The organism is Rheinheimera tilapiae (genome assembly GCF_042432165.1).
Lineage (GTDB): Bacteria > Pseudomonadota > Gammaproteobacteria > Enterobacterales > Alteromonadaceae > Pararheinheimera > Pararheinheimera tilapiae.
Genome location: NZ_JBHLXP010000003.1, coordinates 300,753 through 358,423 on the forward strand (window position 1 = coordinate 300,753; position 57,671 = coordinate 358,423).

Here is a 57,671-nt window from a genome sequence, read left to right on the forward strand (position 1 = left end):
ACGGTCGTTGGCGCGTTTTTTCGCCAACAACATATCCATCATTTCCAGCGTCTGGCGTTCATCATCGATGGTCAGCTGTACCAACCGGCGGGTATTCGGATCCATCGTGGTTTCCCGCAGCTGCAGCGGGTTCATTTCACCGAGGCCTTTAAAACGTTGCACATTGATTTTGCCGCGTTTTTTCTCAGCCTCCAGCCGATCGAGAATGCCATTTTTTTCATCCTCATCCAGCGCGTAATAAACGTCTTTACCAATGTCGATGCGATATAACGGTGGCATGGCAACAAAGACATGGCCAGCGTCAACTAGCGTGCGGAAGTGCTGCATAAACAGCGCGCAAAGTAAGGTGGCAATGTGCAGACCGTCTGAGTCGGCGTCGGCCAGAATACAAACCTTGCCATAACGCAGTTGTGACAAGTCCGTTGAATTTGGATCCAGTCCAATCGCGACTGAAATATCATGCACTTCCTGCGATGCCAGAATTTGTTCAGAATCGACTTCCCAGGTATTCAGAATTTTCCCGCGTAGCGGCATGACCGCCTGATATTCGCGGTCGCGTGCTTGTTTGGCGGAACCGCCGGCTGAATCCCCTTCCACCAGGAAAAGCTCGGAGCGGCTGACATCGGAGCCACTACAATCGGCCAGTTTGCCCGGTAATGCCGGGCCCGCTGTGACTTTTTTCCGCACAATTTTCTTTTCAGCACGTAAGCGTTTTTGCGCGTTATTGATGCAAAACTCCGCCAGTGTCTGCGCGACTTCGGTGTGCTCATTCAGCCACAGGCTGAAACTATCTTTGACCACGCCGGTGACAAAGCTTGACGCCTGGCGGCTTGATAAACGTTCTTTGGTCTGGCCGGCAAACTGCGGTTCCTGCATTTTCAGCGACAGGATATAGGCACAACGATCCCAGACATCTTCAGGTGTCAGTTTGATGCCACGTGGCAGTAAATTACGGAATTCACAGAATTCGCGCAGTGCTTCCAATAAGCCTTGGCGCAGACCATTGGCGTGGGTGCCGCCCTGCGCGGTTGGGATCAAATTGACATAACTTTCGGTCAGCAGCTCGCCGCCTTCCGGTAGCCATAACACGGCCCAGTCAACGGCTTCAGTACTGGCGGAAAAGGCACCGACAAACGGCAGCTCGGGTAATGTCACTGACTCTTTGACCGCGTCAATCAGGTAATCGCGGATCCCGGCGATGTAACACCAGCTGTAGCTCTGATCGTTGATTTTATCTTCGAATTTGACCGTCAGCCCCGGGCATAACACCGCTTTGGCTTTTAATACATGCAGCAAACGGCTGACCGAAAATTTGGGTGAATCAAAATACTTCGGATCTGCCCAGAAGCGCACGCGGGTGCCGGTATTGCGTTTGCCGACAGTCCCGGTGATCGCCAGTTCACTGACTTTATGACCATGTTCCAGCGCCATTTCGTAGACGTTACCATCGCGACGCACCGACACTTCAACCCGGCTGGATAATGCGTTGACCACCGAGATCCCGACGCCATGCAGGCCGCCCGAGAACTGGTAGTTTTTGTTGGAAAATTTACCACCGGCGTGCAGCCGGCACAGGATCAGTTCGACGCCGCTGACGCCCTCTTCCGGGTGAATATCGACCGGCATACCACGGCCATTATCAATGACTTCAATCGACTGATCCGGATGCAGAATAACTTGCACTGTGTCGGCATGCCCGGCTAACGCTTCGTCGACACTGTTATCGATGACTTCCTGCGCCAGGTGGTTAGGTCGCGAGGTGTCGGTGTACATACCCGGGCGACGCTGCACCGGCTCAAGGCCCGTCAGGACCTCAATGGAATCGGCATTATATTGTTGTTCTGTCATGCATAGGTTCCGGAGTCTGAATTGCGTTGAAGGCGCGGGTCCAACAGGACTGTACCTGAGGCTGTATCAATCCACAGTGTTTTACGCTAATTGGCCGAAATTGACAATATCCGCCAGCCGGCTTTGCAGGTTCTGATAGCTGTGATCGCCGCCTTCTTGTACATCTGTTTGACATTGTTGATAAAAATCCAGCGCTTGACGGTAGTCCAGCACCTCGTCACCGCTTTGTAATAACACCAGATATTGTGATGGCCGGCGCAGTTGCTGTACCTGTAAATCTTGCAGCAATGGCAGATGTTCAGCCCGTACTTCGTAATGCTGCTGTCGCACCGGATGATAATAACGGCCCAGATGCTGTTGCAATAACAGATGCGGCCGCACCGCCGGATTGATCAGGACCGCCCGACAGCCATATTGTTCCGCCAATGCCGTGGCCAGAAAACCACCTAAAGAGCTGCCAATGATCAGCTGCGGTGGCTGTTGGACACATAGCAGTTGTAATTCCTGCCAGGCTTCGGCCGGCGTATAGGGCAAATCCGGCACGGACAACCGATGCTGTGGCAGATGTTGTTGAAAATAATCCCGCACCAGCAGCGCTTTTTCTGACTGCGACGAACTGGCAAAACCATGTAAATACACAATATGTTGTGACGTCAAAACTGTAAAAACTCCCATTGCAGACGGCCATCTGGCGTAAATACCCAGCGACAGGCGCGTGGACCTTGATCCTGCGTCTGCCAGTCCGGCGTCTGTAAAAACTGTACTGAGCTGGCCGGGCAGCCCACTTGGACAAACTCCGGCAAGTCATATTGATAGGCATGGTGGCAATGACCGTGCGCCAAGCCGCGCAGTCGCGGCTCACGCTTGAGCATCGCCAGCAAACCGGCTTTGTCCTGCTGATCAAACCGGTCGATAAAACTGCCAACCGGCAGCAAATGGTGATGGCAGAACCAGAAAATTTGTTGATGGCCGGCCTCGTTAAGCCAGCACTCCAATTCGGCGAGCCGTGGTACCGGAAAACTGCCGGCCGGCGTGTCGCCTTTACTGTCGAGTAGCCACAATTGCCAGCCGGGCAGCGCCAGCCGGCGCTCGGGCCGAAACGGTGGCTGCTGACTTAGCTGATCAAGTGCACCCCGTTCGTCATGATTACCCGGCAGTAAAAACACTGGTGCCGGCCAGTCGGCCAGCAACTGCTGCAATAACGTGTACGAGTCAGCGCTGTGATCTTCAGTCAGATCGCCGGTCAGGATCAACAGCGGCGCTTCAGCCCGCAGTTCATCCAATACAAGACGTAAATGGTGATAAGGCTTGATGCCCTGATACAGGGCATCCGGCGTGGCTAACAAATGGCAATCGGTGATCTGGACCAGTGAAGACACAGGCCAGTGAAAAACAGCATTAGTCACTGCATCACCACAGCACTGCAAAGCCCCTGCGCACGACATAAGCTGAGCCAGTCACGAAGCAACAGATTAATCTGACGTTTTTCATCGGGCAGTAACATATCGGTGTTCGGATAGTCGTAGACGGCTTTAAATTGCCTGATCTGCTGACAAGCCACCACTTCAGCCAACCGCGCGTCGTGATATAACCGCACCTCAAATTGCGGACGTAGCCAGCTGACAACCTGCCCGGTAAACGCAGGTTCACTGATATGCTCGATACGGATAGTGCTGGTGAATTTGCAGAGCTCCTGCAGTTTCAGCAGGTACTTATCTGCGGCACTAACCTGAATTTGCACGGCATCACCAACCTGACCGGAACGCGGCAATAAATGGCGCAGCTGTGCGTAATTGCGTTCACACAGACTCAGAAAATCCGGCACATAAGGCTGATATCGCCGTTGTTTGCTCAAACTCATCGTTGACGAGGATCCCATTCTGGTCAATTCAGGCCGGTACAGCCCATTGCTCTCGTACCGACTCCAGGTGCAATGACAGCCATTGTAACGCAATGACAGTCGCCGCATTGTCGATTTTACCGGCATTCAGTAAATCGACCGCGTGTTGCCGTTGCATGACATGGACTTTGATATCTTCATGTTCTTCCGCAAGACCAAACACGCCCTCCTGGACCGGGCCTGTTAACTCGCCCAGATACAAATGGATACGTTCTGTAGTGCCCCCCGGGCTACTGAGGTAACTTAATAGCGGGATCATCCGTCCCAGCGACAGCCCAGCTTCTTCCGCTGCTTCGCGCCGAGCGACCTGCTCGGGCTGCTCAGCAGGGCCAAACATGCCGGCGACGGCTTCCAGTAACCATGGCGTTGCGGAACTGCGCATAGCACCGAAGCGAAATTGCTCAATCAGCACCACTTCGTCACTGTGTGGATTAAACGGCAATACGACAACCGCATCACCGCGTTCGAAGATCTCCCTTGTAACAAGGTCACTCCAGCCGCCCTGAAACAAGCGGTGGCGGAACTGATACGATTTCATGGTAAAAAAACCGTGGAAAACAGTGTGTTCACCGTGAATTTCCACATCTTTCGCAGCGAATGCCGGATAATTAATTGCTTTGTTTTCAGCCATCTCGGGGCTCACATTCTGTTACACTTGGTGCGTCAACTTTTACGCGATCGGTTCGACTTAGTGTACGCGAACACGTTAATATCCGTTCAATTTTGTTTTCCATGGAACCTGGTTATGAAAAAAACTGCTTTATGTTCATTGGTGTGCGCGGCCCTCGGCTTGTTCAGCCTGCAAGCCAGCGCGGAGAACCTGCAAAACGTTTATCAGCTGGCACTGAAAAAAGATCCACAAGTACTGAAGTCCGCCGCACAGCGTGATGCCGCCAAAGTTGGCATCGATATCAGTAAAGCGAATTTCCTGCCGGATATCAGTTTAACCTCGTCACTCGGTAAATCGCGGGATGATAAAGGTGGCGGCATGACCGCTACTGGTACCGGTTATACCAACAGACTCAGTCTGACCCAAACCGTCTTCAATTGGGGTGACTGGGAACGACTGTCTAACGCGGAAAAAACCGCATTACAAGGCCAGACCTATTACAACGCAGCGCTGCAGGGCCTGATTGTCCGTGTATCACAAGCCTATTTCAGTGTTTTGAGCGCCAACGATGATTTAACTTTTGTGGTCGCGGAAAAACGCGCCGTTGAACGTCAGTTGGAACAAACCAAACAACGTTTCGCTGTGGGTCTGACGGCCATCACCGATGTGCACGAAGCACAGGCGCAATATGACAGCGTGGTCGCCCGTGAAATCGCCGCAACCAACGCGCTGGAAAACGCTCGTGAATCGTTGCAGGAAATTACCGGTGAATATCATTCCCAGTTAAGTCCACTGAATACCAGTCAATTCAAGCCAACAGCACCGAAACCTGCCAACGTTGTTGAATGGGTCTCAATTGCCGAAACCAATAGTCTGGATTTACAAGCTCGTAAGCTCGCGGTTGAAATTGCCCAGAACAATATCGATTTGGCGGAATCAGGCCATTATCCGACTGTTGGCCTGAGTGCAACGAAAACGCTGCAGGACAGCCGTAATATGCCGCAACAAGATTCAGAAAGTGTGAACCTGAACTTGAATGTGCCAATTTATTCCGGCGGTGCCACTTCGGCCTCAACAGAACAGCAACGCGCGAACTATGTAGCCACCAGCGAAGATCTGGAACTGGGCCACCGCTCTGTGGTGCGTCAGGTTCGGGTGAACTACAACAACGTTGGTGCGGCCATTGCCGGTATTAAGGCACTGGAACAGGCGGTAGTTTCAGCTGAAAGTGCATTAAAAGCCACTGAGGCCGGTTTTGAAGTCGGTACCCGGACTATTGTCGACGTCCTGATCAGTACCCGCAATCTGTTTGATGCCCGTCGCAATCTGACTAAACAACGTTACGACTACATCCTGGCAGTGCTGTCGCTGAAACAAGCGGCCGGTACCCTGACTGAAGCCGATCTGGCGACTGTCAACGCCGCACTGGGCGCGTAATTCACTACAAAGCGAACAACTGAAACAAGGCCACACGAACCTGATAAAGCTCAGACCAGTGTGGCCTTTTTGTTTCTGCACTGTGCAGCTTCAGACTTTTCGCTACAATAGCCGGTTTTCAGCAGCAAGGATTTCTTGTGTATCAGGCGCCGCCATTTTCTCTGACCCTACTTCACCCCCGTTATTGGCTACTTTGGCTGGCTCTTGGCATCGCTTATTTGATCAGTTGGCTACCATACCGGATATTGATGTTGCTTGGACGTGGTCTTGGCCGGCTCAGCTTTAAATTGCTCAAATCCCGTGGCCGCATCGCCCGGCGCAATCTCGAACTGTGTTTTCCGGACATGCCCGACCACGAACGGGAGCTGCTGGTGCAACGCAATGCAGAAGAAACCGGCTGCGCCGCGATGGAAACCCTGATTGGCTGGTGGTGGCCGACATGGCGGATCCGGCGCTTCGCCCATTTTAAAGGTTACGAACATATTCAGGCGGAACTGGCGAAAGGCAAAGGTGTGTTGCTACTGGCACCGCATATGCTGCATCTGGAAGCCGCCGGCCGGGTCTTTGGCCTGACCCACCCAAGTATTGGTTTTTACCGCCCACACAACAATGCGTTGATGGAATTCTTCATGTATCGCGGCCGCAGTCGTGGCAACAAATACATGATTGGCAAACGCGATGTCAAAGCGCTGCTGCGCGCTTTGAACGACGGCGAAGTGTGTTTTTATCTGCCTGATCAGGACTATGGTCGCAACCGCGCTATCTTTGCCCCGTTTTTTGCCGTGCAAGAAACTGCCTGCACCAATGGCACCTTGTTGTTTGCCAGCGCCGCCAATTGCGCGGTGATCCCGATTTATACCAGCAAACTCCCTAATAATCAGGGCTATCAGATTGAAGCGCTGCCTGCTCTGACCGATTTTCCCGGCAAAGATGAATACGCCGCTATTTGCCGCGTCAATCAGTGGGTAGAACAAGCCATTCTGAAACATCCGGAGCAATATATGTGGGTACATCGCCGGTTTAAAACCAGACCGGATCCGGACGCGCCTTCGTTGTATTAATGTTTACAGACCAAGCGACACATCACAGAAAAGCTGCTGGCATCTGCATGCCGCAGGGTTTAGTATTAAGTCTCTAATACCAACAGGGCAGTTACGATGGGATTTTGGTTTAAACACATCACAGCGCTGGTTTTTTTATTCGCCCTTGCCGGCGTCTTGCTGTTTTATCCAGATCTGTTGATGCCAAAACCTGAGCCAGTCAAAATTGAAGTCAAAAAAGCCGCTGCGATGGAGTTCACTAACTTCTATGAACAGCTGCGCTATTCGCTGGACACCAGCGTCGACAAATCAAAAGAGTTTATTATTAAACTCTCCGACACCAGTGATCAGCTGACCAGTACGTTGGAGAGCCGCACCAATACCGTACCGCCGATGCCAGACAACTGGAGTGGTGTATCACAGAACCGTAAGTTCGAACCCGGCAGCAAAATCCGTGACCATATGATGGCCTTCGCCAGAGAAGAGGAGATGGAGCTTATTTGGACACTGCCGCGCGATTATGTGGTGAAACATTATTTCCAAAGTGACAGCGATTATCTCGGCACACTCAAAGGTATTGCCAAAGCCATAGCACCGGACTTTGAAACGCCGGTACTGGCTTATTTCTGTCCGAAACAACGTGCAGCAGTTTTGACCGACAAATCCAGTCTGTTTTTAGAGCAAAACTGCCAGCATTTAAACGCCGAGCCAGTTAAGCGCTAAGCATAAACTGCTGCCAGGCATCCCTCACCTGCTGCTCTGCGCCCGACAAATCCTCAACCGCAACTTCTGCCGGGGCTAAAGTCTGACGATGGCTACTGCCGCGCAATTGCTGATACGCTTGTTGTAACTGCTGCGCCTGGGTCAATGACATCAAGCCGCAGGCCGCCGCTGCATCCAGAATACGGATATTGTCACTGTACTGGTACAGTGCCGGATATACAGCACCATAGCCAAGCACCAGAAACTGACTGATAAATTCTAAGTCGACAATACCGCCAGCTTTGTGTTTCACTTCGGTGGACGCTACGCCATGATGCTCGCGCAGCTTTTGTCGCATGTCCCGCACCTCACCGCGTAACGCTTCGAGATCCCTTGGTTTTGCCAGAATTTCTGCCCGAATTTGCTCAAAACGACTAGCGATCGCTGCGTCACCGTAAATCAGCCGCGTGCGCGCAAGTGCCTGATGTTCCCAGGTCCAGGCATCCTGACGCAGGTATTCACCATAAGTATCCACATGCACCGTCAGCAGGCCAGCGTTGCCGGATGGCCGCAACCGGGTGTCAACTTCATACAATAAGCCGCTGGTTGTGCGAGTGGTGCACAGGTGCAATATCCGTTGCACCAGCTTGAGATAAAACTGGCGGGAATCAATGCCACGCGCGCCGCTGGTCGGCGCCAGCGAGTCACACTGATGCAGGAAAACTAAATCCAGATCAGAGCCATACCCCAGTTCCAGTCCGCCCAGTTTGCCGTAAGCAATCACGGCAAAACCTTTGCTGCTATGCGCATCGAGCCCGGCCGGATAACCATATTTATCCGCCATTTGTTGCCATGCGAGCTCGACGACTGTATCCATCAACGCTTCGGCCAGCCAAGTCAAATGATCAGACACTTTCATCAACGGTAAAATGCCGGTGATATCGGCCGCGGCAATGCGCAGGGTCTGTGCTTGTTTGTATTGGCGCAACGCTTCCATTACTAATTCCAGATCGTCTTGCGGCACCCGCAGCATTTGCTGCCGTAGCCGGTCGCGGTAGTCTGCAACAGTTGCAACCTGATACAACAATTCAGGATCAATCAGTTCATCCAGCAACATCGGATAACGCGCCAGATGCTCTGCCAGCCAGCCGCTGCGGCCACAGAGCTTTATTAACTGTTGCAGCGCCGGCGGGTTTTCAAATAGTAATTCCAGATAGGCGGTACGCGAGACGATTTGCCGCAGCACACCCAGCACCCGCTCCAGTACCAGAGGCCCCGCTTGTTCCTGCTCTACCCCATGCAGCAAAGCGGGTAATAACTTTGCCAGCAATTCGCGCCCGCGCGGGCCAACCTGCCGTTTCTGGCTGTCCGCTTTAAACTGCTGCAGATGTTGCATCAGCAGTTCAGCATCTGCTGGCGTCAGCCAATCCAGATGTTCAGCCAGCTCAGTCGCGGACTGATCGCTGTCCCACAACATGCGACCAAGCAGCAGCTCTTGCGGTTCCGTTTGCTCTTCCTGTGCGATCACTAAGCGGAATTGCTGGTGAATACGCATCATCGCCATATTTATCTGCTGCTGCAACGCGGGCCAATCGGACGCTTGCAGCGCCAGAACAAGACGCTGCTGGCTCAACGCATCAGCGGGCAAAGTCTGGGTTTGCTGATCATCCATGCCCTGCAGATGATGTTCGACCCGGCGTAACCACAAATAATCGTGATACAGGATCTGTTCCGCTTCCGGATCCAACAAGCCTTCCTGCAGCAGCGCCTGCATCGCAGCAAAAATCGATTGTTGCTGGATGGCTGGAATACGACCACCGCGGATCAGCTGCAACGTCTGAATGATAAATTCAACTTCGCGGATGCCACCGGCGCCGAGTTTGATATTGTCGACACGGTTCCGCCGGCGGTTTTCCTGCTCAATCAGCTGTTTCATCCGCCGTAACGATTCAATCGCTGAATAATCGATATATCGGCGATAGACAAAGGGTTTCAGCATGCCCTGCAGTTCGGCAGCAAAAGGCGCCACCGGATTCAGAATGCGCGCCTTGAGCATGGCGTAGCGCTCCCAGTCGCGACCTTGCGCCTGGTAATAATCTTCAAAGGCAGCAAAACTCAGCACCAGCGGACCGCTGTCGCCAAAAGGCCGCAAGCGCATATCCACGCGGTAAACAAAGCCATCAGCAGTGACCTGGTTCAGTAATAAAATGATTTTCTGGCCAAGCTTGGTATAGAACTGCTGATTTTCCGTGCTGCGCCGGCCACCACTGGTGTCGCCATTGTGCGGATAGACAAAAATCAGATCGATATCGGAAGAGAAATTCAGCTCGCCACCGCCCAGTTTACCCATGCCGAGGATCAGTAACGGCATCACCTGACCGTTACTATCAAGCGGTTGGCCCCACTGCGGTGCGAGTTCCTGCCAGGCCCATTGATACGCCAGATTAATCAGCTCGTCTGCCAGCGCAGAAACGCGCTGCAATGCCACACTGATATCCTGTGCCCGCAACAGGTCATCCGCCAGAATCTGACACAAGCTGGCATTGCGGTAGCGTCGCAGCGCGGCCATTGCCTGTGCTTCGGTATGCGGCTGGCTGAGATCCGGTGCATTAAAACCGGGTGCGCCGCTAAGTAACCCTGTCAGTATTTGTGGCTGTAGTTTCAGGCAACGACCAAGCAATGGACTGGCCGCCAATAACTGTTGTAATTGCCGCTCTTGCACTTCAGATAGGCTGAAGTCCAGCTGTGCCCGCTGCAGCGCCAGCGCCTGGCTCAATTCAGCTGGCAGGTTTAATAATATAGCAGTGGGCTGGTGCGACATGGACAGACTCCCGATCAGGCATGTTAAACGATGCGATTTAGCGTGGCAGGCTCAAGTAACCAGATACTGTATTGCAACAACCAAGATTGCAGCGCTTGGGGTGACGGCTGTAAACCCAATGCTTCCGCCAGCGGTAATATAGTAACAGCGGCCGGTTCAGCAGCAAGCGCCTTGAGCCACTGCTGCCACTGCTGATCCAACATGGTTTGCGCCGCCAGTCCCCGGCTTACCAATAATTGATTGCGCAAAAATGTGCCCAAGTAGTCTGCCAGCGTGTCGGTCGGGCGAAAGTCTTGCCATTGCAGCGGTTGTTGTTTCGCCAGCAAATAACCGCGCTCAGCTTTGGATTGCACGCCCAACTGCAACGGGAATTGTTGCACCAGCGCCGCAGCCAGCGTGAAGATCTCCGCCACTGCGCCGCTTTGTAATTCAAGCTCGAGCTCACAGATCACTTCCTGCAGACCGCTGCCGAGTACAGTTCCCTGATCAAACACCAGCTCAATCCGTGCACCGCCAGCGGTTTGCAGCAGTAATGTCTGCCGGACAAAATCGGTGCGGAATAATTCCTGCAGATTGGCCTGTAACGCCGCAACATCGGTGCCTGCAGGCCAGACTTCCGCTGGAAAATCGCTCAGAACTGGGACTACGCCGGTGGTCGGTACATTATATTCAGGTCGGATATGCGCTGCGCCATGTTGCTGGCCGGCCAACTTCAGGGTCTGTTCAAACCGCCCTTGTTTTTGCCGGGTGCGCAGGCCACTGTCGTGGCGGCGGAACCACTGATCAGCAGTGTCAAAATAAGCATTTAACAAGGTTTTTTCGCCGAGGCACTCCACGGCTGCCAGTTGCTGGCGGCAATAGTCCACCACAGTGGCAAAAATGGCTGCAGCATGCTGCGCCGGTAACAATAATTTCAGTTCCACTTCCAGCGACATAACAGGTCCTGATCACGCCAAAACGATTTGTCAGGCACACTAAGCCAGCCCCATTGATGCTGCAAGTGTTTTTGCTTGTCAACCTCAGCACAACTCCCTATGATCGGGCGCAATTATGCTTGTTGCAGCCTACCGGAATTTGTTATGTCTACTCTGAAATCTGCTTGTATCGCCACTGTGTTGGCCAGTTTTGTTGCATCAGCCCAGCAAGTCCCCGCTGAACAAACTTCAGCACCCGTCGCACAAACTGTGACTGAAGCGCCGGCCAAAGCGGCAGTTGCCGAAAAACCAGCGTTTATCATCGATAGTCTCAGTACGCCATTACGCTCTGGCCCGGGCAATGAATACCGCACTATTTCCACGGTACGTGCTGGCGAAAATGTCACTTTTATCGGCGACAATCCGGCCAATGGTTTTGTCAAAGTCCGCGACAGCAGTGGTGGCGAAGGCTGGCTCAGCGGCGAATACATCAGCTATACCGCCAGTCCGAAGGCCAATCTGGAAGCGCTGAAACAGCAACTGGGTCAGCAGGAAATGATAGCTGCCCAGTTTGATCAGGAACGTCAGGCCTTGCAGGCAGAGGTCAGCAAAGCCCAAACCGAGCGCGATGAAGCCGTCAAAGCTGCTGAACTCGCCAAGCAAACCGCAGCCCAACTGACCACCCGATTGGCCGAAGAAAATCCGGAATTACTGCAGAACAAAATGGTGATTGGCGGTGGCATTTTATTGGGCGGTATTCTGTTTGGTCTGATTTTGCCATTAATCACACCAAAACGCCGGCGCAATGATCGCTGGATGTAAGATGATTGATAAAATGCAACAAAGGGAGCGAAAGCTCCCTTTTTATTACGTAGTCAGCTATCACGCCTGCGCCGCAGAGCCTTGTGGCTGCTGCGCCCGATACCGCATCTCCAGTACCGGAATGGTAAAGCCGTAACAGATCACCACAATCAGCGGTTGTAACCAGAAACTGTGTTGCGGCATGGTCAGATAGGCCGCCACACAAGCCACAGTGCGGACCATGGTATGGACATAAGCCACCGGCGCTTTTGCCACAACGCCAAACACCAGCCACATCAATCCGGTCTGCACAGCTAAGGCAAACGGCAGTGCCAGATAGTTTTCCATAAACAGCGGAATGCTGATGGCAAACACCAGAAAACTCATGCCAACAGCGGCCAGGAAAATAGTATCGAACCAATTGCGTTCAGTGTTTTTCTGAAAACTGATGTTCTCACCGGTCAGTCGTGAGATCGCCATCGCCAGATAAATGATGCTGCCGGTGCCGATAAAAGTCGCCATCACTTGCTGATAAGGCGTCAGTACAAAAGACAATGCCCCAATCAATGCCCAGATAATGGCGCCGGACAACGGCATCGCCAGATAACGTTTGCTACGAAATTCAATCAGTTGCTGGTCTAACGTTTTGTTGTTTTGCATGGCACACCTCCGTGATTTGATGATGTCAGTATCCCGGTTATGTGCATGGTCAGTCAGTGTGCTTTGTCATCAAAAACCATGACATTTGTCACGGCATGTATCAGCACCAGACCTCAGTTTTTATCCTGTGTTTTGTCGTCCAGCGGCAGGCCCGAATCCTGTTTCACCTGTTCAATCACCACATAAGTGTGGGTCTGCAATACGCCCGGTAAATCAACAATCCGGCCTAATACCGCCCGATACGCCTCCATACTGGATAAACGCAGTTTCAGCAAATAATCAAAGCCACCGGCGACCATATGGCACTCGGCAACCTCGGCAATTTGCACCACGGCATCGCGGAACTGGTCAAAGATCGCGCCGGTGGTGCGATCGAGAGTGACCTGAATAAAAGCTGCTGTACCGAGCCCCAGTTTGGATGCCGACAACTTAGCGCCATACCCTTCGATAAAGCCTTCCTGCTCAAGCTTTCGCACCCGGTCAATACAGGGGCTTGGGCTTAGATTGACGCGCTTGGCCAGCTCGACATTTGAAATCCGGCCATCCTTTTGCAAAGTGTCTAAAATGGTTCTGTCGATGCGGTCTAACGGCCGGCCTTTGGCATTCATAGCTGATTCCGTATTTTTTCTGGTTAAAGCATTATAAAACCAAATTATGTATGGTTTAAATCGAAATTTAGCCACCAAATACGGTAGTGCTTTCACTAAAATGCAGCATTTATTTTAAATCAACCGAGATAAAAATTATGCTATTTCACGGCGAACTCCCCTCCCCAAGCCCTCTACGCCAGACGCTGCGCCAGTTTTATCGCGCAGATGAAGCTCAGGTACTGGAAACTCTGTTACCGCTGGCCGATATCGGCGACCAGGCCCGCTCACGTGCCTGGGAACGCGCCCGCCAGCTGGTGGTGAATATCCGGCAGGCGCAGATTGGCAAAGGCGGTGTGGATGCGCTGCTGAATGAGTTTTCGCTGTCGACTGAAGAAGGCCTGGTATTGATGTGTCTGGCCGAAGCGCTGCTGCGGGTACCAGACAAACACACTGCTGACCGCTTGATCCGCGACAAATTATCGAACGGCGACTGGAGTTCGCATTTAGGCAACAGCGAGTCGCTGTTCGTCAACGTCTCAGCTTGGGGCCTGTTACTGACTGGCAAACTGGTTAATTACAGTGACGACCATAAAAAAGACCAGTTTGGGTTATTAAAACGCACCTGTGGCCGTCTCGGCGAGCCTGTGATCCGTCAGGCCGTGCGTTATGCCATGCAAATCATGGGCACACAGTTTGTCATGGGCACCACGATCAACAAAGCCGTGGAACGCGCCACTGAACTGGAAGCCAAAGGCTTCACCTACTCTTACGACATGCTGGGCGAAGGCGCCCGCACGATGGAAGATGCCGACCGCTACTTCCAGAGCTATATGATGGCAATCAATGCCATTGGCACTGCTGCGAAAAAACGCGGGCCGCTGAAAAGCCCGGGCATTTCGGTCAAATTATCCGCCATTCACCCGAAATATCGCTTCTCACATCGTGACCGCGTGATGGAAGAACTGGTTCCGCGCTTAAAAACACTGGCGTTAGCCGCCAAAGGCTATGACATCAGCTTCACCGTGGACGCTGAAGAAGCAGACCGTTTAGAGCTGTCGATGGACGTCATTGAAGCCGTCTTCGCCGATAAAGATTTAGCCGGCTGGGAAGGGTTTGGTCTGGCGATTCAGGCTTATTCCAAACGTTGTCTGCCGCTGATTGAATGGCTGCGGGAACTGACAGTCCGGGTAGGCCGCAAACTGATGGTGCGTTTAGTTAAAGGCGCTTATTGGGACAGCGAAGTAAAAATCAGTCAGATCGAAGGTCACAACGATTTCCCGGTATTCAGCCGTAAACCATCGACCGATGTGTCCTATCAAGCCTGTGCGCGCAAACTGCTGGAATACCGTGACAGCATTTATCCGATGTTCGCCACGCATAATGCCTACACGGCTGCCACTATTCTGGAAATGGCACCGGATCGCACCGGTTACGAGTTCCAGCGCCTGCACGGCATGGGCGATGCGCTGTACGACCAAATTGTTGCAGACGACAAAGTACCATGCCGGATCTACGCACCGGTTGGTGAGCACTCAGACTTGCTGGCCTACTTAGTACGTCGCCTGCTGGAAAACGGCGCCAATAGCTCATTCGTTAATAACATTGTTGATGAAAGCATTCCGGTGGAAAGCCTGCTGACCGATCCGGTTGAACTGGTGCGCAGCTGGAAACAGAAACGCAACACACAAATTCCGCTGTCAGCCGACCTGTATGGTGATGAGCGTAAAAACTCTAAGGGTATTGATTTAACTGAAGTGGATGCCATTACCCCGCTGCGCAACAATATGCAGCAGTGGCTGACCACCGCGACCAGCAGCACCCCGGTAGAAGGCGCCAAAGCGGTGCGTAATCCGGCGAATCACGCCCAGGTGATAGGTTATGTCGAGCACCACACACCAGAACAGATGAAAGCTGCCATAGACCGGGCCGAAGCTGCCTTCCCAACCTGGAGCACAACACCGGTTGCTGAGCGCGCCCGTCTGCTGCGTGCTTTAGCCGATGCCTTAGAAGCACATCGCGATGAACTGATGGCGATTTGTGTCAAAGAAGCCGGTAAAACCGTGCCGGACAGCGTGGCGGAAATTCGTGAAGCCGTTGATTTCTGTCGCTATTACGCTGCTCGTGCTGAAACCATGTTCACCGGTACGCCGCTGCAAAGCCGTGGTGTGGTGCTGTGTATCAGCCCGTGGAACTTCCCGCTGGCGATCTTCTTAGGTCAGGTCACGGCTGCCGTTGCCGCCGGTAACACCGTCATTGCCAAACCAGCTGAACAGACTTCGTTAATCGCCATTCGCGCGATTGAACTGTGGCGTGCCGCCGGTCTGCCAGCCGGTGTGGTCGAACTGACTATCGCACCGGGCCGTGTCATCGGTGAGCACGTGGTACCAGACTTACGCATTCAGGCGGTGATGTTCACCGGTTCGACCGAGACCGGTAGCTGGATCGCGCGCAAGCTGGCCGAACGCGGTGGCGAGCCGGTGCCTTTAATCGCCGAAACCGGTGGTCAAAACTGTATGATCGTCGACTCCACCGCATTGCCGGAGCAAGTAGTGGATGACGTGGTGTCTTCAGGCTTCCAAAGTGCCGGTCAGCGCTGTTCTGCACTACGGGTGTTATTCCTGCAGGAAGATGTCGCCGACAAAATCATTCATATGATCAAAGGCGCGATGAAAGAACTGCATGTCGGTGATCCATCGTTGTTCTCTACCGATGTCGGTCCGGTGATTGACCAGAAGGCTCTGACAGGCCTGACGGCGCACGTTAAGTATCTGGAAGGCAAAGCCAAACTGCATTACGAGTGCCCGATCCCGGCTGGTGAAGGTCATTTCTTCTTTGCTCCGCGTTTGTATGAAATTGCCAATCTGGCCGTGCTGCAACGCGAAGTATTTGGCCCGGTCGTGCATATCATCCGTTTCAAAGCCGAACAGCTCGATGATGTCATCGCACAAATCAATGCCAGCGGTTATGGCCTGACGATGGGTGTGCATAGCCGTATCGCTGAAGTGACCGCGCAGGTCGCGCGTGAAGTCAAAGCCGGTAACATCTACATCAACCGCAATATGATTGGTGCTGTGGTCGGTGTGCAGCCATTTGGTGGCCGTGGTCTGTCAGGGACTGGTCCAAAAGCCGGCGGTCCGTTCTACTTAACCCGCCTGATTAAAGACAATCTGCAGGTGACTGAAGCGCCATTATCAGACGATAAAAAAGCCAGCCTGCTGGCCGCATCTGGCAACGACAATGCGCTACAGCAAAGTCTGCAACTGGCAGCAAAAGCCCAGGTCGAATGGCAGAAAAAAGATATCACTGCACGTAGTTCGGTCATTCGCCAATTTATGGCGCAGCTGGCTTCAAATGCCGTTGTGGTCAAACAGGAAGGTGATCTGGCGCAGGTGCTGGCCAGTGCGCGTGGTCTCATCGGTCATATCGAAAAAGAACTGGCGACGCCGATCCAGCTGCCAGGACCAACTGGTGAATCCAACCAGCTGCATCTGGAAGCCCGTGGTGTTGTCGCTTGTATCCGTGACGAATCTGGCTGCTTTAAGTACTGGATGCTGTCAGTGCTGACGGCGTTGGCGGCGGGGAATGCGGTGGTTGCAGTGGTTGAAGATAAAGACCTTGCAGAAGCGGAAGCGATCCGAAAAGTGCTGCTTAACGCCAACCTGCAGCCAGCTTTGTTCAGCGTCGCCAAACTGACCCAGCTTAAAGCGCTGATCAGTAACCCGCTGGTCGCTGCAGCAGTCATTGAAGCTGGCAGCGCAGTCAAAGCGCTGACCGGTGAATTGATTGCCGCCCGCGATGGCGCTATTTCGCCACTGATCACGACTCCAGCCGATGAACGTCTGCTACACCGCCTGGTCACAGAAAAAACCGTCACTATTAATACCACTGCAGCAGGTGGCAACGCCTCGCTGATGACGATGAGTGATAACGCGGTTTAAATCGAAAAGCTTTCGTCAGATAATACCAGGCCCGCGATTGCGGGCCTTTTTTATGCTTAGTGCGACGCTTTTGCATTTTCCGGCACTTTTGCTTATGTTCATTCAAACAACCTGCAGGCTATTGATATGACAAAACAAGCAGTTCCAATCGACGAACTCGCACTTGGCAGTTATGTCATTGCTGTCGCCCGCCAAACGGGTGATGTGGTGATTAAACATGCAGGTTGGGTTCGCAGTGAACTACTGATCGCGACATTGAAACAAAAAGGTGTACTGGAAGTATTTATCGATCCGACCAAACAGCTGCCACCGCCGAAAGAACTTCCTGTTGCACCGGCAGGATTTGAGTCCATCGCTGCCACACCCCGGGCCGATTTTGCCCAGGAGTGCAGCCGCACTGAACTGACCCTGCAAAGTACCCGCCAGCAAACTGCAGCTACTTTTGAGAAAATGGCACAGGCTGACAGTGTCGATCTGACCGAACCTGCACAAAACTGCGACAAACTGCTCGACAGCAGTAGTCGCAATCCACAAGCATTACTTTACCTGCAACAAGTCCTGCAGGAAGATGATGTTCTGTTGCGCCACGCCGTGCGCTGCGCCTGCCTGATGGCGGCATTTTGTCAGAGCTTGCAACTATCTGAGGCAGAGGCCCGTGACTACACGCTGGCCGCACTGCTGCACGACGCCGGCAAGGCCCAGCTGAAACAACTGTTTCCACAGGAGCAACCCACTGATCAAGCCGCGTTACCTTATAGTCTGACCTTGTTAGAACAATCGGAGTGTCCCGCCCGCAGTCTCGATGCAGTCGCCGGACATTTAGCGCCTTTAGCAGACCAATCCGCGCCAGCCCGGTTGCTCGCTATTGTCAATCGCTATGCGAATCTGCAAGAACTCGCAGATCTCGGCAAAATAGACATGGCCACTTTAAGAACTCAGTTGTTAGCGGCAGCAGGTAAGGCCCTGGACCCGCAACTAACGCAGATTTTTCTCAGTGAAATGGGGCTTTATCCGCCGGGTTCCGCTGTCAGACTGAAATCAGGGAAATTGGCTTTGGTACTGGAGAATCATCCCAAATACTCGGACAAACCCAAGGTCAAACTGTTTTATCACAGTGTGCATCGGCATCATTTGCCGGCGAAGGTACTGGATCTAGCCAAATTACCGGAAGAGCACATCGTAGCGGCAGCAGATCTCAGCCAGTTTGCTTTAGATTTGCGGCAGTACTTTTAATGGTAAACGCCCGGTTAAGGCCTGGTTTTTAACCGATACGACCATTCCGACAATGCCTCCATGCTAAATAACTGGCGGCCAGTTTGCATCAGTACATATTGGGGGGTGATTTCTTTCAGCTGAATGTCTGCCGTGATCCACTGGCCTTCCTGTAAATCCTTGCCATTGACTTTCACCCAGCGTTGCTTTGGCTCTGAAGCATATACATGCGCTTCGAAGCGTAACGGTGCGATCTGACGCTGTAGTGAATCATCCAGCGTACTGATATCACGGGCTGGCGCCGCGTGTTCGGTGATCTTAGCCGGTCGACGTTCACCTTTTGCGGCTTCCAGCGCGTATTGAAATTTGTCTTTTAATTCCTGAGGAACTTCGTCGGCGCTGAGTTCGGGTTGTTGGGCCGCAAGTTCTGCGACAGGTGCATCAGGGTCCGCTTCCTGCATCGGTATTCCCTCATCAAACTGCTCCAGCACCGCGACTTGCTCATCGAGACTTTGCCCCTGAGACTCTTCGCGTTCCGCTGAAATCACCAACTGCGCTTCTTGCTCTTCACTGGTCGGCACAGTGGTGAGATCACTGAGGATCAATCCGGGATTTGCCGGTGGTAAAGCCGGTGTGGCCACTGGAGTGGTCGGCGCTGCAACTACGACTGTTACGGGCTCGGCGACGGGTTTGTGGGTGAACCAGAATGCGAGCGCAAATCCAAGCCCCAACCCACATAGCACTAACAACACGATGGCCAGATATTGCCAGCCACGTGCCGGCGCCGTTGGCGCAGCAGTAGTTTCAGCTACGGCATTATTCTGTTGTTTCAGTGCATCCATTAATAACGACATAAAAAACCCGGACTCCGGTTTAATTTAGGTTTGTAACCATAACAAAGACAGACTAACGCCAAGCGCCAGACACAACACAAACAATAACGGCCAAAGCCAGACCGGCAGACCTGGTTTTGGCGCCAGTGGTTTAATCGCCAGAATTTCGCCGGCGGCCAGCTCGATCAGTTTGCCATCAATCAGGGCCTTTTGCTGGCTATACCCGCCCAACAGCGCGCGATCGCACAACAGATTCAATAGACGCGGGATACCGCCAGAAAATTCAAAGAGTTTTTTCAATGCACTATCAGCAAAGACCGGTCGGCTGCAACCGGCCACCTGTAAACGATGCTCGACATAATACTTCACTTCCGGCAGCGTTAGCGGCATTAAGTGATAACGCGCCGTAATTCGTTGTGCCAGTTGCCGCAAATCCTGGCGTTGCAGTAATTGTTGCAGTTCCGGCTGGCCAATCAGAATCACCTGCAGCAATTTTTTCGTATTGGTTTCCAGATTGGTCAGCAATCGCAGCTGTTCCAGTACTGCGGGCTGCAGATGTTGCGCTTCATCGATGATCAGAATGGTATTGATGCCGGCCTGATGGTTTTTTTGCAGTTTTGTCGTGATTTTATCAGTCAGCAATTTCAGGCTGGCATCGGTTTTTTTGTAGCGGATCTTCAATTCATCACAAATAGCAGCCAGCAACTCCAGTTCAGACAAAGTCGGATTCAGGATAAAAGCCACCTGAGTATTGGGCGGTAACTCGGCCAGCAAACAACGCGATACGGTGGTTTTGCCAGTGCCGACTTCACCGGTCAGTAACACAAAGCCACCGGCATCCCCTAAACCATAACGCAGATGCGCCAAGGCTTCAGTATGACGACTGCCCAGATACATAAATTCAGGGTTCGGCGCGATGGAAAACGGCTGGCTGTTCAGACCAAAAAATGCGGTGTACATGGCTTCCTGCTCAGACCTGGAGCGCAATTGTTGCTGGAGCGTTATAATGGCAAAAAATCACCTGTCAGGAAAGCGTGTGAAGATTTATCTTGTCGGCGGCGCCGTGCGTGATGCCTTGTTGGGACTGCCATGCCAGGACCAGGATTTTATGGTCGTCGGGACCACCCCCGAGCAAATGCTGGCCGAAGGCTATCAGGCGGTTGGCAAAGATTTCCCGGTATTTATTCACCCAAAAACCAAGCAGGAATATGCATTAGCGCGGACTGAGCGTAAGCAGGGTCAGGGCTATACCGGTTTTGCCTGCTACTACGCGCCGGACGTAACCTTAGAAGAAGACCTGCTGCGCCGAGATCTGACCATCAACGCGATGGCACAGGATCCGCACAGCGGGGTGATCACCGACCCTTACGGCGGACAGCTGGATTTGGCGGCTAAAGTGCTTCGCCATGTATCTGCTGCTTTTGTCGAAGACCCACTGCGTGTTCTGCGTGTGGCCCGTTTTTACGCCCGCTTCGCAGATCGTGGTTTTACCGTCGCCGCTGAGACGCTCACGCTGATGCAGCAGCTTGTGCTGAGTGGCGAACTGGCTCATTTGACTGCAGAGCGCGTTTGGCAGGAAACCGCCCGAGCCTTACAGGAAAAGACGCCTGCCGCTTATTTTGAATTGTTACAACAGGTCGGAGCCTTGGCCGTTCTGATGCCGGAGCTATCGGCTTTATGGGGCGTGCCCAACCCACCGCGCTGGCATCCGGAAATCGATACCGGCGTGCATTGCATGCTGGTGTTGCAACAAGCCGCGCTCTTATCACCAAGGCTAGATGTGCGTTTTGCCTCGCTATGTCATGATGTTGGCAAAGGTTTGACGGCGCCCGAACTGTGGCCATCGCATCATGGCCATGAGCACAGCGGGTTACCGCTGATTGAAGCCATGTGCCAACGTTTGCGGATTCCGAATGACTGTAGGGATTTGGCGCTGCTGGCCTGTGAGTATCATCAGCTGGTGCATAAAGCGCAGGAACTGCGAGCGGTAACAATTCTTAAGTTATTTGATGGCATCGACCTCTGGCGCAAGCCTGACCGGCTGGAACTATTGCTGACTTGCTGTATTGCCGATCTACGCGGCCGCACCGGTTTTGAGCAAGCCGACTATCCGCAGGCAGAGTATCTCAAAGCTTTAGCCACTGCTGCCCGGGCGGTCGACATCAAAGCTTTGGTCGCTGCAGGGCATCAGGGCCCAGCGATGAAACAAGCTGTCGCTAGTGCGCGGCTTGATAGCATCCAACAACGAATAGAAGCATTCAGGAGCATTCCCCATGAACAGGCGTAAATTTTTATTGGTGAGCGCTGCGATTGCCGGCGCTGGTATCACGGGGATCTATGGTGCTGGCAGTGGCTTTGTTGCCGATTTGGCCGCTCTGCAACAAGAGCTCAAACAAATGACCGGTAAAACCCTGCGTAGCAGCGGTAGCTGGAATGTCAGTCAGATTTTTCAACATCTGGCGCAAAGTGTAAGGGGCTCGTACCAAGGCTATCCACAACAGCGCAGCTGGTGGTTTCAACACAGTATTGGCCCATTGGCGCTACAAGGCTTTAAAGCCGCGGGCGCAATGCGTCATCCACTGGATGAAGCGATCCCTGGCATGCCTGATCTGGATGCGACGTTAGATCCGCAGGTTGCTCTGGCTGCATTGCTGCAGGCATTGGATGAATTCGCTGCAGCGACCACGCTGGCACCGCATTTTGCTTATGGCACCCTTAATCATGCCGATTTCCAGGCCGCTCATCAGCTGCATATCCGCCAGCATTTAAGCCAGATCACAGTGGTCTGAGTAGGTTCTGACGGGAAATTCAGACTGCTTGCCTAACACCTGCAGCGATTTTATCGAGAAACCAGGGCGGCGCCATCGGCGCAAAATCAATAAAAAAGGGCAGCCACGGCTGCCCTTTTTTGCATCTGTACAGCGACTAAACTGCTTCGAGTTCCGCTTGGCGGATCATGTCTTTCTGGTGGTCTTTCGCCAGTAACACATAAATCGATGGCAGCACAAACAGCGTGAAGATAGTGCCGATCGTCATACCAAACACCAGCACAATACCAATGGATTGACGTGCTTCTGCACCCGCGCCGTCTGCGAAAATCAGCGGTGTATGACCGGCGATAGTCGCAATACTGGTCATCAGCACCGGCCGTAACCGCAACACTGAAGCTTCGCGGATCGCATCGATTTTCGCCCGGCCTTCTTCCTGCAGCTTGTTGGCAAATTCCACCACCAGGATACCGTTACGGGCAATTAAGCCGACCAGCGTCACTAAACCGACCTGCGAATAGATATTCAGCGTACTGCTGATAGCGTCGGTCCAATGCGGGATCGGCGCGTACATTTTCCAGAAGGTGAAAATCAGTGCACCAAACATCGCTAGTGGCACTGACCCCGCCAGAATCACGATCGGGTCACGGAAGCTGTTGTATTGCGCCGCCAACACCAGGAAAATCATCGTTAAAGCCATCAGGAAGGCCGGCAGGAAAGTGTTGCCCTCACGCTTTAACTGCCGTGATTCACCGGTATAATCGATGGTGTAAGTTGCAGGCAGGATCTTGCGTGCTTCCGTTTCCATATATTTCAGCATTTCATCCAAAGAACCAGCGCCAACCCCTGAGATTTTCACCGCATTGAGTTGCTGCATCCGGTTGATAGAGCGCGGAACCGTTGAGTGCGTCAGCGTCGCAATCTGGTCCAGCCGGATCATGCTATTGTCAGGCCCGGTGATATACAGCTTGGACAAATCATCCGGCGTCAGCCGTTCAATCCGTTTTACCTGTGGGATCACTTTGTAACTCAGGCCGTCTTTATTAAACCGGTTTACCCAGCCACCACCGAGCAGAATGCCTAAATCCTGCGTCACAGTGCGCATGTCCAGGCCCAAATCAGCCACTTTTTCACGGTCAATGTTCAGCTGATATTCCGGCTGGTCAATTTTCATATCCAGCATCGGCGGGAAGAAAAACTTGCCGCTTTGTGTGAAAATTTGTTGCAGTTTCAACGCGTAGTCATAAATTTCCTGACTATCCGCGGTGGAAGCAATCACAAACTCAATCGGGAAATTGCCGCCACCCGGCAAGGATGGTGGTGTGATTGGCAGGATCCGTACCCCGGCAATTTCGCCCAGTTTCTGCTGCACGTCCGGTAAAATCTCAGTAGTCGTCCGCTCACGCTCCGCCCATGGTTTTGTCACCATGCCGCTGAAACCACCAGTCGGGAAGGTGATTTGGAAGGTAAAATCAGTCTCTGGTACGGACATAAACACTTCATTGACCTGTTTGCCATAAAATGACGCCTGGTCAATGGTTGAGTTCGCCGGTGTATCAACAATACCAAAGATCACGCCCTGGTCTTCAGTGGGCGCTAGCTCTTTGCTCGACATGATATACAGCGGCACTACACAGATAGAGATAAAACCCCAGAACAGGTAAACGCCAATACGGTTTTCCAGCGTGGCATTGAGTTTACGGCTATAAAACGCGGCAAACCGATCAAAGATTTTCGACAACGGCGCTTTGATCTCACGATGCGGTGACAGCATCCGGGATGCCATCATCGGGGATAAAGTCACCGCGACTATCGCCGAGATGGTAACCGCGCCTGCGAGTGTAATAGCAAACTCACGGAACAATGTCCCGGTTAAGCCACCTTGCAGACCAATCGGGATATACACGGACATCAGCGTCACAGTCATTGCCAGAATGGGCCCCGCTAATTCACGGGCAGCAACCAGAGAGGCGTGGAAAGGCTTTAAACCATCCTGAATGTGCCGCTCTATGTTTTCAACCATAACAATGGCGTCGTCGACCACTAAACCGACTGACAATACAATTGACAATAAAGTCAGCAAATTCAACGAAAAGCCACAAAGCTGCATGATAAAAACAGCGCCAATCAGTGACAACGGAATGGCTACCAGTGGGATCAGCACGGAGCGGCTGAAGCCGAGGAACAAGAAAATTACTACGATAATGATAATCAGCGTCTCAGCCAGTGTTTTAATAACGTCTTGGATCGCTGCATCTATGTATTTGGTCGCGTCGTACGACACTTCACCCGATAACCCTGCCGGTAAATCCGCTTTGATTTTTTCCATCTCAGCAGTGACAGTCCGGATGACTTCCAGACTATTGGCATTTGGCGCGACAAACACCCCCATAAATACCGCAGTCTGACCGGAGTAATTCACTTCCACGCTGTAGTCGTCCGCACCAAGCACTACATCGGCGATATCAGCCAGGCGAATCACACCATCGGCATTTTGCCGCACCACGATACGCCGGAAATCCTCAACGTTGGTCAACCCGGCATTCGCATTCAGGTTGACCTGCGTGTAACTACCTTTGGTTTGGCCTATCGCTGCCTGCACGTTTTGTGCTTGCAACGCGGCCCTAATCTCGGCTGGGGTGACCCCAACGGCCGCCATTTTTTCTGTTTTCAGCCAAATCCGCATCGCAAATGTACGGCCACCGAGGATCTCCGCCTTTTGGACACCATTCACCGCAATCAGGCGTGGTTGTACCGAGCGCGTCAAAAATTCGGTGATCTGGTTTTGCTCCAGAATATCTGAGCTGAAACTCAGGTACGCCTGAGCAAACTGGCTGTCAGCAGCTTCAATCGCCAGTGACGGTACCTCGGCTTCCGGCGGCAATTCGCCCCGCACCTGATTCACTTTGGCGCTGATTTCAGTCATCGCTTTCAGTGGGTCGTAGTTCAGTTGCAAATGCGCCGTAATGGTCGACATCCCCATGGTACTTTGCGACTCGATATAGTCGATACCACCCGCTGACGCGATAGCGCGCTCGATGGGCGACGTGATAAAGCCGCGGATCACATCCGAGTTCGCGCCGATATAGACGGTGGTGATCTTGATCACTGCGATGTCACTGCGTGGGTACTGCCGAACTGATAAGCTGCTGAGCGATTGAATCCCCGCCAGCAGAATCAGCAAACTGACCACGATCGCCAGTACCGGTTTCTTAATAAATATATCAGTAAATTTCATACAAACCTGCCTGTGGCGCCTTAACTGTCAGTGGGCGTTGGATTGGCTTTGAATTCCGGTGTCGGTTTTGTGCCAATCACCACAGCCTGGTTATTGAATAACTTGAAAGCACCGGCACTGACGACTTTTTCGCCTGCCTTTAAGCCCTTAGTGACTTCGATGAAGTCTCCCAACGCTTTGCCTGTCTGGATAAACTGCTGACGGGCGACCAATTTGCCGTCTTTTTCATCGACGACAAACAGCGTATCGCCATAAGGTGCATAGATAATGGCTGCAGCAGGGACCGCGAGCACTGAATGCGGGTCGCTTAAAGTAACGGTGGTCGTGACTGCCATCCCCGGCACCAAAGCTTTGCTGCCGTTATCCAGTGAGGACTGAACCGTCACATTGCGGGTTTCCGGGTGAATTTCTGTGCCTATCGCAGTCACCAGACCTTTTACAACCAGGTTATCTCTGCCACCAGTGGAGACTTCAACCGGCAGACCGGTGTTCATCTGGCTGAGCCAGTCTTGGGGCACCGGAAAGTTTACGCGGACCCGGTTTGTCGCCTGCAAAGACACAATCGCAGTGCCGACTTGCAGATCGGTACCAAGGTCGACCTGACGAATACCCACCCGGCCATCAAAAGGCGCGCGGATTAATTTCTTCTGAAGTGTTGCATTGAGGTCATCAACATCACCCTGTGCCGATTCAACTTGTTGTAACGCGGTATCAAGCTCGCTCTGGCTGGCAAGTTTATTGGATTTCAGTTCGCGGATCCGCTGGTAACTGGTTTTCGCCAGTTTTAACCGGGCCTGTGCAGCATTGAGCTGAGCGGCTTCGTTAATTGACTCTTGTTCAATCAGAACGTCACCGGCTTTAACCTCGGCACCGGATTGAAAGGTGATCCGCTTGACTTTACCCGGTACCTGGGCGGAAATCATAATGCCCTCGTCCGCTTCAACGGTGCCAATCGCTGTGTAGGTATTAGGCCATTGTTGCTCTGCGGCAACAAAGACAGAGACGGTTTCAGGCGGTTGCACCTGGCCACCACCGGCAGCCATCACACTGAACTGGTCCATTTTCACGGCAACAATAGTACCGACCAACACAGCTGTGATCACGAGAGACATCAACACAGGTTTCAGGATTTTCATATTAAGAGCCAAGGTTGCATTTTAAGGGGGAAGTGTCAGGCGATTTCAGAACTCCTTGCGAAATCACCGAAAAACACCTGTATAAAATAACACGGTTTTTTAGTTGCAACGAGATTGCCTCGCACAAAAAGTCAGCAGAGAAATGTAAAAAGCTGTGAATGACGGGTACAAATGTTAACTTATAGCACGCTTGCGGCCGACGCTTTTTCCAGCTGGTTCAGAACTGAAACGGGATCACCCAAAGTTTTTGCGGGGTGTGATAATCATGCCAAAGCTGTTGATATGACTGGTGTAATACCGGATGTAATGTATCGGGTGCAATCTCAGCAAGCGGCTGCAGGACAAAGGCATTATATAAAATTTCTGCTCTTGGCAACTCCACCGGCTCCGAACAAATCAATTGATCGTAACTGAGTAAATCGAGATCCAGACTGCGACCACAATACTTAATACCGTCACGCACTCTGCCATAATTGTCTTCCGTGTGTTTGCACAACGCGATCACTTCGGACAACGCGAGTTCGGTATCCGCTCCAATCACCATGTTGTAAAAAGCATCGCCGACAAAACCCACTGCTTCGCTTTCATACACCGACGATAACTGCAGCGGTCCAAGCAACTGAGCTAGGTCACGCACCGCGCCACGCAAATTCAGTTCACGATTGATGTTGGTACCAATGCTGATGTAGATCCGCGCCATCAGTGGCGGCTCCGCACGATGCGAACGCCAACTGTTGTAGCAGCTGCCACAGCACCGGGTTTATCGACCTGCACCATCACCTGCGTGGTGACGAAATCAGCCAGCAGCATAGCGGCAATGCGCTCTGCCAGTGTTTCAATTAATTCAACCGGGCCGGACTGTACCAACGCAGTCACCCGCTCGCAAACAACGGCATAGTCTAATGTTTGCCTGATATCGTCAGCGTTCGCGGCAGCACGAATATCAGTACACAGCTCCAGATCAAAAAACAGACGCTGTTGAATAGTTTTTTCCCACGCGTACACCCCAATTACAGTGTCGACAGCCAGTTGTTTAATAAAAACGATATCCATCAGAATGTTCCGCTGTTATAAGAAGTCTGGAGAAACACAGGCTGGTCGGATAGGCAAACGGACGAAAAGTCTATAATCTGACCGTCATGCTACGTGCCCGACCTTTGTGGCGCGATCTTAACGCAAAATCAATAACTGAGGAACTTCATTGATGACCCCGCTGATTGGCGGGATGATGCTGTTAGCCTATTTATGTGGCTCGGTATCATCTGCGGTAATAGTAAGTAAACTGTTCCGTTTACCTGATCCAAGACTTCATGGCTCTGGTAACCCTGGCGCGACCAATGTGCTGCGTCTTGGTGGCACGCTACCGGCAGTGCTCGTTTTGGTGTTTGATGTGCTCAAAGGAACCATTCCGGTCTGGGGGTCCTATTTCCTGAAAATCGATGCATTTTATCTCGGAATGATCGCTATCTGTGCCTGTCTTGGTCACATCTACCCGCTATTTTTCGGTTTTCAGGGCGGTAAAGCCGTCGCAACAGCTTTTGGTACCATGATGCCGATTGGCCTCGACCTCGCGGGTCTGCTTATTGCAACCTGGATTATTTTGATTGGTGCGACCGGTTATTCGTCGTTTGCTGCCATAGTGACTGTCGGCCTGGCGCCAATATTCACCTGGTTTATCAAACCGTTATATACAATTCCGGTGTTAATGCTGAGTATTCTGATCATTTTCCGCCACCGGCAGAATTTGCTTCGTCTGTGGCACGGTACCGAAACAAAAGTGTGGGATAAAACCAAACGCCCGAAAGAATAGAAGTCGGGATCAAACTCGCGCTACTTTCCTGAAGTGAAATAAAAAATGCCTGAAAAATCAGGCATTTTTTATTGTCGTGAAACGTTCTAAACCGGCGGCAGCTGCTGCATTGGCCAGCGAGGTGTAACACCAATCGACAAATCCTGCGCCTGACCTGCCCGTAATCTCTGCCAGCCGGCATAAGCGATCATCGCGCCATTGTCGGTACAAAATTCTTTACCGGGATAAAACACCTGCCCTTTTAATGATTTCATCAGGTCAGCAAGCTGCATGCGCAGCGATTCATTCGCACTGACACCACCAGCCACCACCAAAGATTTTAACCCCGTTTCTTTCAGCGCACGGCGACATTTGAGTACCAACGTATCAACAACAGCCTGTTGAAACGAGGCCGCAATATCGGCTTGAACCTGAGGTGTTTTACCTTCAGCAGCAATCACATTCGCAGCGGCAGTTTTCAGACCGCTAAAACTAAAATCAAGACCAGGCCTGTCTGTCATCGGTCGCGGAAATGCATATTTTTTCGCATCGCCGCTTGCGGCCAGTTTGGCCAGCAATGGCCCTCCTGGATATTCCAGCCCCATCAGCTTGGCCGTTTTATCAAAAGCTTCGCCGGCCGCGTCGTCAATAGACTCCCCTAACAACTGGTAACGACCAATGCCATCGACCCGTACCAGCTGGGTATGCCCGCCTGACACTAACAAGGCCAGAAATGGAAACTGCGGCGCATGCTGTTCCAGCATCGGCGCCAACAAATGACCTTCCATGTGATGTACTGCCAATGCCGGTTTATCCCACGCAAAGGCCAGACTACGGCCTATTGCCGCACCAACCAACAAAGCCCCTGCCAGTCCAGGGCCTGCGGTGTAAGCGACACCGTCAATCGACTCGGCAGTACAACCGGCTTCAGTTAAAGCCTGTTTGATTAATGGCAGAGTTTTTCTGATATGATCGCGGCTTGCCAGTTCGGGGACCACGCCGCCATAATCGGCATGCAATGCGATCTGGCTGTAAACGATATGGCTCATCAGGCCTTGTTCTGTGTCAAAGATCGCAATTCCGGTCTCATCACAGGATGTTTCGATACCTAAAACCCGCATGAATATCCTCTGGCAACAGGCCCAAAGCCGCGGATTGTAACGGTTTTGACCGATCAGCACCAGTCACTTGCCAAATCGCTTTACTTTATCGCCGCTCTTTGAGTAAAATGCCGCACCATTTTTAAACGTATTGGTTAGCCGCTGACCGGGTCGCGGTATCCTAACAACCGAGGTGAGATTTTAATGCCTGTAGTGAAAGTGAAAGAGAACGAACCGTTTGACGTAGCATTACGTCGTTTCAAACGCTCTTGCGAAAAAGCCGGTGTTCTGGCTGACGTTCGCTCTAAAGAGTTCTTTGAGAAACCAACTTGGGTTCGTAAGCGTAAAAAAGCAGCTGCTGTGAAACGTCACATGAAAAAGCTGTCACGCGAAAACGCTCGTCGTATCAAGCTGTACTAATAGCTGTTACTGCTGACGATGGCTCTGCTCGAGCAACTTCAGGAAGCGCAGAAAGACGCCATGCGGGCTAAAGACAAATTACGTCTTGGCACTATCCGCATGGCACTGGCCGAGATAAAACAACGCCAGATCGATGCGCAAATCCAACCAGACGATCCGAACGTTCTTGCGGTTTTGACTAAAATGGTCAAACAACGTAAAGAGTCGGCATCGCAATATTTAGCTGCCAGCAGACAAGACCTTGCTGACACCGAGCTAGCTGAAATCACAGTAATAGAGCAGTTTCTACCGCAAGCCTTAACTGCTGCCGAATTAGATGAACTGCTACAGCAGGCCATCAGCGCAACAGGCGCTTCCGGTATGCAGGACATGGCGAAAGTGATGGCGTGGTTAAAACCTCAGGCACAGGGCCGTACTGACATGGGCGCACTAAGCGGCCTTGTTAAATCTCGGTTGAGCTAAAGCGCGACCGCCTCAGGACCGTCACCACATTCAGCTGTAAAACTGCAACACCGTGCCTCAGTGCACGGTTTGTTTTTTTCTGGCATCAGCATTCAGCAGGAAGGAAAAAGGTGGCAGGACAAATCCCCAGACCCTTTATTGACGACCTGTTAGCGCGCACCGATATCGTTGAATTGATAGACCAACGCGTGCCGTTAAAAAAAGCCGGCAAAAACTATGCGGCTTGCTGTCCGTTCCACAGCGAAAAATCTCCTTCTTTTACTGTCAGTGCAGACAAGCAGTTTTATCACTGTTTTGGTTGTGGTGCGCACGGTAATGCCATCAGCTTTATGATGGCGTTCGAGCAGCTCGAGTTTGTTGAAGCCATAGAAGAACTGGCCAAAATGCATCACCTGGAGGTACCAAGGGAAGGCGGACAAAAGCCTTACCTGCAGGCCAGTGCGGATGATTACAGTCAGATGGAAAAAGCCGCAAAAATATATCAGCAGCAGCTGGAACAGAATGAAAACGCTCAGGCTTATGTCGCAAAACGCGGTCTGGCTGAGCAGACAATTCGAAAATACGGTATTGGCTATGCGCCGGATAGCTGGGATTTACTGCTCAAACAATTGGCCACCACCCGTCAGGGCCGTGATCAATTGTTTGAGTTGAAACTGACCAATCGCAATGATAATGGTCGGGAGTACGATTTTTTCCGTGACCGGCTGATGTTCCCGATCCGCGATAAACGCGGCAGAGTGATCGGTTTTGGTGGTCGTGTATTAGGCGACGGTACCCCTAAGTATCTAAATTCTCCCGAAACCCGTTTGTTTCATAAAGGCCGTGAATTGTATGGTCTGTACGAAGCTCGCCAGCAACAGGAACGTTTGGCGATGCTGCTGGTCGTAGAAGGTTATATGGACGTTGTAGCCTTGTCGCAGTTCGGTATTGAATTCGCTGTCGCTTGCCTCGGCACGGCGACAACCGGTGACCACATGCAAACCATGTTTCGATATACGCCGACTGTTGTCTGTTGTTACGACGGCGATCGCGCTGGTCGTGATGCCGCTTGGCGTGCATTACAAAGCGCGCTTCCCTACCTGAAAGATGGTGTGGAACTGAAATTTGTGTTTCTGCCGGATGGCGAAGATCCGGATACGTTGGTGCGAAAAGAAGGCAAGGAGTCGTTTGTCACGCGGCTGCAGCACGCGCTACCACTGAGCAATTATCTGTTTGAGCACTTGCTGGCCGACATCGATGTCAGCAGCGATGCCGGGAAATCTGCTTTGTGGAATCGAGCCAACGAAATGATTTTGCAGATCCCAAGTGAGTTTTACCGGGAGACGTTGTTAGACCGGTTGGCAAATTTAGTTGGCAGACCACGCTCCAATCAAAGTCAGCCGAAAACAACTAAAACCAGTCCGGCGGTGTCAACAGCCACTAAAATTACACCAATGCGCCGTGCTATCGCATTGTTGTTGCAGCATCCGGCGCTCGCGACTGTGATGCCGGAGGCGCCTGAACTGGCGCAGGCTAATTTACCTGGGATTGAGATTTTACTGACGCTACAACAAAAATTATTACAGCAGCCGGGCCTGACCACAGCGCAATTGCTGGAACACTGGCGCGGCGCCGTAGAGTACAACATTCTGAGCAAGCTGGCGTTATGGGAACACCAGGTGGCAGAAGAACAACTGACTGCAGATTTTCTTGATACCTTCAGAGCACTTGAAGATCAGTATCTGCAACAACGGCTGGAAGCCTTACAACGCAAGGATCAACTGACCAAACTCAGTCTGGCCGAACGTCAGGAATATGCCATGTTGTTAAAGGCATTTAAGACGAAATAACCGTGAAGCAGTGGGCGTTTGCTGGCTAGAAAAGCCGCGCTTTGTTATAATCCCGCATTCGCATTTTTGAAAACTAACTATATCGGGTGGAAGAGCAGCCTCTATGGAGCAAAATCCTCAGTCGCAATTAAAGCTTCTTATCTTAAAAGGTAAGGAACAAGGTTATTTAACTTTTGCTGAAGTAAACGATCACCTTCCACAAGATATCATCGACTCTGACCAGATCGAAGATATTATTCGCATGATCAATGACATGGGCATCCAGGTCTGCGAAACAGCTCCAGATGCTGACGATTTGATTATGTCAGATGCAGCACCGGATGAAGACGCTGCGGAAGAAGCCGCGCAAGCGCTGGTCAGTGTGGACAAAGAATTGGGCCGCACGACGGATCCGGTTCGGATGTACATGCGCGAAATGGGTACGGTAGAACTGTTGACCCGCGAAGGCGAAATTGACATCGCTAAACGCATCGAAGACGGCATCAATCAGGTGCAAACGTCGGTCGCAGAATACCCGGAAGCCATTACCTACCTGCTGGAACAGTGGGACAAATTTGAAGCCGAAGAAATCCGCTTAAGCGACATCGTCACTGCGTTCGTCGATCCGAATGAAGTGGACGATTTGCCGCCGACTGCGACGCATATCGGCTCTGATGTGCCGGAAGAAGAGCTGGCCGACGAAGATGCAGATATCACCGCCGACGACGAAGAAAGCGAAGACGGTGAATCCGATGAAGCTGATACAGGTCCGGATCCGGAGCTGGCACGCGAAAAATTCGGTGAATTACGGGTCCAATATGATATTACCCGTAAATCTATTATCGAAAACGGACGCGAGCACGCACAGACCAAAGCCGAAATCGAGAAGCTCTCTGAAGTTTTCCGCTGCTTCCGCTTAGTGCCGAAGCAATTTGACCGCTTGGTCAAAAACATGCGCGAAATGATGGATCGCGTTCGTGTTCAGGAACGTATCGTCATGAAGCATTGCGTTGAATACGCAAAAATGCCGAAGAAGAACTTCCTGAAATCCTTCACTGGCAACGAAAACAGCAGTGCCTGGATCGACGCCGAAATCGCCGCGAATAAACCATATTCAGCCAAGTTGGCAGATATGCGCGAAGAGCTGGTCCGTTCAACCGACAAGCTGCGCAAGATCGAAGAAGAAACCGGTCTGTCGATTTTCAAAATCAAAGACATCAACCGTCGCATGTCGATTGGCGAAGCGAAAGCCCGCCGAGCGAAAAAAGAGATGGTTGAAGCCAACTTACGTCTGGTCATTTCGATTGCGAAAAAATACACCAACCGTGGTCTGCAATTCCTTGATTTAATTCAGGAAGGCAACATCGGTCTGATGAAAGCGGTCGACAAGTTCGAATATCGCCGTGGTTATAAGTTTTCAACTTATGCGACCTGGTGGATCCGTCAGGCTATTACCCGTTCCATCGCAGACCAGGCCCGGACCATCCGGATCCCGGTCCACATGATCGAAACCATCAACAAACTGAACCGGATCTCCCGTCAGATGTTACAGGAAATGGGTCGTGAGCCATCACCGGAAGAACTGTCTGAACGCATGGGCATGCCGGAAGATAAGATCCGCAAAGTGCTGAAAATCGCCAAAGAGCCAATTTCGATGGAAACACCGATTGGCGACGATGAAGATTCGCATCTGGGTGATTTTATTGAGGATAATTCCTCAGAGTCACCACTGGATTCGGCCACGATGGAAAGCTTGAAAGCCGCCACTAATGAAGTTCTGGCTGGCCTGACGGCTCGTGAAGCAAAAGTATTGCGGATGCGTTTTGGTATCGACATGAATACCGACCATACGCTGGAAGAAGTAGGTAAACAATTTGACGTTACGCGCGAGCGGATCCGGCAGATTGAAGCCAAAGCGCTGCGCAAGTTGCGTCACCCTTCCCGTTCTGAAGTACTGAAAAGCTTCCTGGACGAATAGATCAGCGACAATCATAGTCAGCAAAAACAGGCGCCTACCGGCGCCTGTTTTTTTTGGCTGAAATTTAGGCAATCAACTGAAGTCGCTGACATTTCTCCGGTGACAAGGCAACAAAAAATCCATATACTGCCATCGCTTCACCAACCAGACCCATGTCTGCACGCTGGCCCCATAGCTCAGTTGGTTAGAGCACTCGACTCATAATCGATTGGTCCCTGGTTCAAGTCCAGGTGGGGCCACCATTTATCAAATTGTATTTCAACAGCAGCGCTTGACGCCATTCCATTTACGTTCCTGTTCACGCTGAAAAAAACTTTTGCGATCCAATGGCACTTCATCTGGATGAACCAGCACATGATGGCGCAGATAACGCTCGTAGGCATCATCGCCAGACAACTGCCGTAGCAATGCCCAGCTTTTTTTTAAAAATGCTTTCATCCGATTACTCCTGAGCAGACTGAAGATGCTGGCGAGCCACGTACGGCGTCTCGGACGACGGCAAAATACTGAGACCACAGTGGCGCCGCCAGGCCATCCGGAGCATATCGCCGACCACTAAATACAGCAGCACCACAAACAACATCGCCAGCCAGGCATCGAGCTGCTGATTAAAAATCAATTGTGGTGCCACAGCCGCCTTATCAGCCGCCAATAAGCCCGCATCCAGTTTGTGTTGTAAGTCACTCGCTGCGGCAAAAAAGCCGACCCGCGGATCTGTGCTGCTGATTTTTTCAAAGACCGCCGTGGTCGTCAGGATCAATAACCACAGTAACGGCAGCGCCGTGACCCACAGATACTTAACACGACCGGTCTTGATCAATATGGAAGTCGCAACCGTCAGTGCGATAGCAGCAAGCAACTGGTTGGAAATACCAAACAAAGGCCAGAGGATATTGACGCCGCCATTGGGGTCGATCACACCGATGTAGAGAAAATATCCCCAGCCGGCGACCACGATCGTCGAGGTCAGTACCACCGAAGGATACCAGCTGGTTTGACCCAATTTGGGCGAGAAGTTACCTAGCATATCCTGCAGCATAAAACGTCCCACCCGGGTACCGGCATCCAATGTGGTCAGAATAAACACTGCTTCAAACATAATGGCGAAGTGGTACCACATCGCCAGTAAATGCTCACCAAAGGCAGAGGCAAAAATACTGGCCATCCCGACCGCCAGTGACGGCGCACCACCGGTGCGGGCAAATAAGGTCGCCTCGCCCATAGTCGCTGCCAGTTGATTCATTTGTTCCACAGTGACCGGGAAACCCCAACTGGTGATTGTCGCAACCGCAGCTTCCGGTGTGGCGCCAACAATGCCGGCCGGGCTGTTAATGGCAAAATAGACACCAGGGTCCAGTACACATGCGGCAATCAGCGCCATGATGGCGACGAAGGACTCTAAGGCCATACCGCCATACCCAATCATCCGGATATCGCGTTCATTTTCCAGCAGTTTTGGTGTGGTCCCGCTCGAGATCAGCGAATGAAAGCCGGAAATAGCGCCGCAGGCGATGGTAATAAACACAAAAGGAAACAGGCTGCCGGCAAAGATAGGGCCGGTGCCATCGATAAACTGCGTCAGCGCTGGCATCTTAATTTCCGGCTGCAGAATGACAATAGCCACTGCCAGCAAAATCACCGTGCCGAGCTTCATAAAGGTCGACAGATAATCCCGCGGTGCCAGTAACAGCCACACCGGCAAAATCGCTGCGAGTAAGCCATAACCAATGACGGCAAACGCCAGTGGCAGGCCCGGATGATTAAACCATTCGCGTAAGCCAGCTTGTTGGTCGACCCAACCCCCTGCCCCAACCGACAACAGCAACAACACCACGCCTAATAACGAGCCTTCCAGCACTCGGCCTGGCCGCAAATAGCGCATATAGAGGCCGATAAAGACCGCAATGGGAATGGTGGCCGCCACCGTTGATGTCGCCCAGGGCGAATGCTTCATCGCGTTGACAACCACCAACCCCAGGACCGCAATCAGGATGATCATGATTAAAAATGTCGCCAGGAGCGCAGCAAAACCGCCGATGGGCCCTAATTCATCACGGGCCATCTGGCCTAAACTACGGCCATCCCGGCGCATCGAGCAAAACAGGATCACCATATCCTGCACGCAGCCCGCCAGCACACTGCCAACCAGAATCCACAGTGTTCCCGGTAAATAACCAAACTGCGCAGCTAATGTCGGTCCAATCAGTGGGCCTGGGCCTGCAATAGCTGCAAAGTGGTGACCAAACACCACCCAGCGATTGGTCGGCACATAATCACGACCGTCGGCAAGGCGCACTGCCGGTGTGGCGCGGGTTTCATCCAGCATCAGTACCCGTGCGGCAATCCAGGCGCTGTAAAAACGATAACCAATCAGGTAGGTACAAATCGCCGCAACAATAAACCAGATCGCATTGATCGATTCGCCACGGTTCAATGCGATACCGCCCGCCGCAGCTGCACCTGTGATGGCGATGCCAAGCCAGAGCAAGCGCTGCGACCAGCCTTGCGGTACTATCGGAGTGGTCGGTGTGTTCATGAAAATCCCCGTCTGAAAGTTTTTGTTTTTGTTTATTTTTTAACGTTCTGTTCTATCGGGTTCGCCCGCGGATGTCAACGCAACCACCAGAGGTCGGCGCAGCATTGACGACTTTGTTGTGCTGGCCAAAACCCTCATGCGCCAACCGGTTCTGGCTGCTTTGATTCAGCTTTGGTACAGTCTGCAACTGGCAGCCTGCAGGTTGGCGCCACTCTATGGCCTGATTGAGGACAATATGCGTGTACTTCCCCTGTTCCTAAGTTCTTTAGCATTCGCAGGTAATGTGCTGGCGCAGCCAGTGTTTAAAGCCGACTTTGAAGGCAGCAGTAGCTGGAACATCTTAAGTGGTTGTCAGCTGCAGCATGAACTGGCCCGCAGTGGTCAACAGGCACTATTTTGCAGCCGCGGCCCAGCCAGTCTGGTAACACCAGCATTGGTGACCGAGCCTGGCATGCTGGAGTTCTGGGTCAAACCGGAAAATGCCTATACCAGCTATCGCATCAATATCTTAAGTTCAGCCTCTTTAAAAGCAGATGCGCCCTGGCAACAAATTGGTTTGATTGAAATGTCGGCCAGCAGCGCCGATTATCTGGCGCACCGGATCTCGATTGACGACCCGGGCCGGAAATTTATCCGGTTGGATATAGAAAGCAGCAATGGCGGCATTGCGCTGGATGACGTCAGTATCGAACGCATTGGTCTGGACGTGGCGCTGCAGAAAAACGAACAGCGCATTGTCAGCGGTATTTTAGACCGTCTGAAGCAGAATAAGAACCCGGAGCTTCAGGCGGAACAGTTCAAAAGTTTGGGCCAGAACTACGCAGCACAACTGGAAACGCAGCGGCAATATCTTGAGTATGCCAACGCAATCTATGCAAGCATCACACTGGTTCTCGCCAGCTCTGAACGCAACAAAATGTCGAATCCAATGGCTTATGCCTCGTTTCGCAGCATCATCAGTGATACAAAACGCGTGTCATCGCCGCTACAACAGGCGAGGCTGACATCGATGGTAAAACCCTTTGGTGATCTGGCAACTGCCACGCTCAACGTGGTCAGTGGCGGCACTTACTCCGCGTTTGCCGAGCCATTTAAATCCTTTCTGGCAGCGACTTTTGATAAATCCAATTACGAAAACGCCGATTTAAACCGCAAAGACCGCAAATTCGCCGAGCAAAACGGTCTGAAGATTTACGAAAATGCTGAGCGTTTTCTCAACGAATTGGAAAAAGAGTTGCAGCAGGTCAATGCGCTTGATAACGAACTAGGCAATATGCAAAAGCTGGTGGAAAGCTATCGCAAAGATTTAGACAAACAACTACGCAGTTATATTCAGCATGCCGGCCTTGCGCGGACGCAGGAAAACTTCGGCCGGGTCATGAGCAAAGAAGAGAGTATTCGTGGCAGTATCAGCAGCGAAATTGCAGGCAATATCGGCAATCATGCGCAACAATTGCATGATCGCGAACAGAACACCGAACTGGTGCAGTATCTGCTGAAAACATCCGAACAATTAGAAAGTGTGCAGGAATACAAAGAGCGGTTTAATCAGGTCACCGCAGCAGCACTCACTTTTTACGATCGTTTTGAACGTTCCATCGCTCCGGAGCAAAATCCGTTCACCGACAGCGCCGACAAAACGGCCTGGGAAAATCACGCCAAGAAAGCACGGGCTTACATTAAAGAATCGAAAGAAGCTTTCAGTAAAGCCTACCTGTAACAAGTACAGTGCGGCAAAAACAAAAGCCCCGCAAGCGGGGCTTTTTGCTATGACGATTTCACGAATTAAGGCAGGACAAAACCAACTGCTTCATTCACCTTGGCTAAAGTTGCTGCCGCACGACGACGCGCCTCCGCAGCCCCTGCCTGCATCACTTGCTGTAAAGTGCTGTGGTCATTACGCAGTTCGTGGAAACGCTGTTGCACCGGTTCCAGCAGTGCAATGACCGCATCCGCGACATCACCTTTCAGGTGGCCATACATTTTGCCTTCGTATTCATTGACCAGTGCATCCACTGATTTGTTGGTGACGCCCGATAAGATACTGAGCAGGTTAGCCACACCCGGTTTGTTGTCGATATCAAAATACACACGTGGCGGATCTTCAGAATCCGTCATCGCCTTTTTGAACTTCTTGCTGATCATCTTTGGATCTTCCAGCAAGCCAACGAAATTCCACGGATTTTCGTCTGATTTTGACATCTTCTTGGTTGGTTCCTGCAGGCTCATGACCCGTGCTGCAACTGGCGGGATATACGGCTCAGGCACAGTGAAAATATCGCCGTGCAAAGCGTTAAACCGCATCGCAACGTCGCGGGCCAGTTCCAGGTGTTGTTTCTGGTCATGACCGACCGGGACCTGATTGGCCTGGTAAAGCAGAATGTCAGCAGCCATTAACACCGGATAGGTGAAAAGGCCTGCATTGACGTTGTTATTATGGCGTTCTGATTTGTCTTTAAACTGCGTCATCCGGCTCAGTTCACCGAATTGGGTGTAGCAGTTCAGTACCCACGCCAGCTGGCTGTGCTCAGGTACATGCGACTGCATAAATACAGCAGAACGTTTCGGATCAATCCCGCATGCCAGATACAGAGCCAAAGAGTCGAGCGAAGCGCTGCGCAGTGCGGCTGGCTCCTGACGGACCGTTATAGCGTGTAAATCAACAATGCAATACAGACAATCATAGTCATCCTGCATCCGATCCCATTGACGCAAGGCGCCGAGATAATTACCGATAGTCAACTGACCGGACGGCTGCGCGCCGGATAAAACGATAGGTTTGGCCGTATTCTTCTGCATGAACGCTGGGATCCTGTCTGCATACTGCATCATCTGCTTGGCAGTATTGTCAAAAAATTGCGCCGATTATAACCGGTTCGGCCAGCTTTGCCACGCCCGTTGCAAGGCTGGTCCATGTGAGCTTCTGCTCAAGCTGGACGGGTTTTGGCTAACTCCGTGCGCATCGCCGTGATCACCTGTTGGTAATCCGGCTGGCTGAAAATAGCCGAACCCGCGACAAACATATCCGCACCGGCAGCGGCAATGGCTGCAATGTTGTCGACTTTAACACCACCATCGACTTCCAGCCGGATGGGTCTACCACTCTGGTCGATAAGTTGACGCGCCTGACGCAATTTATCCAGCGTCGCCGGGATAAAGCTTTGGCCACCGAAGCCCGGATTTACCGACATCAGTAAAATCACATCCACCTTGTCCAACACATAATCGAGATAACTCAACGGCGTCGCCGGATTAAACACTAAACCAGCCTGACAACCTTCATCTTTGATCAGCTGCAAAGTGCGGTCGACGTGGCGCGACGCTTCCGGATGGAAGGTAATGATCGAAGCACCCGCTTTGGCGAATTGCGGCACCAGGCTATCCACCGGTTCCACCATCAGATGCACATCAATCGGCGCCGTGACGCCATAGTTGCGCAGTGCCTGGCACAGCATCGGGCCGAAGGTCAGATTCGGCACATAGTGGTTATCCATCACATCAAAATGCACGACATCGGCGCCTGCAGCCAGCACGCGGGCTACATCATCACCGAGGCGGGCTAAATCCGCCGACAAAATAGAAGGGGCTATCCAAAACGGTAACATTCGTCTCTCCCAGCTTGCAAAGTCGTCACTGTAGCCGATTTCATAGCGCCGCGCAGCCGCTTTACCGATGATGCATCCAACGAAGCGCCCAAAAAACAGGCAACTCTGCACCACTATCGCGCATTTACCGCTGGTTGATTCAGCGATAAAAGTCTATCTTATTGAAATAAAACATCTTTCATTGATGGCACAGAACTGGAATTACCTTTGGCGACCATTACAGATAAGGGCAAAGCAAATGAAAACAATGGCAACTAAAACAACAAGTTCGTTGATGCAGGGAAAAAAACTGGGCGCTATCGCATTATTGGTCGCCAGCTGTTTTGGCGGTGCTGCACAAGCCGCCACACTGACCGGTAACGTGGGTTATGTGTCTGACTATCTGTTCCGTGGTATTTCACAGACGAATGAAGGCATGGCCTTGCAAGGCGGTATGACGCTGACTGGCGAGTCTGGATTTTACCTGTCCACCTGGGCCTCTAATATTAAATTCGGCAATGGCTCCATGGAGCTGGACATTCTGGCCGGTTGGACCGGAAAAATTAACGAAGACTGGACCATTGACGTCGGTGCAATGCAATACCGCTATCCAAACGGCGACAATGAAACCGACCAGTTTAACTTCAACGAATTCTATACTAAGTTTATTTACAAAGACTTAGTCCTTGGTTTCGCCTACTCAGATGACTATTTTGCGTCTGGCGTTAATGAGTACTACTACCTGTCAGCAGACTACACCTACGTGTTGCATGACAGTTTAAGTTTGCTGTTGCACCTCGGCCACAACCAATTTGCCGACAACGCTGAGTACAATACCTTTGTTGCCGCCGGCCCATTGCGCGGTGATGCGTATCTGGACTGGAGTGTTGGTTTAGGTACTTCGGTATTGGGTTCCGCCGTGCAGTTGAAATTTGCGTCAACGAATATCGAAGGCAGTGCGGGCTGCGATCTGTGTGATGGCCGCTTAGTACTGAGTTTGAGCAAGACTTTCTGACAACAGAAAGATACGACATCATAAAAAATTAAAAAAACAGCCTTTGTCCACGACCCGAACCGGCAGCCGCAAGGCCGCCGGTTTTTTTCTTGCCACAGCCAAGGGGCTGGCGTAAAATCCACCAGTTATTATTTGCATGGACGTTCTGATGAAAACAAAAACTCTGCTGAAATCTGCGTTGCTGCTGCTGCCATTGACAGTCGCTATCGCGATTTCTCAAGGTCCGGAACAGCAGAATGCTATGGCCAGCTGCCAACAACAGCTTGTGGTGGCGGAGTCGGGAATTGAAACCCTGCAACTTCAATGTGACGGCACCCAACAACAAAGCTGGTTAGGCTGGGCGCAAGGTCATAGCCGCTCTACCCAATTCCACTTTATTGATTTGTTGGAATTACTGAACCGGCTACATACCCACCAAGATAGTGAATAACGGCCTCTTCTGCTGATGACAGGCACTAAGCCCGGACTCAGACAAATCCTCAAAGCTGTGTTCGGCGCTTTTATCGGTGTGCAATCTGAACAACAACGCCAACAAGACTTTCAGACCCAAGATCCTCTGCCCTATATTATTGCCGGCGTGATTGTCACATTATGCTTTGTACTGGGTTTAATGCTGATCGTGCGTTGGGTACTCAGCTGAACCTAGCGTCGGCTTACTTCTGTCGGTAAATAGCAAACAATTCAGCGACTTTTCCGCGACTGCTACCCTTCTGACTAATAGAGCGTCCAACCTGGATTGAATCCAGTTCAGCGCCGGCATAGATCTTCCGGGTCAACGGCGTATCGTGATTACTAATCACCACAGTATGACCGGCCGCTTGTGCCGCTTCTGCCAGATTGGCAAGCTCCGCCTGATCATCAAAAGTAAAACTGTTTTTTGCGTAAGAGGTAAAGCTCGCCGTTTTCGACAACGGCACATAAGGTGGATCACAATAAATCACTGTCGGCGGCGCTGGCAGCCGGGCAAATAATTCCGGATAACTCAGACAGGTAAACTCGGCTTTTTGCGCTTTTTCGGCAAAACGCCACATCTCTGCAGCCGGGAAATACGGTTTTTTATACTTGCCAAAAGGTACATTAAACAGACCGGACTGGTTGTAGCGGCATAAGCCGTTAAAACAATGCCGGTTCAGATACAAAAACAATAAAGAGCGTTCAAGTAAATCTTCGCTCTGATTAAACTGCTGACGGAGTTCAAGGAAGCGTTCTTTGTTATTGTTCTGCTGAGTAAAAAACTGCTGTGCTGCGCCAATCAGCATATCTGGCTGACTTTGCAATAACCGGTACAATCCGATCAAATCTGCATTAATGTCATTCAGAACATAAGCAGGATAATCGGTATTGAGAAATACTGAACCGGCTCCGACAAAAGGCTCAACCAGTAAATCGCCAACCGGCAAGTGCTGACGGATCGCCTCGGCCAGATTGTACTTACCGCCTGCCCATTTCAGGAAAGCACGTTGTTTGGCTATTTTTACGGCTTTAGTCAACGCAGCTGCCCATTAGTTAGTACTGATTTCACTATGGATATCACTGATCGGCTTGGCGAACCCTTGCTGTAAAGGCACCGGTAGTTGCGCCGTCTGTTGTTTAGCGACAATCGCGCTAGAGAAAGGCGCCATCACTACAACCAGCTGTCGTTTACCGTCTTTTTTCCGCTCATAGGTATAAGTTTGTAGATTGCTGTACGACTGACGGAAACTCTGCAGCGCTGTATCATTGGAAAACACCACCAATTGCAGTGCGTATTGGGTGCCCGGCAATGACAACAGATCAGATTCGCTATAGCGGTATGCACCGCCAGACTTCGTCTGAGTATCGATTGGTGCCTGATTCAACTCTGCCGACGCTTCTGCCGCTAAATCTTCTACTGGCTCAGTAACTGCTGTCGTCGTGGCTGGCGCTCGCTGCGTCGTAATATTACCTGATTCTGCCGCCATTTCAGACTCGACTGTGGCTTCTTCCGGCAACGAAGTCGCAGGGCGTGTTGTACTGGCTACAGTGCCGACTTCAGCGCTGATCTCAGCGGCTAAATCCTGTTGCGGCGTCTCAGCCACCACCGGTTGTGTCGTTTCTACAACTGCAGTGTCTGTTGTACTGGTCGCTTGCTGCGTAGCCGGCGTTAATGACGCATCTTCAGCAGCTGCGGAAGATTCTTTATTAGCGCCAGTAAGATCCGGAGCGCTTTGTTCGGTGAAATCTACCGGCTTCTCGAGACCTTTCGCCTGCGCGGTACCACGTTCAGCTTTTTCCAGTTGGTTGACCAATTGTTCAACTACGGCTTTCTCGGCCGGCGGCGGCGGTGGCGCCTCTTTGACTTGAGTCACAGTGCCAGCGACTTCCTGCTCTTCTGGCAGATAAGTCAGTGTACCGATGCCATCCCCTTGTTGCAGCTGACGTTCAGTCCAGAACCAGAACACAACGACACCAACAATCACGGCCATCCCGATGGTAAAAACCCATAGAGGTCCGGCAACGGATGCTGTTTGAACAGTAGTCTTTTGCTGCTTAGGTGTCTTTGCCGCCAGTTGCGGATTTAATAAGACGTGTAAATTACCTTGGGACTGCGCCAGGCGTTCCGCAATGGTCAATGTACTGAAAGCGCTGTCTTGTAGCAAAACTCCGGCGTCTTCCATTGTGATCGGCGCCAGCGGTAAATTGAGTTCAGCGTGTGCATCAGCTTGTTCTGCGGTTGCGATCACGAGGCATGGGATTTCAGCCAGCTCAGTCCACAATTGTTCAGGCAAATACTCCGACTGGTCTAGGATCAGTGCCAACGGTTGGCGACTCTCACGGTCGCCAATCAAACTGAGCAGAGTCTTATCGGTGACCACACCGTGACCAAACCACTGCTCTAGTAAATGCTGACGAATTTTACCGGCGCTGAGTTCAGGTTCGACTGTCAGCAATGCCAGATTGAATTCGTCGGATAATAGATCTGCGACCGCTAAGGCCAGTGTGGATTTACCGGAGCCTGGCCCACCAATCAGATAAATCAGCTGATAAGGATTAAACTCGAGTTGAAAAACCAACCGTTCCAGCCATTGGCGCTGTGACGGCAACAAGCCTTGCTGTGTCGCCAGTTTTTGATGTAAATCAGCCATATGCGGCGCCAAATACCTGAATAAGTTCTTGTTCTGTCACGTCATCGACGATAATCGCACGTCCGCATTGTTGCAACAAGATAAAGCGCATTTGTCCGGCTTTGACCTTTTTATCGGTCTTCATATAGGGCATAAAATGCTGAATTGTCATACCAGACGGCGGCGTTACCGGTAACTGTACTGCTAACAATAAACTGCGGATCGCATCCACATCAGCAATGTCAATCCAGCCGCGCGCCGCTGACAGTTGCGCAGCCATCAGCATACCAACCGCGACGGCTTCACCGTGCAACCAGCTGCCATAACCCAACCAGGCTTCAATCGCATGCCCAAAGGTGTGGCCGAGATTAAGCAGGGCACGCTCACCCTGTTCAGTTTCATCCCGACTGACGATGTCGGCTTTCATCTGACAACAATGGCGGATCATCTGGCTAATGACTGGTTCTTGTTTCGCCTGGAGCTGCGTCTGATGGCTAATCAGCCACTGCACAAACGCAGCATCACCAAGCAGACCATATTTAATGACTTCGGCCATACCAGCGGCGAACTCACGCGGCGGCAGGCTTTGCAGCATATTGGTATCGATCAGCACAGCCTGAGGCTGCTTAAAAGCCCCAATCATATTTTTGCCCAGCGGATGGTTTACGGCGGTTTTACCACCCACGGACGAATCAACCTGGGATAACAAGGTGGTTGGAATTTGTACAAAGTCGACACCCCGCTGATAACAGGCCGCGACAAAACCGGTCAGATCGCCAATCACACCGCCGCCCAAGGCAACCAATAAGCCATCACGTGGGAATTTTTGTTCCAGTAAAAAAGAATTGACCTGTTCAAACGACTGCAGGGTTTTATAAGCCTCGCCATCAGGCAGCAGGTACTCGCTGATTTCCGCAGTGCCAAACAGTGCCCGCACCTTATCCAGATACAACGCTGCAACTACAGGATTGGAAATAATGACGACTTTTTTGTATCCCCAGATCGGGGTGAGTTCGGGTTGCTCAGCGGCGCTTTGACAAAGCGCCGGAGCAATCAGGATGGGATAACTGCGCAGACCAAGTTGAACCGCAACTTTTTCCATCTACAGCTCCCTTCTGAAATTAAAAACCCAGTTGTTCGACGATTTGGTTAGCAACAGCGCGGGCGCTTTGCTCGTCGGTACGGATGGTAAAATCTGCGATCTCTTCATACAGTGGATTGCGTTCTGCCGCCAGACGCTCCAGCACATGTTGTGGTGCTTCTTCGGTCTGTAACAGCGGACGACGCTTATCACGTTGTGTGCGGGCTACCTGTTTCTCAATCGGAGTTTCCAGATAAACCACAATGCCGCGTGCTGACAGACGGTTACGGGTCTCGCGACTCAGTACCGATCCACCACCAGTTGCCAGCACAATGCCCTGCATACCTGTTAAGTCTTCAATGACGTTTTCTTCGCGCACCCTGAAACCTTCCTCACCTTCCAGATCAAAGACCCAGGCAATGTCGGCGCCGGTACGGCGTTCAATTTCCTGATCCGAATCATAGAATTCGAGGTGCAGCATTTCTGCTAAGTGACGGCCAATGGTACTTTTTCCTGCGCCCATTGGGCCAACGAGGAAGATATTGCGTTTCTCTGCCATATGTCGTAATGCTAATTCAGCTAACTCAAGAGGGTTGATGTCAGGACCAAAAAGCTCCCGTGAAAATTTTAAGCGCTGAATTATGGCAGTATTGACGCGGGCTTCGCAAGCAAAAGTTCAAAAGGGACAACCGTTCGGTTGTCCCTTCTGCAATTAGCGGGTCTCGTTGATGATTTTTGGTGTAACAAAAATCAGTAATTCTTTTTTCTCGGTTTTGTCCAGCGAGCGACGGAACAAAGCGCCAGCGTATGGAATATCGCCTAACACCGGGATTTTAGAAACCGTATTGGTAGTTTGTTGCTGATAGATACCACCCAACACTATCGTTTCGCCATTATCTACCAGTACTTGAGTCGTGATGCGCTGGGTATCAATGGCGACGGCGTTACCGGTTGGCGTCTGCACGACCTTACCTTCAGTATCCTGGGTCACCGTCAAGTCGAGGATTATTTTATTGTCTGGCGTGACCTGTGGCGTAACCTCGAGACTTAACACGGCCTTCTTAAATTCCACTGTCGTTGCACCGCTTGATGCAGCCTGTACATATGGAATCTCCACACCCTGCTCAATCCGGGCTTTTTTCTGATTCGCCGTAGAGATCCGCGGAGAAGCGACAATTTCAGCTTTGTTTTCCACTTCAAGCGCTGACAGTTCAAGGTCAATTAATGTACCGTCTCCGAGCTTAGAAATATGGAAACCGATTTTACCCGCGCCTTCGGTATTGACTGGTAAATTAACGTTGTAGCGGCTATCCAGCGAGGGAATAGTACCATTCGCCAGCGACTGCGCCGCTGCGGCAGTACCCGACACCGCTTTAGTGAGCTGTTGATCACTGAAGCCCCAACGGATCCCTAACTCCTCCGCAACACTGTCTTTGACTGTGACCATGCGCGATTCAATCAGCACTTGCTTGACCGGCACATCCAGCCGTTCAACCAACCGGCGCACGTTCTCAATCGCTTTGGCCGTGTCTTTCAGCAAGATGGTATTGGTACGTTCGTCAACCGACACATTGCCACGCGCCGACAATAACGAGCTGTCTTTACCGTCCAGCAATTTGGCGAGATCTGCGGCTTTGGCATAGTTAACGGTAATAAACTCAGAATACAGAGCTTCTAATTCTTCGACTTTTTGCCGTGCCTGTAACTCTTTGGCTTCACGTTCGGCCAGTTCATCGGTCGGCGCCACCATCAGAATGTTGCCATCCATCCGTTTATCCAGACCACGCACTTTCAGCACAATATCCAGCGCCTGATCCCATGGCGTACCGTCAAGACGCAGCGTGACGTTGCCACTGACCGAATCGCTGGTTACCAGGTTAAAGCCGTTGTAGTCGGCGATAATCTGCAGCACTGTCCGTACCGGAATATCCTGAAAATTCAGGGATATGGCTTTACCTTTGTAATCTTTGCCGCCTTGCATAAAACCACCGGCCATTGCGTCTTTTTCTACGCTCAGGCTGAAAACATTATCCACTTGCTGATAGGTAAAAGTGAATGCGGCAGTAGGTTCAATTTCCAGACGAGTGATCACCCCATCTTTAAAAGTTTCTATGCCTTTGACGACAGTCCCGAAATCCAATACATCTAACTGATATAACAAATCATCAGCGATATCGGTGTTGTGGAACTCCACGACAATTTTGCCCAGATTCTCCCGCACATCGATGGCTGCTGAGCTGTCTTTCAGGAAAACCAATACCTTGCCTTCACCTTTTTCACCACGGCGAAAATCGATAGCCTGTACTTTGTTGATATAAGCGTTGGCATCCGGCTTCGCACTGCTACTGGCACCATCACTGACTTGCAGGTAAAAAGTGTTGCCTTCCAGTCGGGTTTTATACAGTTTCAGATGTTCTAAAAAAACCGCAGTTTTAATGCCTTTTTGCCAGAACTCTGTCCGCGCATTTTTGACACCGGCTTTGTTGATCGTGACATCGGTGAGTTTTTCTTCAAACTCGGCTTCAGGAAAGGTCAGCTCGATCCGCGAAGGTTCATTAAAAATCTGCACTTCCGGCGCAGCATTTAACGCTTCGTCGAAGACAAACTCAATCTCAGTCTCGCCAGTACTAAGCGGACTATATCTGACGTCATATAACAGCGGAGCTGCTGTCGCGGAGCCAATGCTCAGCAACCAGCAACCTAACGCGATGCGGCACCAGGCTGATCGTTGTTTTTGCATGTGTTTTAGTTGATCCATATGATGCTCACACCTTATTTGCGCGTTGCGGCATTGGGGTCGGCCATTTGCATGGTGGTCGTCCGCTCTTTCCAACATCCGGCGCCGTCCGGGATTAATTCAATTAATTCAATCTGGTTTGCATCAACCTGAATGATCCGGCCATGAAACAATCCAATGTAATTATTTTTACTGACTCTGTGCAAGGTTTTGTCGGCAGCCTCAATCAGCGCCCAGACATTATCACTGTCTCCGAGCGTGCCACGCATTGCCAGATTATCCAACGCAAATTTTTCCAGCGGTTCCTTGCGTCTGGCAGGATCTGGACTCAGACAGTCCTGCGATTGTGAAAATTGTTCCTGCACCGCTTCCGGTCTTGGCGCACTGAATGGGCTACGGGCATTCACTGATTGATAACTGATATGCACAAAAGGCTTGGCTTTTGGTAATGGGGGGATACCTGCCGGGGTGTTCGCTTTGACTGATTCCATAAATTGCTGGATATCAGTCAAAGAATCATTACACCCCTGCAGCAACAACATTATGGCACTGAGTGCCAACAACCGGCCAACAGGACGACTCATGGCGCCTCCTTATACCGGTATGTTTTGGCAACGACGTTAAACACCAGCCGATCGTCTTTATCAGTCGTCACCGAAAAATCGTGTAAAGATACAATGCGCGGTAATTTAGCGACTTCACTGACAAAATTGCCAAACTGGTGATAATCGCCGACGACATCAATCTGGATTGGCAATTCAGTGTAAAAATCTTTTTCTATTTCCGGCATCCAGTTGATGCGGACAAATGTCAGTCCGGTTGAAGTGCCGGCATAAGTGATATCGTCTAGCAAGCCAGGCGTTTCGTGAGTCGCAGGTAATTGTTTCAGCAAATACGAGAAGGTTTGTTCCATCTCAATCATCTGTTGCTTATACAACTCAAGGTTGACTGCCGCTGCGTACTTCGCGCGATAAATTTGCCGCAGTTCCTGCTCACGGGTCTCGGCATTTTGTAGCGTGGTAATTTTTTCATCGACTAGCATGAAATAACTTAAAGTCGCAACCAGGATGCTGAACACGACTATTAACATCGATTTTGCGACCGGCGGCCAAGACCCCACATTCGCCAGATCCAGATTGTTCAGTTCTTCCAGATTAATATTCAGGCTCATTTGGTGCCTCCCGCCGCAGCTGGCTTCGGTTGATTCGAAGCACCATGCACCGTGTCATAACTTTTAACCATCAGGTGCATTTTGAAATCACTGAGTAACTGGGTTTCATCTTTGGCCGCCTCAATAAATTCGAGTAACGGATTAGACAATAACTCTGAAGTTTCAACGGATCGGATCATATTGGACAGTCGGTTATTCGATTCACTTTTACCGACCAACAATAACGACGGGCCTTTCTTTTCCAGATTGGTCAGGTAAACCCCAGCCGGCGTCACTTTGGCAATTTCGTCCATAATCTGCGTGCCGAGGTTTCTGCTGCTTTGCAGCTGGGCAATCAGCTCCATCCGTTTTTGTAGATTTTTTTTCTTTTCGTCGAGTTGTTTGATTTCAGTTATCCGCTGGTCAAGGATCGCAATTTCCCCCTGCAGATAATTGTTGCGACCGTCCTGCCCTTCAATCATCGAGCTGTATACAGCACTTACACCAAACACAAGCAAAAAACTGCTTACGCAGGCCGCGGTTATTGTGGTCATAAACCGGGCTTGTTGCTGTTTCTTTTGCGCGTCGCGCCAGGGCAGTAGGTTTAGATATGCCATGTTGAGAAACTCCGCATCGCCAGACCACAAGCCACCATTAATTGCGGCGCCAGTTGCGTCAGCTGCTGCCGGTCAACTGCGGGGCCAACTTCCATTTGCTGAAACGGGTTTGCCACTATCGTGTGGATCCCAAGTTCTTCGGTCAGTAATTTATCAATGCCTTCAATCAACGCGGTACCACCAGAGATGATCAGATAATCAATACTCTCTCGTCCGGAAGTTGTTAAATACATCTGAATACCACGACGAACCTGCTGCAGGATCATGGTTTGAAACGGCGCCAGCACCTCAAATGTGTAAGTCGGTGGCAAGTCATTGCTGACTTTAGCCTGTTCCGCTTCTTCATAAGTTTTGCCGTAATAGGAAATAATGCTGCGGGTATACTGCTCGCCCCCAAACATTTGATCGCGGGTGTAATGAGTTTTTCCGCCTTCGAGAATACTCATCAGCGTCATCGTGGCGCCAATATCAACGACGGCAATCAATTTCTCATGCGCATCTGGTGGCAGCTGGTGGAAACACAATTCAGCAGCCCGGCTTAAACAGTAGGATTCTACATCAACAACTTTGGTCGCAAAGTTACCAGCGTCCAGTGCGGACACCCGGCTTTGCACGCTTTCAGTTCGCGCGGCACTGAGCAGTACATTTACTTTTGACGGGTCGTTGGGGTTCAGGTCCTGTTTCTCAAAATCCATACTGACTTCGCTGAGCGGATATGGGATCAGGCTGTCGGCTTCAACTTCGATTTGGCTGGCTAACTCATCATCCGACAGGCTGGCATCCATAAAAATCACTTTAGTGATTACAGTAGAACCGGACACTGCCGCTGCAGCAAACTTGATGTTTTTCGGAATTTTTTTGCGGATTTTGGCGATGACAGTGCCCACAGCTTCGATATCCTGGATCTCGCGGTCTGTCATCGACCCTTTAATCATAGGTTCTATTGCCAGGGCTTCTACTTTATAATGCTCGCCGTGTTGGCTCAGCAGAATAGCCTTGACGGTATGAGCGCCAATGTCGACGCCCAGGATGAGTGGATTTTTCGCACGAAACAACCGATTTATCATAGCTTCCTGCAGCCGTCTCAAACTTATGATTATTATGTTTTCGCTGTGGCGTACGTTGTTTTTGCACGAGAAACAACGTGCTTCAACAACTACTAATGAATTTATACTAGCAGCCTATTTTGGTAAAGGGCAGCAAAAATTGGGGCTATTCAGTGTCTTGGCTTAAAAAACTTGTCATTATCCTGTTGAGTTGTCTGACCTTAGGCGTACTTAGCATTGGCATCACTTATCTGGTGCTTAAAAACGATCTGCCGAGCGTCGAAACGCTGAAAGATGTGCGCCTGCAAACACCGATGCGGGTTTTCAGTCAGGACGGCGAATTAATTTCCCAATTTGGTGAAAAACGCAGGATCCCGCTTAAACTCAACGAAATGCCACCGATGCTGATAAAAGCAGTGTTGGCCACCGAAGATTCACGCTTCTATGAGCATCCGGGTATTGATTTGATAGGCGTGATGCGTGCGGCCTCGGTTGTGGCCACCACTGGCGACTATAGCCAGGGTGCATCGACTATCACTCAGCAGTTGGCCCGGTTGTTCTTCCTGAGCCGGGAAAAGAAAATCATCCGCAAGGTCAAAGAAGCTTTTCTGGCGATCCATATCGAAGAGCTGCTAAGCAAAGACGAAATCTTAGAACTGTATCTGAACCGGATTGAACTGGGACAGCGTGCTTTTGGCGTCGGTGCCGCAGCGCAAGTGTATTTCGGGAAAAACATTCAGGACCTGACGCTGTCAGAAATCGCAATTATCGCCGGTTTGCCACAAGCGCCTTCAGTGCTGAACCCAGTCCGTTCTCCCAGCCGTGCCCGTGCCCGCCGTAATATTGTGCTGGGCCGCATGCTGGCGGAAAAATATATCACGCAGCAAGAATACGACGATGCGATTCAGGCGCCTATTGTTTCCAAGTTACACGGCGCTCAGGTCACAGCTTCTGCCCCTTATCTTGCAGAGATGGTCCGGCAGGAAGTCGTGGCCCGTTATGGTGAAGAAGAAGCCTATTCCAAAGGGTTCCAGGTTTTTACCACCGTTGATGCCCGCCAACAAACCAAAGCAGTCAATGCGTTGCAAGCCAATCTGCATGCCTATGATGAACGACATGGCTTCCGCGGCGCTGTCAAAACAGTCTGGCCTGCGGAAAAAGTGGTCGCTGCCGATGGCAGCATCAGTTTTAAAGAAGATAAACGTTTTTCGGACGAAGCCATTCTGGCCTACCTCGATGAGCAGGATAGTATTGAAAAATTGCAACCGGCGGTTGTGACGCAGGTCATGGCTCAAAGCGCTGAAGTGATGATCTCCGGCGGTCGTAAAATAGAACTGCCGTGGGATGGGCTGAAATGGGCCCGGGCTTATATCAGCAATGAACGACAAGGCAATGCGCCGAGTCTGGCCGGTCAGGTACTGGCGCCTGGGATGCTCATCTATGTGCGCGAACAGGAAGGCCAATGGCGTCTGAGCCAATTGCCACAGGCCAGCAGTGCATTGGTCGCGATGAACCCGAAAGATGGCGCAATCCGTGCTTTAGTCGGTGGCTATAGCTTCAGTCAGACGCAGTTTAACCGCGTAACTCAAGCCAACCGTCAGGTTGGCTCCAACATTAAACCTTTTATTTATTCCGCCGCGCTCGAGCATGGTTACACGCTCGCCTCCGTCATCAACGATGCACCGATCCATGAATGGGATGAGGGCTCAGGACAGGCTTGGCGACCGAAAAACTCACCGGAAGAATACGACGGTCCAATCCGCTTGCGCGAAGCCTTAGCAAAATCGAAAAACGTGGTGTCTGTTCGCTTAATTAGTGGTGTCGGCATTGACCATACCATTGGTCATCTGGCGAAGTTCGGCTTTCATGCCAAGGACTTACCCCGCAATCAGACGTTAGCACTTGGCTCTGCATCGTTGACCCCTCTGGAGCTGGTGACGGGTTATGCTGTATTCGCCAACGGCGGCTATCTGGTGAAACCTTATGTCATCACCAAAATTCTCGACGACCAGAATAATCTGATTTATGAACATCAGTCCGTCAGTGTCTGTGACCAGTGCGAACAGCTTGCCACCAACGCTGCGGAAGCAAACTCTGGCGAAGTGCAACCGGTAACCAATGATGCACCAGGCACGCCGGCAGTGGCAGCAGACCCGGCGGTGACAGAACCGCCAAAACCGACCGAGCAATACGCGCCGCGGGTGATCTCGGCACAAAATGCCTTCCTGATTGCCGAAGCAATGAAAAGTGCCATTTGGGGTGGACCGGGCTGGAATGGCACGGCCCACAAGTTAAAAGCGTTAAAACGTCGCGATATCTCCGGTAAAACCGGCACGACCAACGACGTGAAAGACGCCTGGTTCAGCGGTTTTACACCGGATCTGGTGATCACCAGCTGGGTTGGTTTTGATGATTCCGAAAGTGTGTTAGGCCGTTCTGTCACCTTAGGCGGCGAATCAGGCGCAACCACTGCGCTGCCAAGCTGGCAGAACTTTGCCGAACTGGCGCTGGAGAATACTCCTGAGCAATTCCCGCCAACACCGACAGGGATTGTCTCAGTGCGGATCGACCGCAAAACCGGTTTGTTAACCCAGGCCAGTGATGATAGTAGTGAGTTTGAATACTTCATGCAGGGCACTGAACCGACGCAATATGCCGACCCGGTGAATCCGTTACAACCGGATCAACAAAAACCGGCGGAGATTGATATTTTCCGTTAAACAGCGCAGGTTGCGCCAAACTGCTCCCTGCGTTTGGCGCCTGCCCTGCCGCGAAAACAATAAAGCCGCATCACTGCGGCTTTATTATTGGTCGGACAGACAACGCTGAGGCTATGCCAGTGTTTCGAACCAGGCTTCTGCCGCGCTGAGAGCCTGCCCCACCTGCACCGGACAAGTACCACCCAGCGCCGAGCGTTTTGCCATGCCCGCTTCAATGGTCAGTGCCGGATACACGTCTTCGCTGATAAGCGCACTGACTTCCTGCAGCTCAGCCAAGCTCAGCTGCTCCAGCGCGACTTGCTTGGCGGCAGCTTTTAACACCAGCTCGCCGGATAACTCGTGCGCATCACGAAAGGCAATGCCTTTACTGACCAGATAATCAGCAAGGTCGGTGGCATTGCTGTAGCCAAGTTCAGCCGCTTTGCGGCAACGGTCCACGTTGACAGACAAATGTGGCAGACAAGTCGCCAGCACCAGCAGACATTGTTGCCAGGTACTCATTAAATCGAAAAAGCCTTGTTTGTCTTCTTGCATATCTTTGTTGTAGGCCAATGGCAGGCCTTTGAGGATATGCAGAATCGCCACCAGATGGCCGAGTACCCGGCCGGTTTTGCCGCGCAATAACTCGAACACATCCGGGTTTTTCTTCTGCGGCATTAACGAGGAGCCGCTGGAAATTGCATCGCCGAGTTTAAAGAAGCCCGCTTCGCCGGAGCAGAAGAAAATCACATCTTCCGACAAACGCGATAAGTGCGTCAGACAGATGCTGGCGCAGGCCGACAACTCGACGACATAATCACGATCTGACACTGCATCAAGACTGTTGCGCGCGGCCTGGCTAAAGCCTAAACGCTGCGCCAAAGCCTGACGGTCCATCGCTACACCAGTGCCCGCCAAAGCGCCTGACCCTAACGGGCAACTGTCGAGGCGTTTTAACGCATCGTCAATCCGGCTTAAATCACGACGGAACATTTCAACATAAGCCAGCGCCCAATGACTGACCAGCACCGGCTGTGCACGTTGCAAATGAGTAAAACCAGGCATCACAGCGCCATGGTGCAGGCGGGCGAAATTCAGTAAAGCGCCGATAGCGCCAGTCAGCGCCTGTTGCACCAGCTGCGCATTCAGCCGGCTCCACAAACGTAAATCGGTCGCGACCAAATCATTACGTGAACGGCCGGTGTGCAATTTTTTTGCGATCACACCGATTTTGTCGCCGAGTTTCAGTTCAACCCAGCTGTGAATATCTTCTTCAGAGGTCGCAAGCGGCAACTGTGGATTGGCCGTCACTTCATCTGCCAGTTCTGCCAGCGCGCGGTCGAGTGCCTTGGCCTCGTCCGCAGTGATGATGCCGCCTTCGAGTAAACCACCGGCCCAGGCACGTGAACAGGCGATATCCTGCTGCGCCAGCAAATAGTCAAAACTCAATGAATCATTAAATGCCCGGAATTCTTCCAGACTCGCTTCCTGGAAGCGGCCGCCCCACATCGCCATACTGACCTCAACAAATCTTATGAACAAAAGCCGGGCAAGCCCGGCGTTTTTTTAACACTTTCCGGCGTTATTCTTTCACGCTATGCAAAGCGCGGATGCGGCTCGCCAGGCTGTACAGGCGGATAAAACCGGCCGCATCTTTCTGGTTATACACTTCATCACCGTCAAAAGTCGCGAAGGCTTCTGAATACAGGCTGTTCGGTGAACGGCGTTTAGCCACTGTCACCTGACCTTTATACAGCTTCACTACGATGTCACCGGTCAGCTGTTCCGCCAGTGAATTAGACGCGGCAAACAGTGCATCTTTTAACGGCGTGAACCAACGGCCGTCGTATACCAGCTGTGCCACTTCCAGGCCCACTTCTTCACGGTATTTCAATGAAGTGCGGTCATAAACCAGCGATTCAAGCGCGCGCAGCGCCGCTACGATAATAGTGCCACCCGGCGTTTCATAGCAGCCACGGGATTTCATACCAACCAGACGGTTTTCGACGATATCGATCCGGCCAACACCATGAATAGAGCCCGCTTTGTTCAGCTGCTCAATGGCCTCAACACCTGATACCGCTTTGCCATCAATGGCTGACAGTTCGCCTTTAACAAAGCTCAGTTGAATGTATTCGGCTTTATCCGGTGCTTGCTCTGGAGAGTTGGTCCACATCCAGACTTGCTCAGACGGCTCGTTCCACGGGTTCTCCAGCTCGCCGCCTTCATGTGAAATGTGGAACAGGTTGGCGTCGCGGCTATAAATTTTGGTCGCGGTGGCTGTGGTCGGCACTTTTTTCTCGGCGAGGTAATTGAGCAGCGACTGACGGGAGTTGAATTCCCACTCCCGCCACGGCGCAATGACTTTTAACTGTGGAGCTAAGGCAGCAAATGCGCCTTCAAAGCGGACCTGATCATTACCTTTACCGGTACAACCGTGACACAGCGCGTCAGCGCCCAGTTTCAACGCCAGCTCAACCTGGGCACGGGCGATAATTGGCCGCGCCATCGAAGTACCCAGCAGGTATTGGCCTTCATACACAGCACCGGCTTTCAGTGTTGGGTAAATCACTTCTTTAACAAACTGTTCTTTTAAATCCACGACGTAGCAGCTGCTGGCACCGGAATTGATCGCTTTTTGCTCAACGCCTTCTAAGTCTTCAGCACCCTGGCCAACGTCGGCCACAAAGGCAATCACTTCGCAGTCATAGTTATCTTTCAGCCATGGCACGATGGCCGAAGTATCCAGACCACCGGAATAAGCTAAAACGACTTTTTTCACACCTTTTTTTAATTCGCTCATGAGACAAACCTCAACTAAATAAACTGACTAAAACGGCATTCTGGACATGCATGCGGTTTTCCGCCTGACGCAGCACCAGAGAATAATCACTGTCCAGCACTTCGCTGGTCACTTCCTGACCGCGGTGCGCGGGCAGGCAGTGCATAAAATGTTTGGCGCCGAGGCGCTGCATCACTGCAGTATTGATCTGAAATGGCGCAAAGGCCCTTTCGATCTGCGCCGGATCGGCTTTATTGCCCATCGACAACCAGGTATCGGTATAAATTGCATCCGCGCCAGCAGCGGCAGACACGTGCTGACTCAACGTCAGTTTGGCGCCACTTTGCGCTGCTAAGGCCTGCGCCCGTAACAGCACATGCGCATCCGGACCAAAGCCCGGGGGCGTCACCACGGTCAGTGTCATGCCTAAAATCGCGGCACCCAACATTAGTGAGTGACAGACATTATTGCCGTCGCCGACAAACGCCAAATGGACTTTAGACAAATCGCCCAGCACTTCCTGCAAGGATAATAAATCAGCTAAGGCCTGACACGGATGGTACAGGTCACTTAAGGCATTGATCACTGGTTTTTTGCTGCTCGACGCCAGTTTTAACAGCGTTTGTTGTGAATAGACTCGTGCAACAATGGCATCACACCAGCAGGCCAGATTAGAACCGAAGTCTTCGACCGATTCCCGCACGCCCATGGCGCCGTTTTGCTGGTCCAGATACACGCTGTGACCGCCAAGCTTGTAGATGCCGACGTCGAAGCTGACCCGGGTCCGCAATGAAGGCTTTTCAAACAATAACGCGATACTTTTGCCTTTTAACGCCTGGCTGTACTCTTCCGGGGTTTGTTTGATTTGACTGGCCAGCGCCAGTAAACCGGACAACTGACTTTTGCTTAAATCCGCTAAACACAGTAACTGCGATAATTGACTCATTGTTTCACACTGCACGGCCGCGACGGGCCACCTTTTTTTGAGGAAATCTGTCCGGCAACGGACACCTCTCCTGTTCAGGGTGCCCGCGCGTTAGAAAACAGATTTCAGTGGGGTTACCAACTGATACAAGTGCCAACTTCCTGCTGTTGCATCAGCTTCAATAAATCTTCCGGCTGCTGCCAGCCTGCGACGATGATAGGTCGTCGCAATGCCGCGGCCGTTTCCAGCGCCGCGTCGAGTTTCACTTTCATGCCGCCTTTAATCACACCGCTATCAACCAGCGCCTGCGCTTGCGCGCTATTCAGCGATTTAATCAGCTGACCATTGCCATCCAGAATGCCTGGGACATCTGTCAGCAACACCAAAGTACCCTGCACCAGCTGACAAATG

General features: G+C 51.6%; 51 protein-coding genes and 1 tRNA gene (2 of these 52 cut by a window edge). 19 read left to right on the top strand and 33 right to left on the bottom strand.

Translation table 11 applies throughout. The features are described 5' to 3' along the window. From parE to nudF, 5 genes are all read right to left on the bottom strand, one after another. On the bottom strand, positions 1-1,848 hold the 5' portion of the coding sequence (parE, locus tag ACFFJP_RS12265) for a DNA topoisomerase IV subunit B (RefSeq protein ID WP_377244228.1). 45 nt of this gene lie to the left of the window's left edge; the window shows 1,848 of its 1,893 coding nt (coding positions 1-1,848); its start codon is at positions 1,846-1,848; its stop codon lies beyond the left edge, outside the window. 81 nt (positions 1,849-1,929) lie between these two features. Further along, positions 1,930-2,505 (bottom strand): YqiA/YcfP family alpha/beta fold hydrolase, encoded by a 576-nt coding sequence (locus ACFFJP_RS12270; protein WP_377244231.1) that lies wholly within the window; start codon positions 2,503-2,505, stop codon positions 1,930-1,932. Continuing rightward, positions 2,502-3,254 carry a metallophosphoesterase family protein gene (locus ACFFJP_RS12275; protein WP_377244234.1) on the bottom strand — a complete coding sequence of 251 codons (753 nt, stop codon included), beginning with the start codon at positions 3,252-3,254 and terminating at the stop codon, positions 2,502-2,504. The genes ACFFJP_RS12270 and ACFFJP_RS12275 overlap by 4 nt, the downstream gene beginning before the upstream one ends. Further along, on the bottom strand, positions 3,251-3,709 hold the full coding sequence (locus ACFFJP_RS12280; RefSeq protein ID WP_377244237.1) for a DUF1249 domain-containing protein: 459 nt from the start codon (positions 3,707-3,709) through the stop codon (positions 3,251-3,253). Before ACFFJP_RS12280 ends, ACFFJP_RS12275 begins: the two co-directional genes overlap by 4 nt. A 28-nt stretch (positions 3,710-3,737) precedes the next feature. Continuing rightward, on the bottom strand, positions 3,738-4,379 hold the full coding sequence (gene nudF / locus ACFFJP_RS12285; protein ID WP_377244241.1) for an ADP-ribose diphosphatase: 642 nt from the start codon (positions 4,377-4,379) through the stop codon (positions 3,738-3,740). 114 nt (positions 4,380-4,493) lie between these two features. On the opposite strand from nudF, the gene tolC reads away from it, so the two are divergent. The 3 genes from tolC (at position 4,494) to ACFFJP_RS12300 (ending at position 7,558) form a co-directional block, all read left to right on the top strand. Continuing rightward, positions 4,494-5,795 (top strand): outer membrane channel protein TolC, encoded by a 1,302-nt coding sequence (gene tolC, locus ACFFJP_RS12290; protein ID WP_377244244.1) that lies wholly within the window; start codon positions 4,494-4,496, stop codon positions 5,793-5,795. Positions 5,796-5,932: 137 nt separating this feature from the next. Further along, positions 5,933-6,856: an LpxL/LpxP family Kdo(2)-lipid IV(A) lauroyl/palmitoleoyl acyltransferase gene (gene lpxL, locus ACFFJP_RS12295; protein ID WP_377244247.1), complete on the top strand. Its 924-nt coding sequence runs from the start codon at positions 5,933-5,935 to the stop codon at positions 6,854-6,856. Positions 6,857-6,952: 96 nt separating this feature from the next. Then, positions 6,953-7,558, top strand: coding sequence for a TcpQ domain-containing protein (locus ACFFJP_RS12300; protein ID WP_377244250.1), 606 nt, complete (start codon positions 6,953-6,955; stop codon positions 7,556-7,558). On the opposite strand, the gene glnE is transcribed toward ACFFJP_RS12300, so the two are convergent. Next, positions 7,548-10,358: a bifunctional [glutamate--ammonia ligase]-adenylyl-L-tyrosine phosphorylase/[glutamate--ammonia-ligase] adenylyltransferase gene (gene glnE, locus ACFFJP_RS12305; protein WP_377244253.1), complete on the bottom strand. Its 2,811-nt coding sequence runs from the start codon at positions 10,356-10,358 to the stop codon at positions 7,548-7,550. The genes ACFFJP_RS12300 and glnE overlap by 11 nt on opposite strands. Before the next feature lie 23 nt (positions 10,359-10,381). After that, positions 10,382-11,293, bottom strand: a complete 912-nt coding sequence (locus tag ACFFJP_RS12310; protein ID WP_377244256.1) for a CYTH domain-containing protein — start codon at positions 11,291-11,293, stop codon at positions 10,382-10,384. Between the two features lie 144 nt (positions 11,294-11,437). Between ACFFJP_RS12310 and ACFFJP_RS12315 the strand changes: the two genes are divergently transcribed. Then, positions 11,438-12,094 (top strand): TIGR04211 family SH3 domain-containing protein, encoded by a 657-nt coding sequence (locus tag ACFFJP_RS12315; RefSeq protein WP_377244259.1) that lies wholly within the window; start codon positions 11,438-11,440, stop codon positions 12,092-12,094. A gap of 60 nt (positions 12,095-12,154) precedes the next feature. Here the strand turns inward: ACFFJP_RS12315 and ACFFJP_RS12320 are convergent, their stop codons facing one another. After that, on the bottom strand, positions 12,155-12,733 hold the full coding sequence (locus ACFFJP_RS12320) for a DUF7010 family protein (RefSeq protein ID WP_377244262.1): 579 nt from the start codon (positions 12,731-12,733) through the stop codon (positions 12,155-12,157). Between the two features lie 113 nt (positions 12,734-12,846). Continuing rightward, complete coding sequence (locus ACFFJP_RS12325) at positions 12,847-13,341, bottom strand: Lrp/AsnC ligand binding domain-containing protein (RefSeq protein ID WP_377244265.1); 495 nt, start codon at positions 13,339-13,341, stop codon at positions 12,847-12,849. A 137-nt stretch (positions 13,342-13,478) separates the two neighbouring features. Between ACFFJP_RS12325 and putA the strand changes: the two genes are divergently transcribed. Next, the gene (gene putA, locus ACFFJP_RS12330; RefSeq protein ID WP_377244268.1) at positions 13,479-17,261 is read left to right on the top strand and encodes a bifunctional proline dehydrogenase/L-glutamate gamma-semialdehyde dehydrogenase PutA; all 3,783 of its coding nucleotides are present in this window, start codon (positions 13,479-13,481) and stop codon (positions 17,259-17,261) included. A 126-nt stretch (positions 17,262-17,387) separates the two neighbouring features. Beyond that, positions 17,388-18,494 (top strand): HD-GYP domain-containing protein, encoded by a 1,107-nt coding sequence (locus tag ACFFJP_RS12335; RefSeq protein ID WP_377244271.1) that lies wholly within the window; start codon positions 17,388-17,390, stop codon positions 18,492-18,494. Positions 18,495-18,508: 14 nt separating this feature from the next. Here the strand turns inward: ACFFJP_RS12335 and ACFFJP_RS12340 are convergent, their stop codons facing one another. Continuing rightward, complete coding sequence (locus ACFFJP_RS12340; protein WP_377244274.1) at positions 18,509-19,327, bottom strand: general secretion pathway protein GspB; 819 nt, start codon at positions 19,325-19,327, stop codon at positions 18,509-18,511. Positions 19,328-19,351: 24 nt separating this feature from the next. Beyond that, the gene (locus ACFFJP_RS12345; protein ID WP_377244277.1) at positions 19,352-20,266 is read right to left on the bottom strand and encodes an ExeA family protein; all 915 of its coding nucleotides are present in this window, start codon (positions 20,264-20,266) and stop codon (positions 19,352-19,354) included. Between the two features lie 76 nt (positions 20,267-20,342). On the opposite strand from ACFFJP_RS12345, the gene ACFFJP_RS12350 reads away from it, so the two are divergent. Both ACFFJP_RS12350 and ACFFJP_RS12355 read left to right on the top strand, forming a co-directional pair. After that, complete coding sequence (locus ACFFJP_RS12350; protein ID WP_377244280.1) at positions 20,343-21,593, top strand: multifunctional CCA addition/repair protein; 1,251 nt, start codon at positions 20,343-20,345, stop codon at positions 21,591-21,593. Then, entirely contained in the window at positions 21,580-22,095 is a 516-nt protein-coding gene (locus ACFFJP_RS12355) for a DUF1569 domain-containing protein (protein WP_377244283.1), read from the top strand. Before ACFFJP_RS12350 ends, ACFFJP_RS12355 begins: the two co-directional genes overlap by 14 nt. Before the next feature lie 136 nt (positions 22,096-22,231). Here the strand turns inward: ACFFJP_RS12355 and ACFFJP_RS12360 are convergent, their stop codons facing one another. The 4 genes from ACFFJP_RS12360 to folB form a co-directional block, all read right to left on the bottom strand. Next, positions 22,232-25,312 (bottom strand): efflux RND transporter permease subunit, encoded by a 3,081-nt coding sequence (locus ACFFJP_RS12360; protein ID WP_377244286.1) that lies wholly within the window; start codon positions 25,310-25,312, stop codon positions 22,232-22,234. A 20-nt stretch (positions 25,313-25,332) separates the two neighbouring features. Next, on the bottom strand, positions 25,333-26,448 hold the full coding sequence (locus tag ACFFJP_RS12365) for an efflux RND transporter periplasmic adaptor subunit (protein ID WP_377244289.1): 1,116 nt from the start codon (positions 26,446-26,448) through the stop codon (positions 25,333-25,335). 217 nt (positions 26,449-26,665) lie between these two features. Beyond that, positions 26,666-27,148: a 2-amino-4-hydroxy-6-hydroxymethyldihydropteridine diphosphokinase gene (gene folK / locus ACFFJP_RS12370; protein ID WP_377244292.1), complete on the bottom strand. Its 483-nt coding sequence runs from the start codon at positions 27,146-27,148 to the stop codon at positions 26,666-26,668. Continuing rightward, on the bottom strand, positions 27,148-27,501 hold the full coding sequence (gene folB, locus ACFFJP_RS12375) for a dihydroneopterin aldolase (protein WP_377244295.1): 354 nt from the start codon (positions 27,499-27,501) through the stop codon (positions 27,148-27,150). The genes folK and folB overlap by 1 nt, the downstream gene beginning before the upstream one ends. A 151-nt stretch (positions 27,502-27,652) precedes the next feature. Between folB and plsY the strand changes: the two genes are divergently transcribed. Further along, entirely contained in the window at positions 27,653-28,258 is a 606-nt protein-coding gene (gene plsY / locus ACFFJP_RS12380; RefSeq protein WP_208931935.1) for a glycerol-3-phosphate 1-O-acyltransferase PlsY, read from the top strand. A gap of 86 nt (positions 28,259-28,344) precedes the next feature. On the opposite strand, the gene tsaD is transcribed toward plsY, so the two are convergent. Beyond that, positions 28,345-29,358: a tRNA (adenosine(37)-N6)-threonylcarbamoyltransferase complex transferase subunit TsaD gene (gene tsaD / locus ACFFJP_RS12385; RefSeq protein ID WP_377244298.1), complete on the bottom strand. Its 1,014-nt coding sequence runs from the start codon at positions 29,356-29,358 to the stop codon at positions 28,345-28,347. A gap of 183 nt (positions 29,359-29,541) precedes the next feature. Here tsaD and rpsU point away from each other — a divergent pair, with 183 nt between their 5' ends. The 5 genes from rpsU (at position 29,542) to ACFFJP_RS12410 (ending at position 34,247) form a co-directional block, all read left to right on the top strand. Next, the gene (rpsU, locus tag ACFFJP_RS12390; RefSeq protein WP_008899776.1) at positions 29,542-29,757 is read left to right on the top strand and encodes a 30S ribosomal protein S21; all 216 of its coding nucleotides are present in this window, start codon (positions 29,542-29,544) and stop codon (positions 29,755-29,757) included. An 18-nt stretch (positions 29,758-29,775) separates the two neighbouring features. Beyond that, a complete protein-coding gene (locus ACFFJP_RS12395; protein ID WP_377244301.1) occupies positions 29,776-30,219 on the top strand; it encodes a GatB/YqeY domain-containing protein in 444 nt (147 codons plus the stop codon). A gap of 110 nt (positions 30,220-30,329) precedes the next feature. Next, on the top strand, positions 30,330-32,048 hold the full coding sequence (gene dnaG / locus ACFFJP_RS12400; RefSeq protein WP_377244304.1) for a DNA primase: 1,719 nt from the start codon (positions 30,330-30,332) through the stop codon (positions 32,046-32,048). A gap of 103 nt (positions 32,049-32,151) precedes the next feature. Next, positions 32,152-34,005, top strand: coding sequence for an RNA polymerase sigma factor RpoD (gene rpoD, locus ACFFJP_RS12405; protein WP_377244307.1), 1,854 nt, complete (start codon positions 32,152-32,154; stop codon positions 34,003-34,005). Positions 34,006-34,170: 165 nt separating this feature from the next. Beyond that, positions 34,171-34,247: transfer RNA gene (locus ACFFJP_RS12410), tRNA-Ile, on the top strand. 16 nt (positions 34,248-34,263) lie between these two features. Here ACFFJP_RS12410 and ACFFJP_RS12415 read toward each other — a convergent pair. Then, positions 34,264-34,443, bottom strand: coding sequence for a YbdD/YjiX family protein (locus tag ACFFJP_RS12415; RefSeq protein ID WP_377244311.1), 180 nt, complete (start codon positions 34,441-34,443; stop codon positions 34,264-34,266). A gap of 4 nt (positions 34,444-34,447) precedes the next feature. Then, entirely contained in the window at positions 34,448-36,541 is a 2,094-nt protein-coding gene (locus tag ACFFJP_RS12420; RefSeq protein ID WP_377244314.1) for a carbon starvation CstA family protein, read from the bottom strand. Positions 36,542-36,776: 235 nt separating this feature from the next. Between ACFFJP_RS12420 and bdpA the strand changes: the two genes are divergently transcribed. Next, the gene (gene bdpA / locus ACFFJP_RS12425) at positions 36,777-38,261 is read left to right on the top strand and encodes a BAR domain-like protein A BdpA (protein WP_377244317.1); all 1,485 of its coding nucleotides are present in this window, start codon (positions 36,777-36,779) and stop codon (positions 38,259-38,261) included. 65 nt (positions 38,262-38,326) lie between these two features. On the opposite strand, the gene trpS is transcribed toward bdpA, so the two are convergent. After that, a complete protein-coding gene (gene trpS, locus ACFFJP_RS12430) occupies positions 38,327-39,340 on the bottom strand; it encodes a tryptophan--tRNA ligase (protein WP_377244320.1) in 1,014 nt (337 codons plus the stop codon). 128 nt (positions 39,341-39,468) lie between these two features. Further along, positions 39,469-40,146, bottom strand: a complete 678-nt coding sequence (gene rpe / locus ACFFJP_RS12435) for a ribulose-phosphate 3-epimerase (RefSeq protein ID WP_377244323.1) — start codon at positions 40,144-40,146, stop codon at positions 39,469-39,471. A 274-nt stretch (positions 40,147-40,420) separates the two neighbouring features. On the opposite strand from rpe, the gene ACFFJP_RS12440 reads away from it, so the two are divergent. From ACFFJP_RS12440 to ACFFJP_RS12450, 3 genes are all read left to right on the top strand, one after another. Next, on the top strand, positions 40,421-41,140 hold the full coding sequence (locus ACFFJP_RS12440; RefSeq protein ID WP_377244326.1) for a TorF family putative porin: 720 nt from the start codon (positions 40,421-40,423) through the stop codon (positions 41,138-41,140). A 148-nt stretch (positions 41,141-41,288) separates the two neighbouring features. Next, positions 41,289-41,570 carry a hypothetical protein gene (locus ACFFJP_RS12445; protein ID WP_377244329.1) on the top strand — a complete coding sequence of 94 codons (282 nt, stop codon included), beginning with the start codon at positions 41,289-41,291 and terminating at the stop codon, positions 41,568-41,570. Positions 41,571-41,585: 15 nt separating this feature from the next. Next, positions 41,586-41,780 (top strand): DUF2970 domain-containing protein, encoded by a 195-nt coding sequence (locus ACFFJP_RS12450; RefSeq protein ID WP_377244332.1) that lies wholly within the window; start codon positions 41,586-41,588, stop codon positions 41,778-41,780. 13 nt (positions 41,781-41,793) lie between these two features. On the opposite strand, the gene ACFFJP_RS12455 is transcribed toward ACFFJP_RS12450, so the two are convergent. The 9 genes from ACFFJP_RS12455 to ACFFJP_RS12495 all read right to left on the bottom strand — a co-directional run bounded on the left by ACFFJP_RS12455 (position 41,794) and on the right by ACFFJP_RS12495 (position 50,875). Beyond that, positions 41,794-42,630, bottom strand: coding sequence for a Dam family site-specific DNA-(adenine-N6)-methyltransferase (locus ACFFJP_RS12455; protein WP_446686829.1), 837 nt, complete (start codon positions 42,628-42,630; stop codon positions 41,794-41,796). A 12-nt stretch (positions 42,631-42,642) separates the two neighbouring features. Further along, positions 42,643-44,244, bottom strand: coding sequence for an SPOR domain-containing protein (locus ACFFJP_RS12460; protein ID WP_377244335.1), 1,602 nt, complete (start codon positions 44,242-44,244; stop codon positions 42,643-42,645). Continuing rightward, the gene (aroB, locus tag ACFFJP_RS12465; RefSeq protein ID WP_377244338.1) at positions 44,237-45,325 is read right to left on the bottom strand and encodes a 3-dehydroquinate synthase; all 1,089 of its coding nucleotides are present in this window, start codon (positions 45,323-45,325) and stop codon (positions 44,237-44,239) included. Before aroB ends, ACFFJP_RS12460 begins: the two co-directional genes overlap by 8 nt. A gap of 19 nt (positions 45,326-45,344) precedes the next feature. After that, positions 45,345-45,863: a shikimate kinase AroK gene (aroK, locus tag ACFFJP_RS12470; RefSeq protein ID WP_208931950.1), complete on the bottom strand. Its 519-nt coding sequence runs from the start codon at positions 45,861-45,863 to the stop codon at positions 45,345-45,347. Between the two features lie 153 nt (positions 45,864-46,016). Then, a complete protein-coding gene (locus tag ACFFJP_RS12475; protein WP_377244341.1) occupies positions 46,017-48,062 on the bottom strand; it encodes a type IV pilus secretin PilQ in 2,046 nt (681 codons plus the stop codon). A gap of 14 nt (positions 48,063-48,076) precedes the next feature. After that, a complete protein-coding gene (locus ACFFJP_RS12480) occupies positions 48,077-48,625 on the bottom strand; it encodes a pilus assembly protein PilP (protein WP_377244344.1) in 549 nt (182 codons plus the stop codon). After that, on the bottom strand, positions 48,622-49,212 hold the full coding sequence (locus ACFFJP_RS12485; protein ID WP_377244347.1) for a type IV pilus inner membrane component PilO: 591 nt from the start codon (positions 49,210-49,212) through the stop codon (positions 48,622-48,624). The genes ACFFJP_RS12480 and ACFFJP_RS12485 overlap by 4 nt, the downstream gene beginning before the upstream one ends. Beyond that, positions 49,209-49,808: a PilN domain-containing protein gene (locus ACFFJP_RS12490; protein ID WP_377244350.1), complete on the bottom strand. Its 600-nt coding sequence runs from the start codon at positions 49,806-49,808 to the stop codon at positions 49,209-49,211. Before ACFFJP_RS12490 ends, ACFFJP_RS12485 begins: the two co-directional genes overlap by 4 nt. Beyond that, positions 49,796-50,875, bottom strand: coding sequence for a pilus assembly protein PilM (locus ACFFJP_RS12495; RefSeq protein WP_377244353.1), 1,080 nt, complete (start codon positions 50,873-50,875; stop codon positions 49,796-49,798). Before ACFFJP_RS12495 ends, ACFFJP_RS12490 begins: the two co-directional genes overlap by 13 nt. Before the next feature lie 152 nt (positions 50,876-51,027). On the opposite strand from ACFFJP_RS12495, the gene ACFFJP_RS12500 reads away from it, so the two are divergent. Continuing rightward, positions 51,028-53,574, top strand: coding sequence for a penicillin-binding protein 1A (locus ACFFJP_RS12500; protein WP_377244356.1), 2,547 nt, complete (start codon positions 51,028-51,030; stop codon positions 53,572-53,574). A gap of 111 nt (positions 53,575-53,685) precedes the next feature. Here the strand turns inward: ACFFJP_RS12500 and argH are convergent, their stop codons facing one another. The 4 genes from argH to argB form a co-directional block, all read right to left on the bottom strand. Then, entirely contained in the window at positions 53,686-55,068 is a 1,383-nt protein-coding gene (argH, locus tag ACFFJP_RS12505) for an argininosuccinate lyase (protein ID WP_377244359.1), read from the bottom strand. Between the two features lie 67 nt (positions 55,069-55,135). Continuing rightward, a complete protein-coding gene (locus ACFFJP_RS12510) occupies positions 55,136-56,356 on the bottom strand; it encodes an argininosuccinate synthase (RefSeq protein WP_377244362.1) in 1,221 nt (406 codons plus the stop codon). A 10-nt stretch (positions 56,357-56,366) separates the two neighbouring features. After that, positions 56,367-57,281: an ornithine carbamoyltransferase gene (locus ACFFJP_RS12515; protein WP_377244365.1), complete on the bottom strand. Its 915-nt coding sequence runs from the start codon at positions 57,279-57,281 to the stop codon at positions 56,367-56,369. Between the two features lie 113 nt (positions 57,282-57,394). After that, a protein-coding gene (gene argB / locus ACFFJP_RS12520) for an acetylglutamate kinase (protein WP_377244368.1) crosses the window boundary here: on the bottom strand, positions 57,395-57,671 show its final stretch. 494 nt of this gene lie beyond the right edge of the window; the window shows 277 of its 771 coding nt (coding positions 495-771); the start codon falls outside the window, past its right edge; the stop codon is at positions 57,395-57,397.

Coding starts and splice junctions, on each gene's coding strand:
- ACFFJP_RS12280 (WP_377244237.1), bottom strand. CDS start 3,709: ATGAGTTTGAGCAAACAACGGCGATATCAGCCTTATGTGCCGGATTTT.
- nudF (WP_377244241.1), bottom strand. CDS start 4,379: ATGGCTGAAAACAAAGCAATTAATTATCCGGCATTCGCTGCGAAAGAT.
- tolC (WP_377244244.1), top strand. CDS start 4,494: ATGAAAAAAACTGCTTTATGTTCATTGGTGTGCGCGGCCCTCGGCTTG.
- ACFFJP_RS12300 (WP_377244250.1), top strand. CDS start 6,953: ATGGGATTTTGGTTTAAACACATCACAGCGCTGGTTTTTTTATTCGCC.
- glnE (WP_377244253.1), bottom strand. CDS start 10,358: ATGTCGCACCAGCCCACTGCTATATTATTAAACCTGCCAGCTGAATTG.
- ACFFJP_RS12310 (WP_377244256.1), bottom strand. CDS start 11,293: ATGTCGCTGGAAGTGGAACTGAAATTATTGTTACCGGCGCAGCATGCT.
- ACFFJP_RS12315 (WP_377244259.1), top strand. CDS start 11,438: ATGTCTACTCTGAAATCTGCTTGTATCGCCACTGTGTTGGCCAGTTTT.
- ACFFJP_RS12320 (WP_377244262.1), bottom strand. CDS start 12,733: ATGCAAAACAACAAAACGTTAGACCAGCAACTGATTGAATTTCGTAGC.
- ACFFJP_RS12325 (WP_377244265.1), bottom strand. CDS start 13,341: ATGAATGCCAAAGGCCGGCCGTTAGACCGCATCGACAGAACCATTTTA.
- putA (WP_377244268.1), top strand. CDS start 13,479: ATGCTATTTCACGGCGAACTCCCCTCCCCAAGCCCTCTACGCCAGACG.
- ACFFJP_RS12335 (WP_377244271.1), top strand. CDS start 17,388: ATGACAAAACAAGCAGTTCCAATCGACGAACTCGCACTTGGCAGTTAT.
- ACFFJP_RS12340 (WP_377244274.1), bottom strand. CDS start 19,327: ATGTCGTTATTAATGGATGCACTGAAACAACAGAATAATGCCGTAGCT.
- ACFFJP_RS12345 (WP_377244277.1), bottom strand. CDS start 20,266: ATGTACACCGCATTTTTTGGTCTGAACAGCCAGCCGTTTTCCATCGCG.
- ACFFJP_RS12355 (WP_377244283.1), top strand. CDS start 21,580: ATGAACAGGCGTAAATTTTTATTGGTGAGCGCTGCGATTGCCGGCGCT.
- ACFFJP_RS12360 (WP_377244286.1), bottom strand. CDS start 25,312: ATGAAATTTACTGATATATTTATTAAGAAACCGGTACTGGCGATCGTG.
- ACFFJP_RS12365 (WP_377244289.1), bottom strand. CDS start 26,448: ATGAAAATCCTGAAACCTGTGTTGATGTCTCTCGTGATCACAGCTGTG.
- folK (WP_377244292.1), bottom strand. CDS start 27,148: ATGGCGCGGATCTACATCAGCATTGGTACCAACATCAATCGTGAACTG.
- folB (WP_377244295.1), bottom strand. CDS start 27,501: ATGGATATCGTTTTTATTAAACAACTGGCTGTCGACACTGTAATTGGG.
- plsY (WP_208931935.1), top strand. CDS start 27,653: ATGACCCCGCTGATTGGCGGGATGATGCTGTTAGCCTATTTATGTGGC.
- tsaD (WP_377244298.1), bottom strand. CDS start 29,358: ATGCGGGTTTTAGGTATCGAAACATCCTGTGATGAGACCGGAATTGCG.
- rpsU (WP_008899776.1), top strand. CDS start 29,542: ATGCCTGTAGTGAAAGTGAAAGAGAACGAACCGTTTGACGTAGCATTA.
- ACFFJP_RS12395 (WP_377244301.1), top strand. CDS start 29,776: ATGGCTCTGCTCGAGCAACTTCAGGAAGCGCAGAAAGACGCCATGCGG.
- rpoD (WP_377244307.1), top strand. CDS start 32,152: ATGGAGCAAAATCCTCAGTCGCAATTAAAGCTTCTTATCTTAAAAGGT.
- ACFFJP_RS12415 (WP_377244311.1), bottom strand. CDS start 34,443: ATGAAAGCATTTTTAAAAAAAAGCTGGGCATTGCTACGGCAGTTGTCT.
- ACFFJP_RS12420 (WP_377244314.1), bottom strand. CDS start 36,541: ATGAACACACCGACCACTCCGATAGTACCGCAAGGCTGGTCGCAGCGC.
- bdpA (WP_377244317.1), top strand. CDS start 36,777: ATGCGTGTACTTCCCCTGTTCCTAAGTTCTTTAGCATTCGCAGGTAAT.
- trpS (WP_377244320.1), bottom strand. CDS start 39,340: ATGCAGAAGAATACGGCCAAACCTATCGTTTTATCCGGCGCGCAGCCG.
- rpe (WP_377244323.1), bottom strand. CDS start 40,146: ATGTTACCGTTTTGGATAGCCCCTTCTATTTTGTCGGCGGATTTAGCC.
- ACFFJP_RS12440 (WP_377244326.1), top strand. CDS start 40,421: ATGCAGGGAAAAAAACTGGGCGCTATCGCATTATTGGTCGCCAGCTGT.
- ACFFJP_RS12445 (WP_377244329.1), top strand. CDS start 41,289: ATGAAAACAAAAACTCTGCTGAAATCTGCGTTGCTGCTGCTGCCATTG.
- ACFFJP_RS12450 (WP_377244332.1), top strand. CDS start 41,586: ATGACAGGCACTAAGCCCGGACTCAGACAAATCCTCAAAGCTGTGTTC.
- ACFFJP_RS12460 (WP_377244335.1), bottom strand. CDS start 44,244: ATGGCTGATTTACATCAAAAACTGGCGACACAGCAAGGCTTGTTGCCG.
- aroB (WP_377244338.1), bottom strand. CDS start 45,325: ATGGAAAAAGTTGCGGTTCAACTTGGTCTGCGCAGTTATCCCATCCTG.
- aroK (WP_208931950.1), bottom strand. CDS start 45,863: ATGGCAGAGAAACGCAATATCTTCCTCGTTGGCCCAATGGGCGCAGGA.
- ACFFJP_RS12475 (WP_377244341.1), bottom strand. CDS start 48,062: ATGGATCAACTAAAACACATGCAAAAACAACGATCAGCCTGGTGCCGC.
- ACFFJP_RS12480 (WP_377244344.1), bottom strand. CDS start 48,625: ATGAGTCGTCCTGTTGGCCGGTTGTTGGCACTCAGTGCCATAATGTTG.
- ACFFJP_RS12485 (WP_377244347.1), bottom strand. CDS start 49,212: ATGAGCCTGAATATTAATCTGGAAGAACTGAACAATCTGGATCTGGCG.
- ACFFJP_RS12490 (WP_377244350.1), bottom strand. CDS start 49,808: ATGGCATATCTAAACCTACTGCCCTGGCGCGACGCGCAAAAGAAACAG.
- ACFFJP_RS12495 (WP_377244353.1), bottom strand. CDS start 50,875: ATGATAAATCGGTTGTTTCGTGCGAAAAATCCACTCATCCTGGGCGTC.
- argH (WP_377244359.1), bottom strand. CDS start 55,068: ATGGCGATGTGGGGCGGCCGCTTCCAGGAAGCGAGTCTGGAAGAATTC.
- ACFFJP_RS12510 (WP_377244362.1), bottom strand. CDS start 56,356: ATGAGCGAATTAAAAAAAGGTGTGAAAAAAGTCGTTTTAGCTTATTCC.
- ACFFJP_RS12515 (WP_377244365.1), bottom strand. CDS start 57,281: ATGAGTCAATTATCGCAGTTACTGTGTTTAGCGGATTTAAGCAAAAGT.